This is a genomic window from Marinomonas ostreistagni (genome assembly GCF_016888445.1).
Classification (GTDB): Bacteria; Pseudomonadota; Gammaproteobacteria; order Pseudomonadales; family Marinomonadaceae; genus Marinomonas; species Marinomonas ostreistagni.
In genome coordinates this window covers 632898-690568 of sequence record NZ_JAFEKF010000001.1, presented here as the reverse complement: position 1 = coordinate 690568, position 57671 = coordinate 632898, and the positions used below count along the sequence as shown (strand labels likewise).

56 protein-coding genes and 1 other RNA gene (2 of these 57 cut by a window edge) are annotated in these 57671 nt (G+C 46.9%); 28 read left to right on the top strand and 29 right to left on the bottom strand.

The annotated features are described in order from the left end of the window. Both JQX58_RS03305 and JQX58_RS03300 read right to left on the bottom strand, forming a co-directional pair. Nucleotides 1-1537 carry the 5' end (the start) of a PAS domain S-box protein gene (locus JQX58_RS03305; RefSeq protein ID WP_204145389.1) on the bottom strand. 2456 nt of this gene lie to the left of the window's left edge, so 1537 of the gene's 3993 nt are visible here — the first part of the coding sequence; its start codon is at nucleotides 1535-1537; the stop codon falls past the left edge of the window. 182 nt (nucleotides 1538-1719) lie between these two features. After that, nucleotides 1720-2553, bottom strand: a complete 834-nt coding sequence (locus JQX58_RS03300) for an inositol monophosphatase family protein (protein ID WP_204145388.1) — start codon at nucleotides 2551-2553, stop codon at nucleotides 1720-1722. Nucleotides 2554-2820: 267 nt separating this feature from the next. Here JQX58_RS03300 and JQX58_RS03295 point away from each other — a divergent pair, with 267 nt between their 5' ends. The 5 genes from JQX58_RS03295 to gntR all read left to right on the top strand — a co-directional run bounded on the left by JQX58_RS03295 (nucleotide 2821) and on the right by gntR (nucleotide 7490). After that, the gene (locus JQX58_RS03295; RefSeq protein ID WP_204145387.1) at nucleotides 2821-3837 is read left to right on the top strand and encodes a TRAP transporter substrate-binding protein; all 1017 of its coding nucleotides are present in this window, start codon (nucleotides 2821-2823) and stop codon (nucleotides 3835-3837) included. Between the two features lie 73 nt (nucleotides 3838-3910). Then, the gene (locus JQX58_RS03290; RefSeq protein WP_204145386.1) at nucleotides 3911-4459 is read left to right on the top strand and encodes a TRAP transporter small permease subunit; all 549 of its coding nucleotides are present in this window, start codon (nucleotides 3911-3913) and stop codon (nucleotides 4457-4459) included. A gap of 1 nt (nucleotide 4460) precedes the next feature. Further along, complete coding sequence (locus JQX58_RS03285) at nucleotides 4461-5777, top strand: TRAP transporter large permease (RefSeq protein ID WP_204145385.1); 1317 nt, start codon at nucleotides 4461-4463, stop codon at nucleotides 5775-5777. An 82-nt stretch (nucleotides 5778-5859) separates the two neighbouring features. After that, nucleotides 5860-6351: a gluconokinase gene (locus JQX58_RS03280; RefSeq protein ID WP_204145384.1), complete on the top strand. Its 492-nt coding sequence runs from the start codon at nucleotides 5860-5862 to the stop codon at nucleotides 6349-6351. A 137-nt stretch (nucleotides 6352-6488) separates the two neighbouring features. After that, nucleotides 6489-7490, top strand: a complete 1002-nt coding sequence (gene gntR, locus JQX58_RS03275) for a gluconate operon transcriptional repressor GntR (RefSeq protein WP_204145383.1) — start codon at nucleotides 6489-6491, stop codon at nucleotides 7488-7490. Nucleotides 7491-7521: 31 nt separating this feature from the next. Here the strand turns inward: gntR and JQX58_RS15405 are convergent, their stop codons facing one another. The 3 genes from JQX58_RS15405 to JQX58_RS03260 form a co-directional block, all read right to left on the bottom strand. Continuing rightward, entirely contained in the window at nucleotides 7522-9387 is a 1866-nt protein-coding gene (locus JQX58_RS15405; RefSeq protein ID WP_204145382.1) for a methyl-accepting chemotaxis protein, read from the bottom strand. 658 nt (nucleotides 9388-10045) lie between these two features. Beyond that, nucleotides 10046-10915 carry an aldo/keto reductase gene (locus JQX58_RS03265; RefSeq protein ID WP_204145381.1) on the bottom strand — a complete coding sequence of 290 codons (870 nt, stop codon included), beginning with the start codon at nucleotides 10913-10915 and terminating at the stop codon, nucleotides 10046-10048. Between the two features lie 176 nt (nucleotides 10916-11091). Beyond that, nucleotides 11092-11811: a DUF2057 family protein gene (locus tag JQX58_RS03260; RefSeq protein ID WP_204145380.1), complete on the bottom strand. Its 720-nt coding sequence runs from the start codon at nucleotides 11809-11811 to the stop codon at nucleotides 11092-11094. A 267-nt stretch (nucleotides 11812-12078) separates the two neighbouring features. On the opposite strand from JQX58_RS03260, the gene JQX58_RS03255 reads away from it, so the two are divergent. Continuing rightward, the gene (locus JQX58_RS03255; protein ID WP_204145379.1) at nucleotides 12079-12636 is read left to right on the top strand and encodes a YceB family lipoprotein; all 558 of its coding nucleotides are present in this window, start codon (nucleotides 12079-12081) and stop codon (nucleotides 12634-12636) included. Between the two features lie 71 nt (nucleotides 12637-12707). On the opposite strand, the gene JQX58_RS03250 is transcribed toward JQX58_RS03255, so the two are convergent. The 11 genes from JQX58_RS03250 to JQX58_RS03200 form a co-directional block, all read right to left on the bottom strand. Next, entirely contained in the window at nucleotides 12708-13640 is a 933-nt protein-coding gene (locus tag JQX58_RS03250; protein ID WP_204145378.1) for an AEC family transporter, read from the bottom strand. Nucleotides 13641-13773: 133 nt separating this feature from the next. Continuing rightward, on the bottom strand, nucleotides 13774-15645 hold the full coding sequence (locus JQX58_RS03245; protein WP_204145377.1) for a methyl-accepting chemotaxis protein: 1872 nt from the start codon (nucleotides 15643-15645) through the stop codon (nucleotides 13774-13776). A gap of 369 nt (nucleotides 15646-16014) precedes the next feature. Then, a complete protein-coding gene (locus JQX58_RS03240; protein WP_204145376.1) occupies nucleotides 16015-16965 on the bottom strand; it encodes an SMP-30/gluconolactonase/LRE family protein in 951 nt (316 codons plus the stop codon). Nucleotides 16966-16969: 4 nt separating this feature from the next. Then, complete coding sequence (locus JQX58_RS03235; RefSeq protein ID WP_204145375.1) at nucleotides 16970-18262, bottom strand: TRAP transporter large permease; 1293 nt, start codon at nucleotides 18260-18262, stop codon at nucleotides 16970-16972. Nucleotide 18263: 1 nt separating this feature from the next. Continuing rightward, nucleotides 18264-18782 (bottom strand): TRAP transporter small permease, encoded by a 519-nt coding sequence (locus JQX58_RS03230; RefSeq protein WP_204145374.1) that lies wholly within the window; start codon nucleotides 18780-18782, stop codon nucleotides 18264-18266. 1 nt (nucleotide 18783) lies between these two features. Then, nucleotides 18784-19755 (bottom strand): TRAP transporter substrate-binding protein DctP, encoded by a 972-nt coding sequence (gene dctP / locus JQX58_RS03225; RefSeq protein ID WP_204145373.1) that lies wholly within the window; start codon nucleotides 19753-19755, stop codon nucleotides 18784-18786. Between the two features lie 120 nt (nucleotides 19756-19875). Beyond that, nucleotides 19876-21306, bottom strand: coding sequence for a tripartite tricarboxylate transporter permease (locus JQX58_RS03220; protein WP_338040685.1), 1431 nt, complete (start codon nucleotides 21304-21306; stop codon nucleotides 19876-19878). A gap of 75 nt (nucleotides 21307-21381) precedes the next feature. After that, nucleotides 21382-21834, bottom strand: a complete 453-nt coding sequence (locus JQX58_RS03215) for a tripartite tricarboxylate transporter TctB family protein (protein WP_204145371.1) — start codon at nucleotides 21832-21834, stop codon at nucleotides 21382-21384. A 59-nt stretch (nucleotides 21835-21893) separates the two neighbouring features. Then, on the bottom strand, nucleotides 21894-22847 hold the full coding sequence (locus tag JQX58_RS03210) for a Bug family tripartite tricarboxylate transporter substrate binding protein (protein ID WP_204145370.1): 954 nt from the start codon (nucleotides 22845-22847) through the stop codon (nucleotides 21894-21896). 120 nt (nucleotides 22848-22967) lie between these two features. Continuing rightward, the gene (locus JQX58_RS03205) at nucleotides 22968-23645 is read right to left on the bottom strand and encodes an RraA family protein (protein WP_204145369.1); all 678 of its coding nucleotides are present in this window, start codon (nucleotides 23643-23645) and stop codon (nucleotides 22968-22970) included. A gap of 2 nt (nucleotides 23646-23647) precedes the next feature. Continuing rightward, nucleotides 23648-24661: a hydroxyacid dehydrogenase gene (locus JQX58_RS03200; protein WP_204145368.1), complete on the bottom strand. Its 1014-nt coding sequence runs from the start codon at nucleotides 24659-24661 to the stop codon at nucleotides 23648-23650. 160 nt (nucleotides 24662-24821) lie between these two features. Here JQX58_RS03200 and JQX58_RS03195 point away from each other — a divergent pair, with 160 nt between their 5' ends. Both JQX58_RS03195 and folE2 read left to right on the top strand, forming a co-directional pair. After that, the gene (locus JQX58_RS03195) at nucleotides 24822-25715 is read left to right on the top strand and encodes a LysR substrate-binding domain-containing protein (RefSeq protein WP_204145367.1); all 894 of its coding nucleotides are present in this window, start codon (nucleotides 24822-24824) and stop codon (nucleotides 25713-25715) included. 113 nt (nucleotides 25716-25828) lie between these two features. Then, on the top strand, nucleotides 25829-26740 hold the full coding sequence (gene folE2 / locus JQX58_RS03190; protein ID WP_204145366.1) for a GTP cyclohydrolase FolE2: 912 nt from the start codon (nucleotides 25829-25831) through the stop codon (nucleotides 26738-26740). A 58-nt stretch (nucleotides 26741-26798) separates the two neighbouring features. Here the strand turns inward: folE2 and JQX58_RS03185 are convergent, their stop codons facing one another. Beyond that, complete coding sequence (locus tag JQX58_RS03185) at nucleotides 26799-28208, bottom strand: sigma-54-dependent transcriptional regulator (protein ID WP_204145365.1); 1410 nt, start codon at nucleotides 28206-28208, stop codon at nucleotides 26799-26801. Next, nucleotides 28198-30087: an ATP-binding protein gene (locus tag JQX58_RS15620; protein ID WP_338040684.1), complete on the bottom strand. Its 1890-nt coding sequence runs from the start codon at nucleotides 30085-30087 to the stop codon at nucleotides 28198-28200. Before JQX58_RS15620 ends, JQX58_RS03185 begins: the two co-directional genes overlap by 11 nt. Before the next feature lie 331 nt (nucleotides 30088-30418). On the opposite strand from JQX58_RS15620, the gene JQX58_RS03175 reads away from it, so the two are divergent. The 14 genes from JQX58_RS03175 (at nucleotide 30419) to JQX58_RS03110 (ending at nucleotide 42162) form a co-directional block, all read left to right on the top strand. After that, complete coding sequence (locus JQX58_RS03175; RefSeq protein WP_204145363.1) at nucleotides 30419-31825, top strand: cytochrome ubiquinol oxidase subunit I; 1407 nt, start codon at nucleotides 30419-30421, stop codon at nucleotides 31823-31825. Beyond that, nucleotides 31825-32820, top strand: a complete 996-nt coding sequence (gene cydB / locus JQX58_RS03170) for a cytochrome d ubiquinol oxidase subunit II (RefSeq protein ID WP_204145362.1) — start codon at nucleotides 31825-31827, stop codon at nucleotides 32818-32820. The genes JQX58_RS03175 and cydB overlap by 1 nt, the downstream gene beginning before the upstream one ends. A 410-nt stretch (nucleotides 32821-33230) precedes the next feature. Further along, nucleotides 33231-34208, top strand: a complete 978-nt coding sequence (locus tag JQX58_RS03165) for a DUF1852 domain-containing protein (protein ID WP_204145361.1) — start codon at nucleotides 33231-33233, stop codon at nucleotides 34206-34208. 40 nt (nucleotides 34209-34248) lie between these two features. Beyond that, a complete protein-coding gene (locus tag JQX58_RS03160; RefSeq protein ID WP_204145360.1) occupies nucleotides 34249-35277 on the top strand; it encodes a methionine synthase in 1029 nt (342 codons plus the stop codon). A 160-nt stretch (nucleotides 35278-35437) separates the two neighbouring features. Continuing rightward, nucleotides 35438-35701 carry a type B 50S ribosomal protein L31 gene (locus tag JQX58_RS03155; RefSeq protein WP_204145359.1) on the top strand — a complete coding sequence of 88 codons (264 nt, stop codon included), beginning with the start codon at nucleotides 35438-35440 and terminating at the stop codon, nucleotides 35699-35701. After that, complete coding sequence (ykgO, locus tag JQX58_RS03150) at nucleotides 35701-35844, top strand: type B 50S ribosomal protein L36 (RefSeq protein ID WP_204145358.1); 144 nt, start codon at nucleotides 35701-35703, stop codon at nucleotides 35842-35844. The genes JQX58_RS03155 and ykgO overlap by 1 nt, the downstream gene beginning before the upstream one ends. 210 nt (nucleotides 35845-36054) lie before the next feature. Then, a complete protein-coding gene (gene zntR / locus JQX58_RS03145; protein WP_204145357.1) occupies nucleotides 36055-36489 on the top strand; it encodes a Zn(2+)-responsive transcriptional regulator in 435 nt (144 codons plus the stop codon). Nucleotides 36490-36501: 12 nt separating this feature from the next. Next, on the top strand, nucleotides 36502-37563 hold the full coding sequence (locus JQX58_RS03140; protein WP_204145356.1) for an SO_0444 family Cu/Zn efflux transporter: 1062 nt from the start codon (nucleotides 36502-36504) through the stop codon (nucleotides 37561-37563). A 182-nt stretch (nucleotides 37564-37745) separates the two neighbouring features. Beyond that, the gene (locus JQX58_RS03135) at nucleotides 37746-38744 is read left to right on the top strand and encodes an ABC transporter substrate-binding protein (protein ID WP_204145355.1); all 999 of its coding nucleotides are present in this window, start codon (nucleotides 37746-37748) and stop codon (nucleotides 38742-38744) included. Between the two features lie 3 nt (nucleotides 38745-38747). After that, nucleotides 38748-39800, top strand: coding sequence for a FecCD family ABC transporter permease (locus JQX58_RS03130; protein WP_204145354.1), 1053 nt, complete (start codon nucleotides 38748-38750; stop codon nucleotides 39798-39800). Next, nucleotides 39797-40552, top strand: a complete 756-nt coding sequence (locus tag JQX58_RS03125; protein ID WP_204145353.1) for an ABC transporter ATP-binding protein — start codon at nucleotides 39797-39799, stop codon at nucleotides 40550-40552. Before JQX58_RS03130 ends, JQX58_RS03125 begins: the two co-directional genes overlap by 4 nt. Before the next feature lie 14 nt (nucleotides 40553-40566). Beyond that, entirely contained in the window at nucleotides 40567-40998 is a 432-nt protein-coding gene (locus JQX58_RS03120; protein ID WP_204145352.1) for a pseudoazurin, read from the top strand. A gap of 38 nt (nucleotides 40999-41036) precedes the next feature. Next, complete coding sequence (locus tag JQX58_RS03115) at nucleotides 41037-41561, top strand: GNAT family N-acetyltransferase (protein ID WP_204145351.1); 525 nt, start codon at nucleotides 41037-41039, stop codon at nucleotides 41559-41561. Beyond that, nucleotides 41527-42162, top strand: a complete 636-nt coding sequence (locus JQX58_RS03110) for an ABC transporter permease subunit (RefSeq protein ID WP_204145350.1) — start codon at nucleotides 41527-41529, stop codon at nucleotides 42160-42162. The genes JQX58_RS03115 and JQX58_RS03110 overlap by 35 nt, the downstream gene beginning before the upstream one ends. A 106-nt stretch (nucleotides 42163-42268) precedes the next feature. Here JQX58_RS03110 and JQX58_RS03105 read toward each other — a convergent pair whose 3' ends face one another. The 3 genes from JQX58_RS03105 to JQX58_RS03095 are packed head-to-tail and all read right to left on the bottom strand — an operon-like array spanning nucleotide 42269 to nucleotide 44665. Continuing rightward, nucleotides 42269-43228: a nuclear transport factor 2 family protein gene (locus tag JQX58_RS03105; RefSeq protein WP_204145349.1), complete on the bottom strand. Its 960-nt coding sequence runs from the start codon at nucleotides 43226-43228 to the stop codon at nucleotides 42269-42271. Beyond that, nucleotides 43221-43670 (bottom strand): nuclear transport factor 2 family protein, encoded by a 450-nt coding sequence (locus tag JQX58_RS03100; RefSeq protein WP_204145348.1) that lies wholly within the window; start codon nucleotides 43668-43670, stop codon nucleotides 43221-43223. The genes JQX58_RS03105 and JQX58_RS03100 overlap by 8 nt, the downstream gene beginning before the upstream one ends. Before the next feature lie 8 nt (nucleotides 43671-43678). Beyond that, nucleotides 43679-44665, bottom strand: coding sequence for an LLM class flavin-dependent oxidoreductase (locus JQX58_RS03095; RefSeq protein WP_204145347.1), 987 nt, complete (start codon nucleotides 44663-44665; stop codon nucleotides 43679-43681). A 168-nt stretch (nucleotides 44666-44833) separates the two neighbouring features. Between JQX58_RS03095 and JQX58_RS03090 the strand changes: the two genes are divergently transcribed. Both JQX58_RS03090 and JQX58_RS03085 read left to right on the top strand, forming a co-directional pair. Beyond that, nucleotides 44834-45541 carry a hypothetical protein gene (locus JQX58_RS03090; protein ID WP_204145346.1) on the top strand — a complete coding sequence of 236 codons (708 nt, stop codon included), beginning with the start codon at nucleotides 44834-44836 and terminating at the stop codon, nucleotides 45539-45541. Nucleotides 45542-45559: 18 nt separating this feature from the next. After that, entirely contained in the window at nucleotides 45560-46471 is a 912-nt protein-coding gene (locus tag JQX58_RS03085; protein WP_204145345.1) for a LysR family transcriptional regulator, read from the top strand. Nucleotides 46472-46571: 100 nt separating this feature from the next. Here the strand turns inward: JQX58_RS03085 and JQX58_RS03080 are convergent, their stop codons facing one another. Then, on the bottom strand, nucleotides 46572-47081 hold the full coding sequence (locus tag JQX58_RS03080) for a Spy/CpxP family protein refolding chaperone (RefSeq protein WP_204145344.1): 510 nt from the start codon (nucleotides 47079-47081) through the stop codon (nucleotides 46572-46574). A gap of 174 nt (nucleotides 47082-47255) precedes the next feature. Here JQX58_RS03080 and JQX58_RS03075 point away from each other — a divergent pair, with 174 nt between their 5' ends. Beyond that, on the top strand, nucleotides 47256-47948 hold the full coding sequence (locus JQX58_RS03075; RefSeq protein ID WP_204145343.1) for a response regulator: 693 nt from the start codon (nucleotides 47256-47258) through the stop codon (nucleotides 47946-47948). Next, nucleotides 47948-49342 carry an envelope stress sensor histidine kinase CpxA gene (gene cpxA, locus JQX58_RS03070; protein ID WP_204145342.1) on the top strand — a complete coding sequence of 465 codons (1395 nt, stop codon included), beginning with the start codon at nucleotides 47948-47950 and terminating at the stop codon, nucleotides 49340-49342. Before JQX58_RS03075 ends, cpxA begins: the two co-directional genes overlap by 1 nt. Nucleotides 49343-49379: 37 nt before the next feature. Here the strand turns inward: cpxA and JQX58_RS03065 are convergent, their stop codons facing one another. From JQX58_RS03065 to JQX58_RS03045, 5 genes are all read right to left on the bottom strand, one after another. Beyond that, complete coding sequence (locus JQX58_RS03065; RefSeq protein WP_204145341.1) at nucleotides 49380-49745, bottom strand: DUF4870 family protein; 366 nt, start codon at nucleotides 49743-49745, stop codon at nucleotides 49380-49382. A 184-nt stretch (nucleotides 49746-49929) separates the two neighbouring features. After that, nucleotides 49930-50859 carry a diguanylate cyclase domain-containing protein gene (locus JQX58_RS03060; protein ID WP_204145340.1) on the bottom strand — a complete coding sequence of 310 codons (930 nt, stop codon included), beginning with the start codon at nucleotides 50857-50859 and terminating at the stop codon, nucleotides 49930-49932. Continuing rightward, nucleotides 50856-53540, bottom strand: a complete 2685-nt coding sequence (locus JQX58_RS03055; RefSeq protein WP_204145339.1) for a response regulator — start codon at nucleotides 53538-53540, stop codon at nucleotides 50856-50858. Before JQX58_RS03055 ends, JQX58_RS03060 begins: the two co-directional genes overlap by 4 nt. Nucleotides 53541-53779: 239 nt before the next feature. Continuing rightward, nucleotides 53780-54184, bottom strand: coding sequence for a phosphoribosyl-AMP cyclohydrolase (gene hisI, locus JQX58_RS03050; RefSeq protein WP_204145338.1), 405 nt, complete (start codon nucleotides 54182-54184; stop codon nucleotides 53780-53782). Beyond that, on the bottom strand, nucleotides 54181-55044 hold the full coding sequence (locus JQX58_RS03045; RefSeq protein ID WP_204145337.1) for a 6-carboxytetrahydropterin synthase: 864 nt from the start codon (nucleotides 55042-55044) through the stop codon (nucleotides 54181-54183). The genes hisI and JQX58_RS03045 overlap by 4 nt, the downstream gene beginning before the upstream one ends. Nucleotides 55045-55248: 204 nt before the next feature. Here JQX58_RS03045 and ffs point away from each other — a divergent pair. Together ffs and JQX58_RS03035 are read left to right on the top strand one after the other, a co-directional pair. Then, an RNA gene (gene ffs / locus JQX58_RS03040) (signal recognition particle sRNA small type) lies at nucleotides 55249-55345 on the top strand. 140 nt (nucleotides 55346-55485) lie between these two features. Then, nucleotides 55486-56256, top strand: coding sequence for a class II glutamine amidotransferase (locus JQX58_RS03035; protein WP_204145336.1), 771 nt, complete (start codon nucleotides 55486-55488; stop codon nucleotides 56254-56256). A 24-nt stretch (nucleotides 56257-56280) separates the two neighbouring features. Here JQX58_RS03035 and JQX58_RS03030 read toward each other — a convergent pair whose 3' ends face one another. After that, a complete protein-coding gene (locus tag JQX58_RS03030) occupies nucleotides 56281-57234 on the bottom strand; it encodes an isopenicillin N synthase family dioxygenase (RefSeq protein ID WP_204145335.1) in 954 nt (317 codons plus the stop codon). A gap of 11 nt (nucleotides 57235-57245) precedes the next feature. Further along, nucleotides 57246-57671, bottom strand: partial view of an ATP-dependent helicase gene (locus JQX58_RS03025; protein WP_239090128.1) — the 3' end only. Its footprint extends 1863 nt past the window's final position; only the last 426 of its 2289 coding nucleotides appear in the window; its start codon lies off the right edge, out of view — the gene reads right to left on this strand; its stop codon occupies nucleotides 57246-57248.

Sequence of the window (57671 nt, the reverse complement as noted above, 5' to 3'; positions counted from 1 at the left end):
CCTCTTCATCAACGACTTTGCTGCGCACGTTTTCGGCGACAAATGTACTGCCATCAGCACGTCGATAGACCATACGATACTCGTGATAGTCAGGAGACCCTGCGTCTTCATAGGCTAAACCAACCTCTTCAAACGCCTGCGCATCGGCGTATAAAAATTGCGCCGTTTTACCCAATAGATCTTGCTCTTGATAACCAAACATTGCTGTTACGTAGGGATTAACCATAGTGATGTTACGATCACGATCTACCACCACAATGCCTTCAGGGGCGTCTTCAAATAATGAACGAAACATTTTTATCTGTTTTTTGAGCGCCACCTGCGCTTGGATTTGTTCCGTAATATCCTGAAAGGTGAGTACGGTTACCAGCGTGTTATCAAGCTCATTGGTAATTGGTGTACAAGCGAAATTAACTGGGAAAGTGCGACCATGGCGATCGAAAAACTCATCATTCACACCAGACACTTTATGGCCACTGCGTACCGCATGCGTAATGGCACAGCTATGCTCCTTGCTGGCATTGGCATGATTGATTAAACGACAAATTGGCATACCAACAAGTTCATTTAAACCATAGCCTGTCATAGCAACCGCTGATACATTGGCAAACGTAATCTTGCAATCTGCATCTAAGCCAATCACACCATCGTGAACCGATTCTAGAATTAAGCGATGCTGCTGCTCGGCTTGACGCAGTGAAAAAGCGTTACGATCACGTGTTAACTCTTCACCAATCCATTGGCCAAATAGCTTTACTAGCTCATATTCGTCTTCACTAAAATCGACGGCACGTGGCGTGGGGCTTGAGAAATTCAGCGTACCCCAAACTTCCCCTTGAACTCGTATCGAGACGCCTAAATAAGCTTCAAGCTGAAAGGTTTGATAACACGGGTGCAAAGCAATCTCGCTTTGGCCAGCATGATAAAAGCCTGTGACTTGATCACGATTCAAGGTATGCACACAGTAGCAATCACCCAGATCAAATTCAGCACCGACTGAAAGCTCTCCATTTGGTGAACAACAGTAGGCCACACGATAGTTATCATGCTTTACCCGTGAGACGATACCAAATGGCAGACTTAGCATCTCACTACCGAGGATTAAGATTTGATCAATTTTTTCATGCAAATTGAGTGTGGAAGTGGCCGTGATCGCATGCAAACGTTTGAGTGCCTGCGTAATACACAAAGCTGAAGCAGTTTCGACATTGCAGCTAGTATCTTGTGCGGTTAATAGCGAGGTTAGCAGCTGCTGCAGCGCATTCTGTTGGAGCTGAGGAGCATCTGGACACGCAAACCACCCCTTATTTAAACCTAAAGGCTGCCAATCAAGCTCTGCTAGAGCGGCCTGCGCTTCTGAATTAGAAGGTGCTTCGGCGTGACCTTGGTTGATGTATAGTGCAGCTCCAGATGGTAAAACAACCCACCAGCGCGGTGCATAATCCAATGCCATCACCTCAATCATGGGTGAAAGATTAGCAAAGGGCCCAGTTAATGTTTTAAACCATTGTAGAGGCTTGCCACTGAAGTCCATCATCTTCGTCAACGTCCGTCATCTATTTCTAAAAGCGATAAACCTCATACTAAACCACTTTGTATGACTTCGCCTACCTAGACAACTACAATAACGGCGTTTTAAATCATTGTTAACTTTTCACGACTTAGGACATTGATGAAACAAGCAAATTAGCCCGTTTGCAGTAACGCTCCAGGCGCCCATCATTTCAAGAAAGCACAGAAATCTGCACGAATTCGAGCAATCACTTCGGCATTACGACCAGCAATAATGACCCCTTCCCGAATGGTTGGACGATAGTCAGAACCATCTAGCATTTCAACTTTACCTCCGGCTTCTTGATAAGCCAAAATCCCAGCAGCGTGATCCCAAACATTGGGCTTAGGGCTCACAGAAAAGTCCACATTACCCTGCACCATGGTACGGTATTCATGACAGCAACAGCGCAGTGCAATGGTGCGTGCATACTTGGGTTGCAATAAAGCCGCGTGTCGGCGTAACGACTCATCTTTGAATAAGAAGGGAGAAAACATCCCGACAAGGTTGTCATCCGCTACTTCTGTACGGATAGTGATCTGACGCGCATCACCGTTAGCACGAACAAACCAAGTACCTTCACCTTGACTCGCTTCGATCCAGTCGTCATTTGCGACATCGTAGAGTAAGCCAAAGATTGTCTGACCTGCATAAGCCGCTGCAATCAATACACCAAAGGTCGGCAGCCCATTGGCATAGTTCCAAGTACCATCGATAGGATCAATAATCAGAACCAACTCATCTGAATCAATTTTATCTAGTACCGATGCATCCGCGGCAACCGACTCCTCACCAACAATCAAGGCATCAGGCAACAATACCGAAAACGCTTCTGTCATAGCCTTTTCAGCGGCCAAATCGGCGACAGTGACCAGGTCATCAAAGCCTGACTTGGTGGAAATATTATCGCTGGATAAATCACGAAAGCGCGGCAAGATTTCCTGTTTGGCCACGTTGCGCACGATCTCAATAAGGCTATTTTTTTGATCACGGGTCAGCACTAAACTCTCCTTGTTGGGAAGTAATTAATCAGTCTACGTACCTTACTAGCTTACCAAATAAAGATAAAAGCATTATGACAACTTATTCATTTCTATAGATTTTTTAAAATGACTTGTGAATCCTGAATTTTGGTCCACTATTTTTATGAAAAAGCATTTGACTTGCTTTTTCAGTTACCGGTAACATTCACCCATAGTTACCGGTAACATATCGTTGTAACTGCGAATTTAATATTCCTTCAAAACAATAAATAGCGGGAAGACATCATGAGCACAATTGCTAAGACGTTACTCACAGCCACCATCGCAGGCGCCCTTTCTACAGCGGCTATGGCAGCCGACTACACGTTTAAATTCCAATCCTCTGACCCATCAGGTGATAAAAACTTTCAAATCCAGAAAGAATGGACTGAGCGTGTTGCAGAAATGTCTGGTGGTCGTATCAAAATCAACCTATTGCCGGTTGGCAGTGTGTTCAAGCACACAGAGACCCTAGATGGCATCAAAATGGGTATTTTGGATGGCCAAGTTACCGCCACTGAGTTTTTCTCAGGTAAGGATGCAGCCTTCGGTCTTATCGGTAACACGGTAGGTGCTTGGTCTGACACACAACAACTGCTTCAGTACATCAACTACGGTGGCGGTTATGAACTAATGAATGAACTTTACGCTCCGTATGGCGTTAAATTCATTGGTGGTTCAACCACTGGCGTTGAGTCGTTTGTGTCACGCGTTCCTCTGGACGGTGTAGAAGATCTTAAAGGCTTAAAACTACGCGCACCTGAAGGTCTGGTACAGCGTGTATTTGCAGCTGCTGGCGCCGCACCTGTTAACCTTCCAGGTTCCGAAGTATTTACCGGTCTGAGTAAAGGCGTTATCGATGCAGCCGACTACACAGTCTTCTCCACTAACCAAAAAGCAGGTATGAACGAGATTGCTCCGCATCCAGTTCAACCGGGCTTCCACTCTCTACCATTGATCGATATCTCAATGAGTATGAAAAAGTGGAACCAGCTGCCTGAAGATCTTCAAAAAATCATGACCGTATCAGTACGTGATTTCGCTAATGACATCACTACTCAGCTGCGCATTGCAGACCAAAAAGCGGTCAAAGAAGCGCAAGCAGATCCAAACATCACTTTGCATGACTGGTCTGCAGAAGAACGTAAAAAATTCCGTGAGATTGCACGTACTCAATGGGAAGAGTTCGCTAAGCAATCACCAAACGCACAGAAAGTTTACGATTCAATCACGACTTACCTAGAAGAAAACGGCCTGCTGTAATAGCCATAGTAGCGCCTCTTTCCAAACCAAAACGGGCGTCTTAGGACGCCTGTTTTAGACTGGACCCTACCCCATGAGCACAGATATTCAAGACCCCAACACCGATAGCGCAGAGATGCCTCACAATTTACTCGACAAAACTATTGTTCGAGTCGGCAATGCGCTAAGCCTACTGTTTTTATTTACTGTTGCGATTTCTTTTTATGAAGTCGTTATGCGCTATGTTTTCAACGACCCGACTACATGGGTACATGAGACTGCCTCATTTTTAGGTGCTTGCCTGTTTGTCTTTGGTGGCATCTATGCACTTGCTACGAATAAACACGTGCGAGTGGTATTGGTATACGATGCCGTGTCAGAGCGTACACGCCAGTATCTCAATATCTTTCATCATGTGATGGGGCTGATTTTTGCCGGCCTATTAAGCTACGCCGCGTATCAAATGACCGAGAGTGCAGTGCTATCACCGTTTGGTGATATTCACTTTGAAACCTCTGGATCTGCTTGGAACCCGCCTTTTCCAGCCTACGTGAAGATCATGATTTTCCTAACCATGTGTGTCATGACCATTCAGTTTGTACTGCACCTTATCCAAGAAATTCGTAACTTAGGAAAGTCATAATATGTTTGATTTATCTGCTCTAGGCATCGGTTACGGCAGTCTACTCATGCTTGTCACCATGATTTTATTGCTGCTAACCGGTATGCAGCTGGCCATGGTGACAGGCTTAGTGGCTTTGGTGTTCGCCATTGGCTGGTTTGGGGTTGATGCTTTACCGCTGGTGACCAGTCGACTCTACAGCTTCGTTGGCGGCTATGTCTTTTTAGCCGTGCCGATGTTCGTGTTGATGGCCGCACTCTTGGATCGCTCTGGCATTGCTCGCGACCTGTTTGATGCGATGAAGGTCTTAGGACGCAAAATTCGTGGCGGTGTGGCCGTACAAACCTTAGTGGTGGCCGTGATTTTAGCATCCATGTCAGGTGTTATCGGCGGCGAAACCGTATTGCTTGGGATTTTAGCTCTGCCTCAAATGCTACGCTTGGGCTACAACCGCAAGCTTGCGATTGGTACCACTTGTGCAGGCGGCGCCCTCGGCACCATGCTTCCACCCAGTATCGTCTTGATTATTTATGGTTTGACGGCCAGCGTATCGATCGGCGATTTATTTAAGTCAGCGTTCATTCCCGCGTTACTGCTCGCCTTTTCTTACATGGCATACGTGCTGATTCTGTGTCGCTTAAATCCTGACTACGCGCCATTACCTAGCGAAGAAGAGTTAGCACAAGAAAACGACACTAACTATTTCAAAGCGCTGTTCTTTCCGATCCTATCAGTAGCAATTGTATTAGGCAGTATCTACACCGGTGTTGCTTCTGTTACCGAAGCGTCAGCGCTAGGCGTTGTAGGTATCGTACTAAGTGCTTGGATTCGTGGTGAGCTGAACTTTGAGATGCTTAAAGAAAGCGCCAAAGCCACCATGAGCACCTGTGGCATGATCATCTGGATTGGTATCGGCGCAACAGCCTTGGTCGGCGTGTACAACTTGATGGGGGGGATCGATTTTGTCGAAGAAATGATTCTGGCTCTGTCTGGCGGCAGTGTCATGGGCACCATCCTAATCATGATGTTGATCCTATTTGTACTTGGCATGTTCTTAGATTGGGTCGGCGTTGCGTTGCTGACTATGCCTATCTTTGTGCCGATCATCACTAATCTTGGCTTAGACCCAGTGTGGTTTGGTGTTGTGTTCTGTTTGAATATGCAGGTGTCATTCTTATCACCACCGTTTGGTCCAGCTGCGTTTTATCTTAAATCAGTGGCACCTAAAGACATCAGCTTAGGTGAAATTTTCCAATCTCTGTTGCCGTTTATCGGACTTCAGGTGCTCGTGCTTGGCTTGGTGATTTTCTTCCCTGAGCTAGCGATTTGGTGGAAATAACTCACTTTTCTAGCGACAGCTAGAGGATGTTAGGCAATAGACAAATAAGCGAAGTGCCCAGCACTTCGCAGGAGTAAACGGAATGATTAAAAAAATCATTGTGATGGGTGTATCAGGCTGTGGTAAGTCCTCAATGGGCAAACGCATTGCGGATCACTACGGTTACCCATTTTTTGACGGTGACGATTACCATGGTGATGCCAACGTAGAAAAAATGCGCCAAGGCATCCCCCTAAACGATGACGATCGTATGGGCTGGCTAGCAACCCTGAACGGCATATTACGTCAGCAAGACAGTGCCGTAGTGGCGTGCTCAGCGCTGAAACCCGTATATCGCAACCTGTTAAGAGAAGGTATTGATGGCCTAGCCATTATTTATCTTAAAGGCGATTTCGACACTATTTGGCAGCGCCATCAAAAACGTGACGGTCACTACTTTAACGGCAAAAGCATGCTCGAAAGCCAATTTGCCACACTAGTGGAGCCCATCAACGAAGACGTGATTACGGTCGATATCAGCCAATCCCTAGAAGATGTTTTCCAAGCCAGCATCGCAGCGCTTGATGCTCGCTAAATGCGCCTTAGACCTGTTTGTTTGAGCGGGTCTAAGTCATTCATAAGAAGAACATTTTAGCCGTTACAGATGCTTCAATACCCTTGGCTGTGTTACTGTAACAAGGCTAAAAAGATACTAATAACGAAGCCAATCGCATGAAAAAGAAGCGCCCCACTTTACAGGATGTCGCAGACCGAGTCGGTGTCACTAAAATGACGGTCAGCCGCTGCATACGCAATCCAGAACAAGTCTCCGACACCATACGGGAGCGTATCCAGTCAGCCCTGGATGAATTGGGCTATATTCCCAACCGCGCCCCCGACATCTTATCTAAATCCAAGAGTCATGCTATTGGTGTGCTTCTGCCCTCTTTAACCAACCAAGTATTTGCCGAAGTCATTCGTGGTATTGAATCGGTACTGGAGGAGCATGGCTATCAGACCATGTTGGCACACTTTGGTTACAGCAAAGAATTAGAAGAAAAGCGTATCGAAACATTACTGTCCTACAATGTTGACGCTTTGGTCATTTCAGAAAGCCAACACACCGCAAAAGCCAGCAAGATGTTGGCCAATGCAGGCATTCCCGTTATTGAAATTATGGACTCAGTCGCCCCAAGCCAAGCACAAGCGGTGGGCATTGATAACCGCGCAGCCGCTATGGAAATGACGCAAACCATGATTGATCATGGCCACCGCCACATTGTTTACTTCGCGGCTCGAATGGACGAACGGACGCTGCAGAAAATTGCAGGCTATGAGCAAGCCATGGCAGACAATGGCCTAAATGCGATTGTCAAACGCACTCAAAGCGCTTCATCCTTCACCCTAGGGGCACAATTTCTGGATGAAGTATTGAACGAGCATCCAGAAACCGACGGTATATTTTGTACCAACGATGACCTTGCTATCGGCGCCTTGTATGCCTGCCAAAAGAAAGGCATTGTTGTGCCAGAACAGATAGGCATTGCTGGGTTTCATGGCCACGATATCGCCAAAGCCATGGTGCCATTGTTAGCGACTGTCGTGACGCCGCGTGAAGAGATGGGCCGCCTAGCGGCACAGAAACTACTGGAGCGCCTTGATGGTGCCAGCAATCCAAACTGTATTACCACGCTGCCGTATCGTATTGAATGCGGCGAAAGCTTGAAACCATAAAGAAAAAGGGCCTAAAGGCCCTTTTACATGGTTAAAACTCTTCCCATTCATCATCGTCACTAAGCTCTGCAACCGGCGGCTTAATTGCCTTAGGTTTTGAGATAGGTTGAGACGGTTTAGCTTGTACAGGCTCCTGCCGTTTCTCAGTAACTTTATGTGAGCTTAATGATGGACGCACCAGAGTATTGTCGATTTTGAACTTGTTGACGTTGCTTGCTAATCGGTCCGCTTGACTCAATAGGTTTTCAGACGATGCCGCGGCCTCTTCTACCAATGCAGCATTTTGCTGAGTCATCTGATCCATTTGTGACACAGCTTTACCAATCTCAAGTAGATTATCAGACTGCTCAGAAGACGCCGAGGCGATGGTCGACATGATATCGTTGACTTGCGCGATCGCTGCAACGATCTCACGCATGGTTTCACCAGACTGATCTACTAACTGATTGCCATCTTCGATCTTGCTTGAGGACTCAGAGATCAAATCTTTAATATCTTTGGCGGCATTGGCGGAGCGCTGCGCCAATGTGCGTACCTCTGATGCAACGACAGCAAAGCCACGCCCCTGCTCGCCTGCTCGAGCCGCCTCAACCGCAGCATTCAGTGCTAAAATGTTAGTCTGGAATGCAATGCCATCAATCATACCGATAATATCGGAGATTTTTTGTGACGATTGATTGATATCATTCATGGTGACCACCACCTTATCAATCAAATCACCACCATCTCGTGCAACGCGTACGGCATTTTTCGCCAATCCAGTAGCTTCATGGGCACTGCTGGAGTTTTGACGTACAGTCTCGGTTAAAAGCTCCATACTCGAGGCGGTCTCTTCAAGACTCGAGGCCTGCTCTTCTGTGCGAGTCGATAAGTCTGTGTTGCCATGGGATATTTCTTTCGCACCCACATAAACGGCTTCTGATGCTTCACGAATCTGCTGGATGATGGCTGACATGGCTTCAAGCAGGTCATTGACGCCTTTTGAGATAGACAGCATAGTATCGGATTTACCATGTGTGGTTACGCGTGCGGTCAGGTCATTATTAATAGCTTGGGCAATCGCATCATTCACCTCTTCTACTGTGCGCTGCACTTCTTGTTCAGCTTCAACCTGTGCCGTAATATCGGATGCATATTTGACGACTTTGTATAAGCGGCCATTGGAATCACGTATCGGGCTGTAGTTGGCTTGAATCCAGATAGTTTTGCCATCTTTACGAACCCTAGGAAAACGCCCTACAAAGTGTTCACCTTGGCCTAGTCTGCGCCAAAAAGTGCGATATTCCTCCGATTGACGATAGGTTTCATCGACAAAGATACTATGATGACGACCGCGAACTTCATCTAGACGATAACCTACAGCATTAAGAAAGTTATCGTTTGCCTCAATGATAGTGCCATCTAGCTCAAACGAAATGACCGCCTGCGATTTAGAGATCGCATCTAACTGGCTTTCGTAATCAGCATTGATGTTTTTGCGTTCGGTCACATCGGTGGCAAATTTAACAATTTTGATAATGTTTCCCTGCTCATCAAACACAGGGTTATAGCTCGCTTCGATCCAAATCGGGTCGCCTGCTTTGGTGTAGCGGCAGAATTCGCCAGCTTGATAATCACCCTTTGCTAGAGCTTGCCAAAAGTCTTTATAGGCTTGGCTCGCACGATATTTTTGATCCACAAAAATAGCATGGTGCTTACCTTGTACTTCGTCCAAACTGTACCCTAGTGCCTGCAAGAAGTTTTCATTAGCAAATAAAATATTGCCCTTGGTATCAAACTCTATCACTGCTTGAGACTTTGACAATGCAGCAAGCTGGCCTTTTAGGTTGGCCAATTCTGCCTTGTCGACAATGACTTGGTTGTCATCCAATTTTTTGGAAAATAATTGACTTAACATCGTGCTGCTTCCCTAGATCAGACAAATGGATTCGTTGCCATAAGGCTAAACCTTCTTGCGAATTTTCGCTAAAGATTCACGTAAAGATTGGTAGTTAAACGGTAGTTGAGCGTAACGGTTTTTTGCGAAGCTTGACTGAATTAACCAAGCGATTGACTACATTCCGTTGCTAATTACTGATCTAAATTAATAATAGATGAATTTTGAAAGTGTGCAGTTAGATTTGCGTTGCAGCTGTTTCTAAGTTGACTTACTGTGGCTTTGAGCATAAAAAAAGGGAAGTATGCGGGGTGTTGAAGAGTCGCGCATACTTCCCTTAAAGGGTGATGTTTTGAATGCTACCAACACCAACGACCTAAGCCATCAATGCCAATGCTAGCAATCCCCCATTTATGAAAGCTAACATTGTTGGCAACATTCTAAAATTTGATCACCATTCCATAGAGGACTTCGCAGACAATATCGGGCAGAGCTAATATGACGCGATGTCGAGAGTAATGGTAAGGGACTCTACAGATTATGATGTTGCTAAATACGCCAGCCAAAGCTCCATTTACGACATCTTGTTTTTTATTGTCGTAATCGCACCATTTACCAAGGTTTTAACGACTAGATATCTCATTTCACTGCTACGCTAGGCGTCGAATTTGCACGCATACTAATCGTGAATTTTTACGCTTAAACAGCCACGCACAAAATCTGGCTCAAAGTGCTTAATCGTTTCACCAACATAACCTAAATCCAGCTCGCTAATCTGCGCCATTTGCTCGTCCGACAACTCAAAATCCCAGAGGTCGAAATTTGATTGGATGCGCTCTTCGTGCACCGACTTAGGAATGACTGTCACACCACGCTGAATATTCCAGCGCAGCACAACCTGTGCGATCGACTTATTGTGTGCGGTGGCAATGTCGGCCAACATTTCATTGTCAAACGGCTGATGACGACCACCCCCTAAAGGGGCCCATGCTTCAGGCTGTACATTGTAATGCTGCATAGTTTTAAGTGCGTCACTTTGAGCATGGTAAGGGTGTAACTCGATCTGGTTCACGGCCGGTTTGATACGCACTGTTTCACAAAAGTTAGTTAACACATGAGCGTAAAAGTTTGATACACCAATCGCCTTTAATGAACCCGCTTCGTAAGCATCTTCCATCGCACGCCAAGCACTGAAGTAATCACCCATTGCTTGGTGCAAAAGGTATAAGTCGAAGTACTCAAGTCCGGACTTCTCTAGTGAGGCCTTAATGCCAGCTTCGGCAGCAGCGTAATTAGCCATATCCTGCACCCAAAGCTTCGAGGTAATGAATAGCTCTTCACGTGTACACAAACCCTCACTAATAGCCTCGCAAACAGCCTCCCCTACCGCATCTTCATTGCCGTAGACAGCCGCCGTATCAATCAAACGATAGCCTGCACGAATGGCCTGCAATACAGATTGTCGACACTCATCTTTGTCTGTAACTTTAAAGACTCCAAACCCTGCCATAGGCATTTGTAGACCGTTGTTCAGTAATGTGTGCTGCATGCTTTACCTTCCTCTTAGGTGATCAAAGAATACATACTAATGCATAGCACCAAGCACAGTTAGCCATATATAACGAATAGACTAGTGCATAGAATTCATGAATCCATACAAATTTGCGTAATCCAAACACAAAAAAACCGACCCTAGGGTCGGTTTTCTTTGTAACGCCTGACAGACTAACCGTTAAGAAGCCATACTTGGAAGGCTTTTTGATCTACTGGTGAGGCTTTAGCAAACCAGAAAGTCATCATCTCAAACGCCGTAGAAGACTGCGCTGGCTGATGGCTGTTATCCACCATCCAGATGCGAATGTCTTTACGCGTTTGCGCATCGGCTTTATTGAACCAGAACTTCAACATTTCTAGCTCTTCGGTTGCCATCATTTCTTCTGCCGCAGGTTTTGGTCCATCTACAGCATTATCGGTGTAGCTTGCTGTGAAGGCTCGAATCTCTGCTTTGTAGTTACGCATCTGCTGTACACCAGAACGGTGCGGTAGCATACGCACATCGTACTCAAGCTCTGCATCACTGGCGTTGTTGACCAAGGTAAATTCAACGTTGTCTTCGTACTTAGCCGCATCACTTTTACGGAAAAAGTAAGGTGCTTTCAGCTCCAGCTCAGCATCTTGCTCAACATCCACCTCAATGATGTACGGATCAGATTCAAAATGCTGACCATCATCACCACCGCCGACACGTTGATTAAAACGAACCACAAACTGATGCTGACCCGGCTCAACCTCGGCTTTAAAATCGCCCCCAAACTTGCCAGGGCTTTGTAGATCCACATACATAATCTCGAAATTTCGAGGCACTTCAAAAGTGGCTGCAACCGTTGGCAGGCTTGTCACGCCAAGCAACATCCCCATCACCACAACACCAGAACGTAATTTCACTTTAATGACTCCTTAAAAGTGATAGCAATCGTACATATTTGTACAGCTAACCTACCACAAAGTATGCGCATTTGATCTTTTACAACCTCATCTCACAAGACAAATGACATTTTTTTGCGCATTTCGTTTGACTCATGGATACAGCACCAGCATTCACCTACTTAAATGCCATCATTTTGTAAAAAATAGATGGCTATCGGCTGATCACTTTTACAGACAACTAGAAACCGCGCTACACTCATTTTTTTACCTGCTAAAGAGAAACCTATGAAAGCCATCATTGCCGCTTGCATGACCTTAATCTTGACCGGTTGCGCTACGTTGTCGCAGCTATCCACCTATACCATCTCTAATGCTGAGCTTGAGCGACTGTTAGACTCGCGCTTGGGTGAGCTACAGACACAGGCTTCTTTAGGTAACATCCCGCTAACACTGAGTGTCGATGATATTGATGCGAATATCGGTCCTGATGGCCGCGATGTCATACAGCTTGGTACTTTAGCGACGGCCAACATCAGCGTCTTTGGCTTTAATTACCCTGCGAAGCTAAATTTATCGCTCGAGGGTACGCCCTACTATGACAGTGAAAAGAAAGCTATATTTGTACGCTCGCTATCGCTACTAGATAGCTCAGTTGACGCCGGTGGCTATAAAGGTAATCTAGCGCCACTGAGCAACGAAGTCATGACCTTGATTAATGGCTATCTAGCCTCCAACCCTGTGTACACGCTTGACCAAAGCAACAGCACAGCGCGCCTATTGTCTAACGTCCCTCTAGACTTAACCATCGAGCAAGGCCGTCTAGCACTTAAGCCTCGCCAATAATTGTCTGTTAGCTGACCATAAGAAGCCGCGCTACATTGGTAGAGCGGCTTTTTTTTGCACTCACAGAGTCATCAAGACAAATAATGCAACATTAAGCTAATACTAAAAAACGACAGAATCGTCGTCACTAACAATACACTAGCGCAAAAGTCGCGCTGCCCATATTCTCCGCCGATAATGGGGTAGACACTAAACATGGGGACAGTAGAAAACACCAGTACGCCCGCTTTTAAGTGGTACGGCATAGCGGGGAAAAACTGCAACAAAATAAACGTCATTGTAGGAAATAATATAAGCTTCATACTGGTTACCAGCCCAATACGCAATTTATCTCCTTTGATTACCACACCGACTAAGGAGCCACCGATAACAATCAGTGCAGCAGGTGCCGCCGCCTGCGCCAATAGCTCTAAACCGCCACCAATGGCACGAGGAAAATGCAGCCCCAACATCGACATCAAAACACCGAAGAACACCGCTAAAATAATGGGGTTGGTAGCGATACGCTTAGCGACTTTCGCCAATACAAACTTTACTGTACCGCCTGAGTGCCCATGTACGGATTCAACAAAGATCAAACCTAACGGCAAAAATAGAATGTTCTCAACCACCAACGCCATAGCAAACGCCTGAGCAGGAGCCGTATCGAGGAACTGCAATAAAATCGGAAAGCCTATAAAAGCACTATTGGGCATCATGCCACCCATAGCGCTGACCCCCGAAGTGCTCCAGCGCTCTTTTAAGACAAAGCGCGCCAGCATTAACGTCACAACAAAGACAGTTAGTCCAGCCAGGGCATAGACCAGCATATAAGGCACATTGATAACGGCCGCCAAATCTAACGCTGCGATTTTGGTGATCATCACCGAAGGAAGCGCCATGTACAGCACAAACTTGCTCAGAGCAGGTAAAGCTTCTTTAGGTAATAATTTAAATCGAATAGCAATAAAGCCAAGCAAGATTAAAAAGAAAATCGGCGCAGTAATATTGAGAACGGCGTTCAAACCAAATCCTTTGTGGCAAATTAGGTCATTAAGAAGTGGCTAATATGATTACACAAACCCTGCAGCAAAAAGCGCAGTTAATGAGGACAAACAAAAACGCCTCCCGAAGGAGGCGTTACGCGTCAGATCCAGACTAAACGATAAAGCGATCTAATAGGTCTTTTTGTGATGACGTACTAGCGCGCTGTTTCTCCATCGATTGGTTAGACGACTCAGCCAACTCAGACACTTCTGTCGACAGATCTTTAATCTTAACCGCATTGGCATTAATGTCCTCTGCTACGTGACTTTGCTCTTGAGCAGAAGAAGCGATCTGAATGTTCATTTCACTGATACGTTCAATCGCACTACTAATGTTTCTTAGCGCTTCATCAGCAAATTGTGCTTTTTCAACGGCCTCACCTGCCGTAACACGACTTTCGCTCATGGCAACGGATACTGCAGCAGAGCCTGCTTGCAGTTGCTCAATCATGTCACGAATTTCAGTGGTCGACTCCTGTGTGCGCTGAGCAAGTGTGCGCACTTCATCTGCAACGACGGCAAAGCCACGACCAGATTCGCCTGCACGCGCCGCTTCAATCGCTGCGTTTAGGGCCAGCAAGTTAGTCTGATCGGCAATGTCGTTGATCACACTCAATACTGTTTCGATATTAGACGTCGCCGTTTCAAGTTTCTGCACCTGAACTACGGCCTGCTCAATGCGGTTGGACAAACCATCAATTGAAGTAGCTGTATCACTGACAATTTTAGAGCCTTCGATCGTATTTTTATCCACATCTTGTGCCGCCTCAGAGGCACCTTGTGCGCTTTGCGCAACCTCGTTAGCAGTCATCGCCATTTCGTGGATAGCCGTCGCCAAAAGATCCAGTTCTTGCATTTGCTTACGCGTGGCTTCAGCCGACTTTTTCGAGTCTAGAACCGTTTCATCGCCACTTTCGACGATCTCATCACCAAGGTGTTTAAGTTGCTTGATTTGATCCTGCAGACTTTCGGTGAAGCGGTTAAAGCCCGTAGCCAAATTAGCAAACTCTGGTGTGCTGCTAACCTCGATGCGCTTGGTTAAATCACCCTTGCCACTTGAAACTTCTTGGATAGCGCTATTGAGGCCTTCTAGCGGACGCAATAAGGCCTTAATCATCAGCATCAAGACAATCACGCTGATCACCACACCGATTATCGTAAATAGGATCGAACTATTACGTAATTTATCTAATGCAGCATAGGCTTTGTCTTCATCTACTACAGACACGACATACCACCCTTGCTGACGATCAAACAGCATACTGACCATATGTGGCACGCCATCAATGTCAATATATTGCTCACCTTCTTGGATTTTTACGCCCGGTAAAAAGTCGTGAATATTTTGACCATTATTACTCACATCAGGGTGTGCAATCGCCTTACCTTCTTCCTCAATGATAAACAGATAACCCGCATCTAAAAGATTGGCCGAGTTTACCAAGTCTGCTAAAGCCGATAATTCCATATCATAATACATGGCACCGACAAACTGGCCTGCCTCGTACACAGGCGTAGCGATTGAAACAATGGTATTGCCAGAGGAAACATCAATATATGGATCGGTAATAATTAGACCACCGGTTTGTTTTGGTCCCACAAACCAAGGACGCGTACGCGTATTATAACCAGCACCTGGATCCCAATTCGGATCATTATCGATAATAATGCCGTCTGATTGATAACCCAGTCCAGCGGCTAAAAAGCTACTTTTTAATGCAGGCTGATCTAAAACATCGCGCACATAGTCACGATCATTAGGGTTAAGCTGAATGGTTTCGGTCGTAGACTGTGCTAAGGCCTTTTTGTTGCTTACCTGTGCCTGAATGGTATCACGTACTCCACGCTCAATTTCATTTAAGCTATTAGAAACTAATCCTTCAACTTCGGAGCGAACGGTACTTTGTTGCTGCAGGCTTAATAAGCCCACCGTTAATAACAGCAAAAGCGCAGAGGCGCCTACTATTTTATGACTAAAACGCATTTTTTTACCCTAGTTTATTTTCCACCGAGTCAATTCAAACCTTCCATTGCTTAATTAATAACCAGAGAGTGAATCAACTATACTGAGATCATCTATCACCATGATGTCTTGCGCATCAAGTATTTAAATTATCAGTAATAGACATGCAGAAAATATTACAATATATGCGCCATTAATAGCCTTTTTAGACCTTAATTTTACTTATTGCGACAGCGTTTTCTTATTAAGTTTAGATAGTTCTTTTTTGAGATAACCAACTCGTCAAAATTAATCAAATAAAGAATATAAAAATAATAACTATTACCATCTATAGGCAATAAAAAAACCCACTAATTAGTGGGTTTTAAAGGTATGCTGTCCAGTCATTTATCAATTTCCAGTATAACCGGAATACATTGGATGGCCTGCAATATTAAGGTGTTTAGGAAATTCCACTTTTAAAATAGAACCACTATCGGATTCAGTGATGTATAAGGTACGCAGCCCTTCCCCGCCAAAGGCACAGTTAGTGGTACCGAGCCCCTTAGGCGATCGCACGACTGCCACAGGTTGCCCTAAAGCATCGTACACCCATACTAACCCCATCCCAGTTTGGCAAACCACGACACCATTTTCAGAGGTTAACGCCAAACCATCTGGGCCAGCACGACCACCGTTGTACTGCAAGAAAAGCCCTGCCTTATTCACACGACCGCTTTCTGCTAAAGGCAAGCGCCATACAGCGTTTGCACGTGTAACTGCTAAATATAAAACATGTCCGTTTACATCAAGCACTAAGCCATTTGGGCTAGGTGCAGTGTCGATTAAACATGTTAATTCACCTGTTTCAGGCTGCCATTTATACACTCGCCCAGTAGGATCGTGTAATCCTGTTTGACCCTGATCGGTAAAATACAATGCCCCATCAGGACCAAAATGCAAATCATTACATCCCTTAAAACCTTCTGAGTCACAATCTTTTAAAACATTGCGGATCTCACGCGTACCAGGATCCAACTGCACTATCCCATTCTGAAAATCAGCAATATAAATCTGACCATTTTGATGAATTTTTAAGCCATTAGGTTGACCATCATATTCTACTATCTGTTCAATATTGCCCTTTGGGTCGGCACGTAAAATTCGTCCAAAAGGAATATCCACAAACCATAGATTTCCGTCACGATCAAAGGATGGACCTTCGATAAAACTATCAACTGCTAGGCCTCGCTTGTTACGCTCGGCCCAATAAGAGCTGACACCAGGGCGGCGTAGTTCTTCCGGCAATGCAGTAAATACCTCAGCATCAAATACTGTCGGCTGTGGAAATGGGTAATTCATAAAATCATCCTGACGTTAGCGAAGGTAAAAAGAGTGCGATATCTGGGACCGCAATCAGCAGTAATAAAAAAGCGACAATGACGATAAAGAAAGGCAAGGTTCCTAACACCACATCCTCTACTTTTACTTTGTCTGATGAACTTGCCACAACAAAGAGTATGACGCCGAGCGGTGGCGTTAACTGTCCCAGCTCTACTAAGATTACGACAAAGACACCAAACCAAATGAGGTTAATATCGAGCGCCATCAAAGCGGGAAAAAGCACTGGAACGATGATCGCAATCATGCCCAAGCCTTCCATAAAACAGCCTAGTATGGCGAAAATGACCATCACAATCAGCAAGAAGGCTAAACGTGACACATCCGCATCTTGCAGATACTCAACCAGCTCTTCACCTGCTCCTGATAAGGCTGTGGCGTAGGCAAAAATCATCGACGTGAAGACGATAAAAAGGATGTTACCGCTCATACGAATGGTACGCTGGAGCGCTTGCGCCAAGAGCGCCCAATTTAAGCGGCGGTAGATCGCGGCCACGATCATCGCGCCGATTACACCAACCGCCCCCGCTTCAGTAGGCGTCGCGATGCCCCCATAAATACTGCCCAACACGATAAAGATCAGCATCAAAAACGGCAAAATATCTAGCCCCGCTTTAGCAAGCTCCGCTAAGGTAAGCTTACTATGATCTCGCGGCGCCAAACTTGGGTTTAGGGTACAACGCAACATGATTAAGCCCATGTAAAATAACGCTAATAAAATCCCAGGCAGCATCCCCGCAGAAAACAATTGCGCGATCGATGTCTCCGTAAACGTGGAATAGATAATCATAGTAATCGAAGGCGGAATCAAAATACCTAATGTGCCCCCAGCAGCAAGTGAACCGGACACTAAACGCGTGTTATAGCCGCGGCTCGACAGCTCAGGGAGGGCGACTGTCGACATGGCCGCCGCTGTCGGTGCACTGCCTCCTGAAATCGCTGCAAAAATGCCACTGCCAGCGATATTTGTGTGTAACAGACCACCGGGTAGTTTACGTACAAACGGGGATACACCGTTGTACAGACGACCACTTAAGCCTGATCCCAACAAAATCTCCGCCATTAATATAAACAAAGGGATGGCTGCTAAAGTAAAGCTATTGGCCGACCCCCAGCTAACTATACCCAGTGCCTTCCAGCTCGATAAGCCACCCATGCTATAAAGATAGGCCAACCCGGCACTCGCCACAGCGAACTGAACCCACATACCACCAATAATAAGCCCAACTAACAGGCCAAAAATTAGAATGCCTTCCATATTATTCGCCCTGTTTACTACGTAGAAGAATCAACAAATGCTCGAGTATGAATACCGCAATCGTCACAAAGCCAAGCGGCAACAACAGTTGTGGTACCCATAGCGGTGTACGCAACACAGTCGGCGCAAATTTACCGCGACTAAAAGAGCTGCCTACTAATTCATAGGTTTTCCAAGCAAGAATGGCGCAAATGGCAATGGCTAAAACCGCGAATAAACTTCCCAGTACACGCTTGAATTCATTAGGAAACGCGTCGAATAGAACACGTACTTGGAATAACGATTGGGCACGCACCGCCATCGCAGCACCAAATAAAGTGAGTCCCACGACTAAGTAACCCGTCACCTCCTCAACAAAACCAAGTGAGTAGCCCAACGCGGCTCTAAGCAACACCTCAAGTGTCACTAGAACGACTAGGGCAGACAGCATCAAAGACGTAAGCAGTGCGACAGTACGACCAACTACATTAAAGAAAGGAGCGGCTGGTGCCACTCCTTTGACGAAAGCCTTAGCAGCCATATCACTTACCTATCGCTTTTAAAACCAATTCCAATGCTTGCTCGTATTCAGGGCCATTGTCCTTAGCCCATTGTGTCCAATACGGACGTAAACGCTCTCGTGCAGTGTCAGCATCTCCCGCCGCTGGCTGTGTAATCACCATACCCTTCGCTTGCTGAGAGTCCATTTGTGCCTGCTCGTCTGCAATGAAAGCGTCAGAGATCTTATCCCCTTCTTCGCGAACAATATTGGCTAGAGTGGTTTGCTCTGTATCACTTAAATCCTCGAATGAATCGATATTGGCAATGATCATTGAGTTGCCATAGTTCACGGGGAAGCGGTAATTCTGTGGCAGAAACTCGTGCCATTTTTTGGCACCACCAGCACTTGCGGTTAATACCCCGTCAATCACGCCACGCTCGAGTGCAGTCGGTACTTCGCTGCCAGACAAGGTAATAGGCAAACCACCAAATTGTTCGACGAAGTAACCTTGTTCAGGGGACGTCACACGGATCTTGTGCCCTTCAACATCGCTCAATTCATCCATTTCAAAGGTGGTGAAAAAGACCTGCTGGGGGTAGCGGTAACCACCAAGAAGCACCACATCTTGGTTCGCAAAGGCCGCTTCTAACATAGGCTTGATCGCCTCATAGGCCAGCTGCCATTCGCGATCATTTTCAATCAACATAGGTAGATTCAAGACACGCGCGATGGGGACATTACCAGAAAAGAAATAATCCGCGGCAAAATCAATCATGCCATCGCCGACGGCTTGAGTAATATCTGCTGACTGAATATGCAAGGTTTTACCTAAATGAAGGCGAATGGAAAAATCGCCATTGGTGGCTTCATCAACACGCTCACTGATGCGGTTCATTCCCTTAACTGCAGCCGTGGTTGACACAGAAGAGTAGGTATACCCCGTCCAGTTGGTCGCCTGAGTTGTCATTGAGCATGCTAAAAGCGCCACCGCGCCAATTGTTTTTATTTTCATAATGATCTCCGTAGCATTTACACTATATTTATTATTGCTAACAAAGCACTAACCCTTGGATTAGAACTAAAAGACACTAAGGGCAGCGAAATGCTGCCCTTAGATTTATAACGCTTAGGGTTATGGTTTACGCTGTTTTACTAGGCGACGCTTAATCATTGGTCCGACAATCACCGCAATTGTCAAAGCCACTAGCACCAAGCTAGTCGTGTTATTAAATAAGGCCATCCAATCACCGCGGCCGATTAACAGCGTTAGGCGCAGGTTTTCTTCGGCAAAGCCACCCAAAATTAAACCTAACACCACCGGTGGCAAAGGAAACTTAAATTTATCCATGACGTAACCTATCATGCCGAAAATCAGCATCAGATATACATCAAACATTCGCTCATTAATGGAGTACACACCAATAAACATCAACACGATAATGATCGAGCCAAGAATGGGTCGAGGTAGCTTCAGCAGATTGGCAAAACTATTCGTTGCTAATGAACCACCCAAAAAAATCAGCAAAATGGCACCAAATAAAAACTGCCACATAAAGCCAAATACCACATCCGCATTATCGCGAAACAACATTGGACCGGGCTGCAGGCCATGAACCAAGAGTCCGCCCAGCATAACCGCCGCCACGGCTGTACCTGGTATGCCTAGCGTTAATGCCGGAATAAGCGCCGACGCTGTATCCGCATTATTTGCTGTTTCAGAAGCCGCTACCCCTTCCGGCTCACCTTCGCCCCATTGCTCTGGATTATTGCTTGAGCGGCGCGCCTCGTTGTATGACATAAACGCTGCCATTGAACCACCAGCGCCTGGCAAAATCCCAATCCAAATACCGATCAAGGATGAGCGAATCCAAGTTTTCCAATAGCCAAACATGCGCGGAAAAGCTTTAAAAATGGACTCTGTGTGTAATGCTTTACCGGCACCTTTGGTCTCTAGAGGGGTTTCCAGTAAATCGATAACCGGCGGCATCGCATACAGGCCAACCAGTAAGATGACAATACTGATACCATCAAACAGCTCTAAGTAGCCAAATGTGAAACGTTCTTCACTGGTAATGGGATCGGCCCCGATCATTGAGACAAAAATTCCGAAACAAGCGCTTATCAAGCCTTTAATAGGACTCTCACCCAATAAGAAAATGATGCTACATAAACCAAAAACAGCGATCCAAAAAACCTCTGCTGGGCCAAATAGCAAAGTCACCTTAGCCAAGGGTGGCGCCAGTAACATCAATGCTAAAGCGCTAGCAATACCACCAAAAGCGGAAGATACAACGGCCACTTGAAGTGCGTAGCCACCCCGCCCTTGTTGAGCCATGGGATAACCATCAAAACTGGTGGCCACTGCGGCCGGTGTGCCAGGGATGCGTAACAACACCGCCGGGATAGCACCACCGTACATAGCGCCATTATAAATACCGGCCATCAGACCTAGAGCCACCAGAGGGTCGAGACCAAAGGTAAAAGGCACTAATACTGAAATAGCCATGGTGGCACTCAAGCCCGGCATGGCTCCGACAGCGATACCCGCTAATACACCAATCACAATCGCCAAAAAATTCTCTATAGAGACCACATTTGGCAGAGCTGCTAATAAATCACCATACATAATTAATCACTCTCACCAAATCCAACCAACAGGAAACTCTTTCGACATCGCAACGCCAAAGATCAAGTAAATCGCCGCCACCACGATCACATCAGAAATCAGCAATGCTTTGATGCTGTGACAACCAAACAGATAGGCACAGACCGGTACAAACAGTGCCGCCGCCAGATAGAAGCCAAATAAATCGACGCCTACGACAAACAACACCACTGCCAGTAATGCACCGATCACACGCATAGGGGCTTTCACCGCTGCAGTAGGGGTTTGAACGGAAGCTTTTTTGATATGAGACAGCAGTAAGATGACGGATAACACCATCATAGCGACTAGCATAGCCACGGGTAGAAGCTTAGCATTGCCGCTCAACGCCATGGCCGAGCTTAAAAACGCTGCCGACCCGACAAACAAAGTTGCCGCGATCAGTGTCATGGGCTGCAATAATAGGTTTGATTTTTTATTATTCATCACAAGCCTTTATTGTTTCGGTAAAAAAGCGTGTGGGCCAATGGCCCACACCCGAAGGGCTATTTCCAAGGCGTGGTTTGCCACACTTGGTTAGCCAAATCATGCAACTCATTATTAAGCTGCTCAAAATCTTCGCCTAACGTCACCTCAACAGGATTGGCTGTTGCTTTCATTTTGGCCAGTAGCTCTGGGTCTTTAGTGGCTTTATCAAAGGCGTCTAATAATTTGGCTTGAATGTCTTCTGGCAAGCCTGCGGGCGCGACAAAACCGCGCAATGCGCCATTGGTAAAATCAACGCCCTGCTCCGCAAAAGTTGGCACATTCGGCGCATATTCAGAGCGCTCCGCCTTAGCGACACCAATGACATTTAATTCGTCTTTAAACGCTGCCACTTCAGAGATATTAAGAACGCCCGCTGAAACATGACCACCCAAAATGGCTGTGCGGGCTGCTGAAGAACCTTTGAAAGGAATAATGGTGTATTCGGTATCAGTAATGTTTTGGAACTTGGTTAAGCCTAAGTGATCATCCCCGCCAAGGCTAGACATACCAACCGTAATCGAGCGTGGTGCTTCTTGAGCCTGTTCAATGAACTGTTGTGCTGTGGTAATCCCTGAACGCTTTGAAGTTACAATAACATTGGGGTCACTGACGACATTGGCTAGGTAAGTAAAGCTTTCGGCATCATATTTTGCATCACGATCTAAGGTACGTGCCATCATGCCAGGCAGGTTGTAGGTACCTAGCGTATAACCATCTGGATCAGAGTGAGCAACTTCAGTAATCCCTATTTGTCCACTCGCACCGGGCATATTTTTGACCACAATGCTGGCACCATCGCCTAAGTACTTCTCAATAAATGGGGCCACATTGCGCGCCATCACATCGGTGCCACCACCCGCTGAAAACCCCACAATAAGTGTAATCGGTTTTTCTGGGTAATCAGCTAACGCAGCACCGGATGTCAGTAACAAGGCACTCATAAGCGCAGCTTTCTTTTTATAATTGAACATGCGTCTTCTCCTGAGATTTGATTGCGGCACATGCCGCTGGTATTTGAGCATTTAGCTCTAGGGTGAACCTAAAAAAGCCCCGCGGTGCGTACGCACCGCCGAGCAAAACTCCCTACTGAATCACTCTGGGAATTTACAACCTTTTGCTTTAAGTGCCGCATCCACCCAACTACGGTCGTTGGTGCCAGCTTTAATAGCCGCCATCTGCGTCACTTCTTTGTCTTGTTTTTCCAAAGTACTTTTTAAGACTGCTTGAGCATGGTCTAACGGCACTGCCAGAACGCCATCACAATCACCAATAACAATGTCACCTGGTTCAATGATCATGCCATCAATGCTTACGGGCACATTGATTTCACCTGGACCATCTTTGTAAGGACCACGGTGCGTGACGCCCGCAGCAAACGTTGGCAGGTTGGTTTCAACAAAAGCATCCAAATCACGGATGGCGCCATTTAAAACAAAGCCGGTCACACCACGGTTAATAGCATGCGCCAACATCAGCTCGCCCATCAGTGCATTGCTCAAATCACCGCCTGCATCCACGACAATGACATCACCTGGTTGCGCCATATCAATCGCTTTGTGCAACATCAGATTATCACCTGGGCGCGATTTAACAGTTAACGCACGACCAATCATGGCGCCCGATGCATGCATTGGGCGCAAGCTTGGGCCAGCAGCAAATACGCGATTCATAGAGTCCGATACATTGGCCACAGGTAAGCCCGTAAACGCTTCAATTAATTCGTCAGAAGCGACACGTTTACGCTCTAAAATCTGAAAACCTAAACTCATTGTTATTCTCCTTGCGACACAAACGGTGCCATATCTGCTAATAAATTACGATTAATAATGCGATGTGCTGGTAACGCTTGGCCTTCGACAATACGAACCACACCTAGGGCGGCGTCTTCGCTGACACGAGTACTGCCCTCAGTCGTGACGCCACCAATATGAGGCGTCACCACAATTGCGTCTTCTTTTAAGAACGGGTGATCAGCGCTTGGCGGCTCAATCGCAAAGGTGTCCAGTCCAGCGCCAGCTAAATGCCCAGATTGAATCGCCGCTACCAGAGCCTCTTCATCAATAAGGCCACCACGGGCAGTGTTCACGATGTAACTTCCGACTGGCATCTTGGCAATGTTTTCAGCATTGATAATGGCGCGAGTTTGATCCGTAAGAGGACAATGCAGACTTAAAATCTTACTGTTCAGCATTAACTCATCAATGGTGTTACAACGGGTGACACCGTACTCTTCAAATACCGCATCCGGTGCATAAGGATCAAAGCCATAAAGTTTGACAGCAAAACCCGCTGCCATCTTGGCGGTGGCTTGTGCGATAGCCCCCATACCAAATAGCCCCATCGATTTGCCCGCCAACTCTACGCCAGAAAAGCCTGGCTTCTCCCAGCGTCCCTCATGGAGGCTTTTATCAAGGGGAACAACGCGCTTTACAGTGCTTAAAAGAAGAGAAATGGTGTGTTCAGCCACCGATACAGCGTTAGCACCTGTCGCGACAACAACAGGAATATTGCGCTCAGCCGCGGCGGCTGTATCGATGTTGTCAACGCCCACACCATGTTTGGCAATGACTTTTAGATGAGGAAGGCCTGCATCCATGGTCGCCGCATCGAGGCGGCCCATTCGAGAAATGACACCCACCGCTTGCGTTTCACGCAAAAGCTTAGCGATGACATCACTATCAGCATAAGGCGGCGTATGCACCGTGGTGTAGCCATGATTAGCTAGATATTGACTGGCACTAGGAGCAAGCTCCGGCCCAGTTACAAGAATCGTTTTAGTAGTCATATTGTTCTTATCATTTAAATTGAGATCAAAGCCTTGGCGGCAACCAAATCAAGATCACATGGCAGCAATCCAAGCTGTCCTGATAAGAATTAGACTAAAAAATAGATTTTATTTATGATAGCGAAATATTTTTTACCTTACATAAAGGTTTTCTTTATCTATGGATACACGGCAACTGAAATCGCTCGCAGCGGTAAAGAAATATGGCACTTTCGCCAAAGCCGCTACTCACGTAAATTTAACGCCTGCCGCAGTCGGACAGCAGATTGCAGCCCTCGAGCAAGAGCTGTCGATCGAGCTTTTTGATCGCTCCACTCGGCCTCCCACGTTAACACCACAAGGCTTGCAAGTCTTGGAGATGGCTAACGAGATGCTGCGGCTTGAAGAAGACACTAAGTCATCATTGCGGGGCGATCGCATAGCTGGGACTTTGGTGATTGGCTCCGTGCGGTCAAGTGCCGTTAATTTGCTACCCGCGGCGCTGGTCGAAATGCGTGACAAATATCCATTTCTGAAAACCAATTTACGTATCGGCTTATCCGCAAATTTAGTTTCAGATGTAGAGTCTGGACATCTAGATGCTGCGATCGTCGCCGAACACGTTGGCATACCATCAACTTTGCGCTGGAGTCCCTTTTTAAATGAACCATTATGGATCGTCGCTGCCCCAGGCACGCCGATCCTCTCAGCAAAAGAGATGTTAAACACTCTCCCATTCATTCGGTTTCGTAGCGCCGTTCCGCTGGCGAACTTAATCGATACTGAGATTTCACGTATGGGCGTCACCACTCAAGATGTCGCTGAGATCGATATGATCGGTACGATTTTAACCTGTGTACACCACGGCTTGGGTATTTCCGTAGTGCCACATGTAGCCCTTATGCAGGCAGATTCAATCGGATTACAACGTATTCCCTTTGGTGAACCTCAGCTCACACGACAAATTGGTATCATCGAACGCAAAGCTTGCCCACGCGGTTTGGTCATTGAAGAGCTACATAACATCTTGGCCAACCACAGCGGCAACTACGGCGTAAAGCGCGTCAACGGCTAGAGGCATGACTATGTATCATGTCTTTATGATATTTATTCATTCTTTAGGAATGGCGTTCTCGAACACCTTAATGTTATGTTATAACATTATCAATCATTGCAACTGCTACTTTTATGAACGCCTCTTTAGAATTACCAGATGTCGCTAGCGCACTGGCAGACGACCTTGCCATCGATCAAGTAGGCATGGCTAAGATATCACTACCTCTTCAGCTGGAGATCGACCGGCAGATAGTACAAGCTCCCGCCACAGCGCGAATTACAGCGAATGTACAAAATGCGCAAAAAGGGCTGCATATGTCGAGAATGTATCAGTCCTTAAAAGCTTTGAGCCAAAACATTTTAAATACTCAGGCGCTGACGGATTGCGCACATTCCGCTCTAAAACAGCAACAAGAAGTCTGCTCTACAGAGTTAAATATTGAACTTGAGTTTGAATTATTACGCCAACGCTCTGCTCTTCACAGCCAGCAATTTGGCTGGAACCGCTACCCGATCAAATTGACAGCACATTACCAAAAAGACTCAAGCGTAGCGCTCGAATTGCAATTTACCGTGACGTATTCTTCTAGTTGCCCTGCTTCGGCAGCGTTATCACGTTCAGCCCTTAAGGACGCTTTTTTGCAAGCATTTGGCGAAGTGCAAGAGCCTATCGACACAGCATCTGTTGCTGACTGGCTGAACAGCTACGGTACTTTAGCGATTCCTCACAGCCAACGGAGTGAAGCGACGATTAATGTCAAACTTGCTCAAGACGCGTCACTCCCTATCGAGACCTTAATCGATCTTGCTGAAGACGCTCTAGGTACGCCAGTTCAAACATTTGTAAAACGCCAAGACGAGCAGCAATTTGCTATCAACAATGGCCAGAACCCAATGTTTGTAGAAGATGCAACTAGACGCCTTATGTTGGCACTTACTCAGTCCGGTTATCAGGGGTATTTACGCGTTGCGCATTACGAAAGCCTGCACGGTCACGACGCCATCGCTGAATCACAATTTGGGCACCGTTTAACTAATGTTTAGTCAGGCTGTAAGCGTAATGATTCGATATAATCATTAGCATCCTCTATCTCTGCCGCTGCTATTCGGTTGGCTCAATTTGATAGCGCTCAATCTTCTTAATCAAGCCCTGACGTGATAACCCAAGTAGTTTCGCTGCTTGGGTTTTATTTTGCTCGGTTTTGCTTAGCGCAGCCTGAATTAATGAGATTTCCAGTGCCTGAACCTGTTCATCCAGAGTACGTTCCAAAGTGACAGACATCGCTGTTGGGCTGGCTAAGTTATCAGTGGCGAAAGTTGCTGGGCGCTCAGGTTTAATAGCGTAATTTAGCAGCTGAATATCAGCCAAGGTAATCTGGCCGCCCATGCTGATGGCAGCGACGCTTTCTAAAGTGTTTTTCAGCTCACGTACATTACCTGGCCATAGGCGCTGTCGAAACCACTGTAAGGCATCATTGGCAAGATAAAAGCGCTTGCCCTGCTTGACCTCAAGCGCACTCAAAAAACTTTGCAATAAGGTCGGAATGTCCTCTGGTCGCGTGTCCAAGGCCTGCGTTTCGATGCTAACGCCCTTGATGCGATAGTATAAATCCTCACGAAACGAGCCCTGCTCAACACGCTCAGCCAGATCTGCATTGGTCGCCGATACAATACGCACATCAATTTGCTCTAAGCTGCGTCCACCGACTGGGTAATAACTGCCCTCTTGCAGCACACGCAGCAGCTTGACTTGCATCGGCACCGGCATTTCACCGATTTCATCGAGAAACAAAGTACCGCCATCAGCAAGCTTCAGTAAGCCCTGCTTATCTTTATCTGCGCCTGTAAACGCCCCTTTAACATGGCCAAATAATTCGCTCTCTAATAATTCTGCGGGAATGGCACCACAATGCACCGAGATAAACGGCCCTTTCGCACGAGCACTGAGATCGTGGATGGCTCGAGAAATCACTTCTTTGCCGGTACCAGAAGGCCCTGTCACCAACACACGCACATCCGTCGGCGCGATACGCTCGATCAATGCTCGAATGCGCTGAGTACTGTCAGAAATGCCGATATAGGTGTCGGCACCTGCTTTTGTTGCACTGCCTTGTAAGCGCGCCACTTCACGCTCCAAATGCGTTTTCGCCAATGCTCGACGCACCACTACCGCCAGCATGTCTGGGTCCACTGGCTTAGCGATAAAATCCCACGCCCCTTGGGCAATGGCTTGCAGGGACAGCTCACGCTCAGCGTGGCCAGTAATAATGATCACTGGGCAACCTTCAAACTGTGGCATGGCCAACAGGGTTTTCTGCGGATCAAAATACGGCGGCAGCGATAAATCAAGCAGCACCAAATCTGGTAACCCTTGGCTTTTTTTGGCTTCTAAGGCTTCGTCTACCGATCCCACTGTTTTGACTTTGAAACCCTGCTGAACCAGCCAGCCACCAGCCAATTCACGAAAAGCCGGCTCATCGTCAACTAATAAAATATAACCACTATCCGACATCCGGTGTTTCTCCTGAAAATGCTTGTGAGGTAAGAGGCAAACGACATTCAAAGGTCACTGGCCAACCTAAATCGTTGCGATGACTAATCTGGCCATGATGAGCATCCATAATTCGGCGCACGATCGCTAACCCTAGGCCGCTACCGCCCTGTCGTTTACTGACAAAGGGACGAAATAGCTGATCTTGTTCAATACTAGGATCAAGCACTGGGCCGTTATTGTGAATACGACACACAAGCTCAGCGTCCTCTTGATGAGCTTCAATGCAAATAGAGCCGTCTGACTGATTGCGCACATAGGCCAAGGCATTATCAATCAGATTAATAAACACCTGCTGCAACCGATGAGGATCGGCGTTAAGCTCAAGTCCGTCCTCCAGCTGCAAGGTCATTAGCACTTGGTCTGTATTCAGAGAACTTAGTACAGTGCCCAATAATGGCTTTAAGGCAACAGGTTGATAATGCAAGGTAAGCTTGCCCGAGTAGACCAACATATCACTGACCAGACGATCGGCCCGGCTCAACTGCTCTTGGATATGACGCCGCGTATCAGCGGGGGCATTGTAAGACGCCATCGATATGATATTTAGCGGGTTACGTAGCTCATGGGCCATGGCCGCCGACAGACTACCAAGCTCTACCAAATGCTGTTCATCTAGGCGTTTGCGCTCCGCCTCAGCCAGCGCTAAAGAACGTTCTAAGGCTGCGCATTGGGTGGCGAATAGTGACCCAAACACATCTAAGGTTAGGCGCATACCAGGGCTGATATCTTTACTGTTAAAAGGCTGGGCAAACCAACCGTTGGCATCTTTTTCAACGCTCACGTGCAAGCCATCAGGACAGTCTTTTTGATTTAAACGAATAGTCACAGGCTGACGCAAATGCTGTGCTAGCAGCTGCTCCCCTTGTGTTTTTAGGGCGTACCAAGAGGCCGCTTGATTGAGCTCTCGGTTCCAGTTTTCTAGAATTTGCTCATTTAAAACCGCGCCAGGGAAAACCAAGCGTTCACTAAATCGGCGTACCCAAGGATAAACCGCGGCGGCGATCAACAAGACGATCAGCGAATAAAGCCACAACTGCCAGATGGGGACACTCGTTAACGCCTGTAAGCCAATCGGCCCTGAAACAGCACCCAAGACCGCAATCACACACAGCACTATCAGCATCATAACTAGTGCTAATAAAGCTCGATTGGCAAAGCGATTCACATCAAGAATTTGATAACGCACCACGCCATATACCAACAGTAACAAATAGCTTGGCAACAGCAGCATGGGATAAGGAAAGACATTGATCCCAAAGGAAGGAAAGACAAAACTTGTCGCCAGCAACAGACCCCACGCAGCGACGCCAAACATGGCTAAGATTGAGCGCTTCTTATTACCTGAGTGCTGCTGCCAGCCCAAAATCAATACACCATGACCGAGCATGCCGATCAACACGGTATAAGCAAGATTCACAGCGCCAAGCTCGTTGAAGACAAAGAATGGACGACCGTCTATAAGAGGCACCGTATCCCCTGCACTCACCCAAACACTGTACATCACGATGGCACCACTGGTGACGTACACCCAAGGAATATGGCTAGCAATCGACGTTAACCAAGGCCGCTTGGCGGGCCCTTGATTGACAAACAAAAGCGCGAAATGCAGGAAAAAAGTCGGCATTAATGGATTGGCTAACAGCAATACCATGCCTAAAGATTGCTGATTATGGAATAAGGCTAAATGGCCAAAACACCACAGCGCCATCATAGCAGCGAAGCCCGCTAGGGCACGCAAATCTGCTTGCTGGCGTGCGCGCCAAAGGAGCCACGCCGCCACCAAAACGCCACACACACTGGTCACCCAGATAGACAATTCAAACGCAATTGAAAGCACCAAAACGTAAACCTCGTTTACACCTAGAATTCAGATTAAATCGTAAACTTAGTTTACATACACTTCAAATTTAATTTTTTATCTAATGATTTCAACATGTTAAAGAATTTATTTTGTTGGCACACATGCTGCTATAGATCAATTGAACTGATTTAACTCAATACACTAATAACGATACAGTCGACGAGGTTACACCTATGAATTACAGCCAGTTTCTTATTGATGCCAGTGTTCTATTTAGCATTGTGGGTCTTGCCGTGGCACCACTCGCTCTACGCCGCTTAGCTTCTAAAGCCTAGATTCCACTTTTTACCTGACAACGGATTCGCTTATGGAACTTGATACAGCGTTACTCTCGCGCCTGCAATTTGCATTTACGGTGAGCTTCCACATTATCTTCCCCAGCATCACCATCGGCTTGGCAACCTTGATCGCTTTCTGGGAAGGCTTATGGCTCAAAACCCACGATCCACGCTATCTGCAATTGGCAAAATTTTGGATCAAACCTTTCGCCATCACCTTTGGTATGGGGGTGGTGTCTGGGATTGTTTTGTCCTACGAATTTGGCACTAACTTCTCCAAATTCTCTGACATTGTCGGCCCTGTTTTAGGGCCTCTAATGGCCTACGAAGTATTAACGGCATTCTTCTTAGAAGCCGGTTTTTTAGGCGTCATGCTATTTGGCTGGCAACGGGTAGGACGCAAGCTGCACTTCTTCTCAACCGTCGTGGTCGCCATTGGCACTTGGATTTCCGCGTTTTGGATTATCGTTGCTAACTCTTGGATGCAAACGCCACAAGGGCACATCATTGTTGATGGCCAATTCCACGTCGCCAGCTGGTTTGACGTGATTTTTAACCCATCGATGCCTTATCGCTTAACACATATGTTGTTGGCGTCTTTTATCACCGCCACGTTTGTAGTCGCTGGTGTCAGCGCTTATTACCTGCTCAAAAAGCAACATATGGCGTTTGCCAAAAAGGGCTTGTCTATGACCATGTGGATCGCTCTGATATTAGCGCCACTGCAAGCGCTGGTTGGCGATCATCACGGTTTAAACGTTAAAGAACATCAGCCCACTAAGCTCGCCGCGATGGAAGGTATTTGGCCAGCTGAAGAAGAGCGCGTCCCGCTGTTGTTGTTTGCAATGCCCAATATGGAGACTGAGTCCAATGATTTTGAACTGGGGATTCCAAGCTTGGGCAGTTTGATTTTGACGCACAGCTTTGATGGCGCGGTGCAAGGTCTTAAAGCCGTGCCACCTGAAGATCGCCCCAATGTACCACTGGTATTTTGGTCTTTCCGTGTCATGGTCGGATTAGGCTTTGGCATGATCGGCCTAGCTGTACTCGCTCTATGGCTGCGTAAACGCGGCACCTTGTTTAGCAATAAACCCTTCTTAGCGGCATTAGCTGTGTTTACGCCTTCTGGCGTGATTTCAGTACTGGCTGGCTGGTATGTGGTCGAGGTGGGACGCCAACCTTGGCTCGTGTACAACCTAGTGCGCACCAGTGAAGTGGTCTCTCCGCTGCCGGCAGAGCGCGTGCTCTTTACTCTGATCGGCTTTGTCGTGATCTACACCTTACTACTAGGGGTTTATCTCTACTTTATGCGCAAGCTTATTAAAAAAGGCCCGCCGTCGATGACTCATCTTGAAGAACAATTAATCGGCATGAAAGCCCCTGGCTACGCGCTCGCGTGGGTAAAAAATCTAAAACACGAAGACGGAGAAAAATAATGGATTTGGCACTGTTCTATTTCTTAATCCTTGGTTTTGCTGTCTTGATGTACGTGTTACTAGACGGCTTTGACCTAGGCGTGGGCATTCTTTACCCATGGTTCGACCAAGAGGGTGAGCGTGATCACTTAATGCGCTCGATCTCGCACGTATGGGACGGCAACGAGACTTGGCTGGTGTTCGGTGGCGTGGTGTTATTCGCCGCTTTTCCAGCGGCCTATGCGGGCATTTTATCGACTTTTTATCTGCCGATTATTTTGATGTTGTTTGCCTTGATCTTTCGCGGCGTCGCATTTGAATATCGCTTTAAAGCGCATCGCTCGCGCCCTTATTGGGATTTTGCCTTCAGCGCTGGCTCCGCCACCGCAGCGTTTTGCCAAGGTTTGATCCTAGGGTCGATTGTACAAGGGGTGAATGCCAGCCACATTCAGTTGGACAGTTGGTATTGGCTGTCACCATTTGCCATCTTAACGGGGTTTAGTGTTATGGCAGGTTATGCGCTACTGGGTGCAAGCTATCTCTATATGAAAAGTCGTGGCCGTATTCAGCAACATGCCGGTTACTTGGCAAAGCGTCTGATTCTTGTGGTGATGCTGGCAATGTTACTGGTTAGCTTGTGGACGGTACTTTCATCAGAAGACATTCGTGAACGCTGGTTTGATGGCATGAACTTCCTGTACTTAAGTCCATTGCCGCTGCTCACCATTTTATTCGCCGTTTTAGCTTGGCAAGGACTAGGCGATACCGCCCATGAAATCCGCCCATTTTGGTATGCAGCAGGGATATTTGCGCTGGGTTTTGTGGGGCTAGTGGTGAGCTTATTCCCTTACCTCATGCCGAATCAGCTCACTATTTGGGACGCAGCAGCCCCCGACTCGAGCCTAACGTTTCTGCTGGTCGGGATTGTCATTTTTATACCACTGATCTTGGCTTATACCCTTTGGGGTTACCGGGTCTTTGCCGGCAAAGTCGAAGACTATCAGGAGGGCTATTAATGAGATTTGTGAAGAAAACATTAAAGACCTGGCAATGGTTCTTGCTGCTTTATCTAGTTGGACTTATAGGTCTTAGCATTATTGCCTACGGATTACGCTTTTTAATTAACCACTCTCTTTAGCAGTTAAGCGCCAAGCTATCCTAGCTTGGCGCAACTACTCTTTTCATAGGTCAAACGTTGAATAAATGCCACTAAGTTACATACAGCATGTAATGAGCCTATATTTATGACAACCACTTAAATATTAATTTTACTCAATACCTTTTGAGTAACTCAAATTTTACTCATATAAGAATCACCTATACATTATTCCTATACATCGTTGCTGATGACTGTAAAAGCTAAGCAGATCAAACATTGCAGGGACAACCGAAGGGAGTAATCCCCTATATAGGATGACAGATCAACATGAGCCAAGAATTTTCATATTCGATTCATACCATTCGCTTTGATGAAGACTACCAACCATCAAGCAATACACGCCTGACCACGAATTTCGCCAATTTAGCCCGCGGCACACGTCGCCAGAAAAATTTGCGCGACACGCTGCGCATGATCAACAACCGATTTAATGCCTTGGCTAATTGGGATAACCCAACAGGGGACCGTTATGCAGTTGAGCTAAACATTGTCTCAGTCGACATTGATGTATCTGGCAATGGCGAAACCTTTCCAAGCATTGAGGTACTAAAAACCGATATTATCGACCGCAAAACCAACGAGCGCATTGAAGGTTTAGTGGGCAATAACTTCTCTTCCTACATTCGTGACTACGATTTCAGTGTACTGCTACAAGAGCATAATAAAGATCAGCCAGGTTTTAGCGTACCGAGTAATTTTGGCGAATTACACGGCAAGATTTTTCAGCATTTTGTGCATTCTCCAATCTTTAAAGAGCACTTTAGCAAGCTGCCAGTCATCTGCTTGAGCGTGTCTGAGACCAAGGTGTATCAGCGCACCGAAAACAAGCACCCTATCCTTGGCTACGAGTACCTGCCAAACGAATCTTCTCTGACAGAAAACTACTTTAAACAGATGGGCCTGCAGGTGCGCTACTTTATGCCTGCTAATAGCGTCGCACCGTTGGCGTTCTACTTCTTTGGCGATCTATTGAACGACTACAGTAACTTAGAGTTGATCGGCACCATCAGCACGATGGAAACCTTCCAGAAGATTTATCGCCCTGAGATTTATAACGCTAATGCAGCGGCAGGTGAGCGATTTCAGCCAAGTCTTAAGCACTCTGATCACTCGCTGACACAGATTGAATACGATCGAGAGGAACGCAGTCAGTTGGCCGTGAAACAAGGAAAGTTTACTGAGGAGCACTTTATCAAGCCGTATCAAGCGACCCTGAAGCAATGGTCCGCCAATGTCGGCCTGTAATACACGTCTAAGCACCCAACACAGAAAAGAGTAACGGATTATGAATACATTACTGCCCACGTCCACCGCAGGCAGCTTGCCGAAACCAACATGGCTAGCAGAACCAGAAACACTTTGGTCCCCTTGGAAACTTGATGATGTCCAGCTAATTGCAGGTAAACAAGATGCCCTACGTGTGGCGCTGCAAGAGCAACAATTGGCTGGCACCGATATCGTCAGCGACGGCGAACAAACGCGTCAGCATTTTGTGACCACTTTTATTGAGCACCTAAACGGTGTCGATTTTGAAAACCGTAAAACGGTTAAAATCCGCGATCGCTATGATGCCAGTGTGCCCGTAGTCGTCAGCGAGGTATCACGACAAAAGCCTGTCTTTGTCGATGACGCTAAGTTTCTTCGTCAACAAACCAAGCAGCCTATTAAGTGGGCGTTGCCTGGCCCAATGACTATGGTCGATACCCTATACGATGATCATTACCATAGCCGCGAAAAGTTAGCATGGGAGTTTGCAAAGATCTTGAATCAAGAAGCCAAAGAGCTTGAAGCGGCAGGCGTGGACATTATCCAGTTTGATGAGCCAGCTTTTAACGTTTTCTTTGACGAAGTAAATGACTGGGGCATCGCCTGCTTAGAGAGAGCAATCGAAGGGCTTAAGTGTGAGACCGCGGTGCATATTTGTTACGGCTACGGCATCAAAGCCAACACCGATTGGAAACAAACACTCGGCTCTGAATGGCGTCAATACGAAGAGATCTTCCCTAAACTGCAAGCCTCCAAGATCGATATCATCTCACTTGAGTGCCATAACTCTCGAGTGCCAATGGAGCTGATCGAGCTAGTGCGCGGTAAAAAAGTGATGGTCGGTGCAATTGACGTGGCAACGACGGCTATTGAAACGCCTGATGAAGTGGCAGCCACGCTTCGAGAAGCATTGAAGTACGTTGATGCCGACAAACTGTATCCGTGTACGAACTGTGGCATGGCACCGCTGTCACGAGAGACTGCCCGCGCTAAACTGCAAGCACTGAGTGCGGGTGCTGAGATCGTGCGTCGCGAGCTATCTCAATAGTCCTCTCTAGCAAAGCCCTTTCTAGCAAAGTCTTATATCCATCAAAACCGGCTTAGGGATGAGTCGGTTTTATTATGCACCACAAACAATAACGATTATCGTTTACATCATTATTGTTATGATATAACATTTTATATGATCACTAGGAGGATTGAATAAAATGCGTAAAAATCTACACCCTAAATACCGTACCGTTGTGTTTCACGATACCAGTGTCGATACCTACTTTTTAATCAAGTCGACCATGCAAACTTCGCAGACCATTAAGTGGAAAGACGGCAATACTTATCCCTACCACACGATCGATATTTCATCGGCATCACACCCTGTGTACACCGGTGAGCAGCGTGCAACCCAGCTAGAAGGACGCGTACAGAACTTTAAGCGCCGCTTCGGTTCACGTCAGCTCAAAGGAAGCCGCTAATGCAAGTATTAGCCTCTTTAAAAACAGCCAAGAAACGCCACAAAGACTGCCAAGTGGTAAAACGTCGCGGTCGTCTTTATGTGATTTGTAAATCCAACCCTCGCTTTAAAGCAGTACAAGGCAAAGGCGGCAAAAAGCGCTAAACCTATCCGCCAGCAACGAACCGAGGTGTTAAGTCAATTAACACTCGGTTCGCATATCTAATCAAACCCTCGCTTCAATAGCTCCCCATCTGAATACGCCTTCTCCCCCTCATAAAAACCTTTTCTACCGGTAAAACTAAGTTAAACACTTGACCCTAGAGTTTACTCCAAGGTTTATACTTGATTGGTAAATTCTTAAGAGTAAAGCAAATGTATCGAATCGGTGAGTTGGCTAAGCAGTATGACATCAATACTGACACCCTGCGCTACTACGAAAAAGAAGGATTGTTAGTGCCATCAAGCATCGCTAGCAATGGCTATCGTATATACTCCTCGGCTGATGCCAAGACGCTTGGCGTTATTTTACGGGCCAAAGCCATAGGCTTTTCTTTGAGCGACATTAAAACCTTACTGTCCATTGAAGTGGATAAGGCCAATAAAGAGTGCCTTGATGTAAAGCTGGTCGTGGATGACAAACTCGCTCAAGTAAATGCCAAAATTGAAGAGTTGCAAACGTTCCAACGTTCTCTGAAACGACTCTCTGATGCGTGCTGTGGCGGACATGAGAGTGCGCAAGACTGTACGATTCTGCAAGCCTTAGAGTCCGAATCATTAACCATCCTATCCGAATGTCACCATGACTAAAGAGGCATCCCTATGAATTGGCTAATCGCATTTGTCGATTTGTTTTTAGAGTCTGCACCTTGGCTGATTCTCGGCTTGGTGATGGCGGGCGTTCTTAAAGAGTTCGTTTCTATGCAGTGGATGGAGCGTCAACTGGGAAAAAATTCGCGCTTTGGCGTTGCCAAAGCTGCCATCATTGGTGCGCCATTGCCGCTGTGTTCCTGTGGCGTTATTCCTGCGGCCGCGGGGCTACGAAAAGCCGGAGCATCAAAAGGCGCAACCACCTCTTTCTTGATCTCAACCCCAGAAACCGGCGTCGACTCGATTGCTTTATCTTGGGTACTTCTTGGCCCCTTTATGACCATCATTCGACCGATTGCTGCGATCTTTAGCGCCATCACTGCGGGCTGGTTAGTCGGCAAAGAGTCCACTGAACAGAGCCAATTACCTGAAGCCAAATCTTCCTGTTGCAGCAGTCGTGGCTGCTCAAGCACGCAGCCAGTTTCAAAGCCAACTGTTTTGCGTCGCCTAATACGCGGCCTAAGCTATGCGGCCACTGACATGGTTGACGATATCGCCTTATGGCTGATTATCGGCATTGGCTTTGCAGCACTAGTACAAGCATATGTGCCAACAAGTTTCTTGGCAGAATGGGGCAATGGTTTGATTGCTATGCTGGTCATGGTGATTATTTCTATCCCTATGTACATTTGCGCAACGGCTTCAACACCGATTGCAGCTGGCCTACTGATTGCCGGTGTTTCACCAGGTGCCGTACTGGTATTTATGTTGGCAGGCCCTGCCACTAATATCGCAACACTTGGCGTAGTGTATTCCTTACTTGGTAAAAGAGCCTTGATAAGTTACCTAACTGGCGTGCTGGTCTGTGCATTGGGATTTGGCTTTTTATGCGACTGGATCTTTGCAAGCTTTGAGTTAACGCTCAACTTATCCAACTCGATTCACGCCCATACTCATGTTCATTGGTGGTCAGTATTGAGTGGTGTGTTGCTGACAAGCTTGATAGGTCTAAGTCTTGCGAAGCGGATCACAAACAAATGGTCATCTACTTCAAGTAAAAGCTGCTGTTCATAGCGGCTTTTACTGGTTCACACAGTCATAACGGCTACTGGCCTTTGATTGGTTGTTTACTAAGTTGGGGCTCAAGTAAGCTCATGAAATCCACTCAAATAAATGAGAACTATTTTTATAGAAGAGTAAATCGTTAGCCTCTACAATACTGTGCTTTGATCACTCATATTGGCAACGGAGTTCCAATGAAAGCAGTTTTTTCCATGTCGCTAATCGCTGCGGCCCTTCTTAGCTCAGCATACACCTCTGCTACAGAGTACCCTTTAACCATAGAAAACTGTGGTTTTACGCACACCTACGAACAAGCTCCTCAAAGCACTGTGACAGTTGGCCAAGCGGCTACTGAGATTTTGTATACCTTAGGCCTCGCCAATAGAGTCAAAGGCACATCGGTTTGGTTTAACGAGGTTTTACCAGAATTTAAAGAAGTAAACGCTGATATCCCACGTTTGGCCGACAATGACCCAAGCTTTGAGTCTATATTAGAGAAACGCCCTGAGTTGGTTACAGTGCAATATGAGTGGCATGTAGGTGATCAAGGCATCGTGGCAACTCGTGATATGTTCCACGATGTGAGCGTTCCTACGTACATTTTACCTACCGACTGTGATAACAAGGACAATTCTGTCGGCCTTGACGGCACACGTCTAGATCAATTTTCAACAGCCGCTCTATACAAATCAATTGATCAATTATCAGATATCTTTGATGCATCAGAACGTGGCGAACAATTGATTGCGTCTTTGAAAAAACGAGAAAGCCAAGCCATTGAGCGTGCTCAAGCAGCAGGCAGTGAAGGCAAAACTGCTGTTTTTTGGTACTCCAGCGCGGCAATGGACATTGACCCATACGTTGCTGGTCAAAAAGGCGCTGCCGGCTACCTAATGAAAACACTAGGCATTGAAAACGTGGTTCAGTCTGATGAAGAATGGCCAACGGTTGGCTGGGAAACGCTTGCCAAAGCCAACCCAGATATTATCGTGATCGCAAAAATGAACCGCCGTCGCTTCCCTGCTGATGATTTCGAAAAGAAATTAGAGTTTCTTAAAAATGACCCGGTGACCAAAGAAATGGACGCCGTAAAAGAAGGTAATATTGTTATAATGGACGCCCTAGAAATGGACGCGACCATTCGCCTTATTAATGGTCTTGAGAAACTAACCGACGCGGTGGAACAGCTCTAATACATGCCTTTTAAACTATTAAATGGGGTGATGACACGTCACCCTTTTTTGTTTGTTATTTTCACTGCCGCCGTATTGTTAGTAGCCACCACTATGGGGGTTGCGATAGGTGAAACCAGTATTGATTTCGCTACAGTGATTCAAGCCGTTGCCAACGGTGCATTTGGAGCAGATTACCCCATCCACCCTATAGATCAGGGTGTCATTTGGAACTATCGCCTAACACGCACATTGGTTGCGGCTTGCTGTGGTGCTGCACTCGCCGTCACCGGTTTGGTGCTGCAATCATTGCTGCGTAATGCATTAGCAGACCCCTATTTACTGGGTATCTCAGCTGGAGCCTCAACAGGGGCCGTGATGGTTACAATTGCTGGCGTCGGCATTGGCGTGTTGAGCATGTCTTTTGGCGCCTTGCTTGGAGCTATGCTTGCCTTTGGCTTCGTCATGCTGCTATCAGCCCTTGCATCCAAACGTCGCAGTGCAAACATCTCCACGCAAATTATCTTAGCCGGCATTGCAGGCTCACAGTTGTTTAATGCCCTGACTGCTTTTGTGATCGCAAGATCAGCTAATGCTGAGCAGGCTCGAGGCATTATGTTCTGGCTCTTGGGTAATTTATCGGGTGCTCGTTGGCAGGAAGTCACTGTAGCGGTCCCTGTCTTGATTGCCGGACTGGCATTGGTCATTTGGCATGCGCGCGCGCTCGATGCTTTCTTGTTTGGTTCAGATGCCGCGGCTTCAATTGGTATTTCCGTACGCCGCGTACAAGTTATTCTTATTTTCGGTACGGCAATGATGACAGCCGTCATGGTGTCCATGGTTGGCGCGATTGGTTTTGTGGGCTTGGTTATTCCTCACGCCGCACGTTATATTTTTGGTAGCTCCCATTTAATCCTAGCACCGGCATGTGCCGTTATTGGGGCGCTTTTTTTAATCTTCTGCGATATTGGGTCACGCATCGTCATCCCAGGACAGGTGCTGCCGATTGGCGTTGTCACGGCTTTAATTGGTGCGCCTTGCTTTGCGCTTGTATTGATCAGAGGACAAAAGCAATGAACTTATCCGTCGCCAATATTCACTTTCAGCAAGGCAAAAAAGCGCTGCTCCGAGACATTACTTTCAGTTTAGAAAAAGGCGAGCGCGTAGCACTCATTGGCCCTAATGGTTGCGGTAAGTCGACGCTATTACGCTTGATTTGCGGCTTAAATAAGCCCACTTCAGGAAATATTACGTTGAATGATATCGCTGTTCAGCATTACCCAAGACGAACTCTTGCTCAGCATCTCTCGTTTGTTCAACAAAAAGCCACAACTGAAGAACTGGTCAAAGCAGAAGACGCGGTTGCACTTGGACGTACCCCTTGGATTAAAGCCTTTGAAAAATGGGGCACAGCACATCAATCCCATGTGGATCACGCGCTGGAAAAAGTCAGCATGACTCACAAGCGTGATCAGCATTGGCACACACTGTCTGGTGGCGAACAGCAACGCCTTCATATTGCACGAGCACTGGCTCAGAATACCCCTTTTATCGTCATGGATGAGCCTACCAACCATCTAGATATTAAGCAGCAGATGGTAGTACTTTCTTTAATCGAGAACATTCAGCGCACTATGCTGGTTGCCGTTCACGACTTAAACCATGCTTTGCGCTTCGATCGCATCATTGCCATGAAAGAAGGTCGTGTGATTGCCCAAGGCAAACCAGCAGAACTCATCAGCGAGGCGTTTATCCTTGATGTATTCGATGTACATTCGCGAATCATCCATTCACCTGATCACCCGCCTCACATCCAACTATTGAACTAACAAGGAACGATATCATGCTCAAATCTTTACTAACGGTATTAAGCACTAGCTTGATCGCCAGCACGCTTTACGCCGCACAATATGAAGTACAAATGGTCAATCGAAATTCGCTTGGCGCCATGTCTTACGAGCCAAGCTACTTAAACATTCAACCAGGCGATACAGTTAAATTTCTTCGCACCACACCCGGTCACAATGCCGCCTCGATCAGCTCGATGTGGCCAGAAGCAGCACCATCATTTCGCGGTAACATTAATGAAGAGATCGTAATGACTTTCGACCAAGAAGGGATTTATGGTATTGAATGTACACCCCATATGGCGATGGGCATGGTGATGGTAATCCAAGTCGGTGACAAAGACCTGAGTGCTATTTCAGCGCCAGAGAGTCTGCCGAACCGAGCGCAAAAACGTATCGCTGATATTAAACAACTCTATAGCCAGTAAACCTTCATCGTCATCCTCAGTTAGTTGCCAAGAAAGACATGGTAAAAATTGAACTAGAACTTATCAAAGAACATCATCTTGAGGCCATCTGCGCACTGGCTAATAACCCCAATATTAGTCGAACCAGCGGCGTGCCTGATAATTGCCAGCCAGAACACGTGCAAGCTTGGATTCAAACAACGCACGCACCACAAGGTGAAGAGATGCATTTCGTTATTTGGTATAATAGCGACATCGTAGGATGCTGTATTCTCAAAAAGATTTGCTATCAAGCGCGCACTGCCGAGCTATCTTACTGGATCGGAGAACCTTACTGGGGCAAAGGTATCGCTAGCCAGGCTGCAACCTTTGCCTTAAGAATTGCCTTTGAGGTCTTACACTTAGAGCAAGTAGACGCCCACTTTCTAAAGCATAACAACCAAGTCTCGGCTGCCATTCTTTACAAACTTGGGTTTAAACCTGATCCAAACCGCGAAGATTTACCTGTTAGTGGACGCTTTAATATCTTTGAAGGCGATTTATGGTCATTTGTCAGTCTACCACGCGCTGGTGCTACAGCCTGAAATTTTGGTGGCGGACGAGCCGACGAGTAGCTTAGACCCCGTCAGTCGCCAACGCTTAATTGATTTGCTCAATACCATCAAACAACGTCGCAATATGAAACTGCTTTTGGTCACACACGATTTGACCGCAGCAGAGGCATTGTGTGACGTAATGCTGGTACTAAACCATATCATCGCAGGCTTATTGATTGCGGGCATATTTGGCATGACACCTTACAGTGCTTTGATTGCGATCGTACTCGTGTCATGGGCGCCTTTGGCAGCACACTGCTCAAGCTTGATTATGGAAGCCAAAGCTAAGCCTTATACGCATTTGGCACCAGTATGGGGTGCAAGCCAGGTACGCATCTTGCGCTTTTACCTACTGCCTTATATTTTGCCACCACTGCTGCGCCACGCCCTATTGCGTTTACCTGTTACGATCTTAAGTCTTACGGCGCTAAGTTTTATCGGGCTTGGGGCGAAATCACCTACCCCAGAATGGGGTTTGATGATTGCAGAGAACCTGCCTTATATCGAACGCGCTCCCCAAGGTGTTATGGGGCCAATTGTTGGTTTGGTACTGTTTGGTGTCGCTATCAATTTGTTGTTTGATGATTAAGCTATTTTGATAAAGGGATGGTAAGTAGCCACTCTCCCTGATTAACCAAAACTTAGTGAATACCCGAAATAAAAAACGCCGCATTCGATGAATGCGGCGTTTCACTCTAAGCGGTAGCGTTGCCGATATCAAAAGCCGGTAGGCTGTGCTGGGTAAACCAGCCTGGACGATAGTCGGTCCAGCAAAACTTCCACTGGCCATCCGCCATACATCGCGCACGCAGTTGATAATGCGCGCCATAAAGCTTGTTGCCTTGTTCATCTACTGGACGTTCCGGAATAATACGTCCAACGATTACGTTAACATGGCGACCATCGCCGACTTCTTCGACTTTCACTACTTCGGCGAAGTGCTGCCAAAATGCGGCCAAATGACGAAAGTTCTTCAAGGTGCCGATGACTTGATCCTTGCCAGACAAATTACCCACTGGCGCAAATCCACCACTGATGTCGTCTGTATAAGAGCGCGCCAACAGCGCCATGTCATTTTGGTCGACTGCAAAAGCATAACGATAGTACAACTCAGAAATAGCGTCATGTAGATCTTCTGGTGGTGGCACATGCGCCAATTTTACCCAAGGCGAATGCAGCTCAGGAACGATGGCTGGGGCTGCAAAACCCATTTGCCAGCCGTACTGAGTCGGCACATTACGCCAATGTGGCATCAAGCTTTGATCGCCCTTGGACCAATTCACCACCAAGCGGATCTCATGTAGACGCCAACGCCCTTCTTGGAAGCTCAAGCTAGCGACCACGGTGCTGCCAAACATAAACGCACGCTGAGCCTGCTCAACGACCCCATACATATAAAAGCTAAATGCAGCCTGATTTTCCTCGACCCCGACATAGAGATTGGTCATATGGCTTAACATAGCACCGTGCTCTGTGTCTGACGCCAGAAGTGACGTGATCTCATTATAGCCTTGCGCTGTGCCTTGGTGACTACTGTGAAATTGACAATCAGGGGTTAAGTCCGCCGCGTCTAGAGCCGCCGATGGTGTTACCCAAGTGTCTAGTAATTGCTGTGCAAGCGCTTTGATGGCACTGCGATTTTGCTGATTATTCATTCGGCCACACCACATCTAATTCTGAATGGCTGATGCGCCATTCGCCGTCAACTTTCACATATTGATCTAAATAACGTCCTAATAATAAGAACGGATGCTGCTTGGCTGCGCGATCACTGACAAAGTCCAGCAAGTAGCAACTGCCACTGGCATTTTGCTCATCATGCACCGTAATCTGATGATTGCTAATGGCGTGCATAAACGGAAAATGTTCACGCTTTAGGGTATCAAAGCTGTGATAAGCGTCTTTTAAGCTCTGCTTGATCTCATCTAAGCCTTGCATACTACCAACCGTGACTTTGACCACAGCATCCTCAGTAAAGACTTCGCCCATGCGCTCGGCTTGCCCTGAATCCAGCAATTCACTGTAACGCAGACGCAATTCGCGAATCTGCTCACGATCTACCAACGCAGACAATGCGTTAAGTTGCTCTGTATTCATTGTTCCTCCTAGCGCCATGCAGCGGCAATAACTTGGTGTGAGTAGATACGTTTTTCTGGATCATGGATCCAAGAGTTCACCATCACTTCATCTGCGCCCGTGCGCGCGACCAAATCGTTTAGGCGCTCACGTATCGTCTCTTTCGTGCCCCAAATGGATTCGCGAAGTTGCTGTTTGATACGTACCGCCTCACTTGGACTCCACAGCGCATTCATATCTTCCACCGGCTCAGGTAGATACTGCTCAGTGCCACGATTAAGAGACAAAAACTTTTGCAACTCTGTGGTCGCTAAGTACTCGGCTTCGGCTTGAGTATCAGCGCCAACAGCGTTGACACAAACCATCACATAGGGTTCAGGGAACTGCTCAGAAGGCTGATAATTGGCACGGTACAGCTCAATGGCAGCTAGCATGGCATCTGGCGCAAAGTGTGCCGCAAATGCCATTGGCAGCCCTTTAGCTGCGGCGAGCTGAGCACTAAACGTGCTTGAGCCTAGCAGCCAAGTAGGAAGTGACATGCCCGCGCCAGGCACTGCCTTGATGCGCTTGTTTTGACTTTGTTCTGAGAAGAAATACTGCAGCTCAGCCAGCATTTCAGGAAAATCAGTGCCCTGATCTCGGCGTAAGGCACGGGCGGTTTCCATATCCGTGCCCGGCGCACGGCCAAGCCCTAGATCGATGCGCCCGGGGTACAGTGACTCCAGCGTTGCGAACTGTTCAGCCACCAGTAACGGCGCATGGTTCGGCAGCATAATGCCGCCTGAGCCAAGGCGAATGCTGTCTGTTTTGGCACCGATGTGGCTCAGGATGACGCTGGTTGCGGCGCTGGCAATATCTTTAAGGTTGTGATGCTCTGCGACCCAGTAGCGTTTAAACCCTGCTGTTTCGGCGGCCTGTGCCAATCGGGTGCTGTTATGCAGCGCGTCGCTGACATTAAATCCTTCACCAATTGGAATTAAGTCGAGTACAGATAAAGGAACTTGCTTGGTGGTCATGATTTACTCCAAATAAAGCGTGTATTTGGCGCATAGTTTGTTTGATTACTTTAAATCGATAAACCCATAGAATGTATACTTTAAGGAGACATTAATTCTACAATTAAGCTGTTATTGTGCCGTTTGTATTCACCTATTATCGCAACCACCTAGCTAGAGACGCACATTATGACCAAAGCCATCCAACACACAGAGCACCTGCACGCGATCTATGAAATCATTCATCACTGGTTTGCCTTCTTCGAGGGCGAGACGGTTACCGCCAAGAGCCAATGTCGACTGTTTACAGAGGATGCGCAAATTGTCCACGCCGGCCAGCATCTATTGGCCAACGGCGTTGAAGAAATTGAGCGCTGGTTGCTGTCAGTGCCGCCAGAACACAGTTCACACACCTTAGACAATCTGTCCCTTGAGGCTTTATCTGACAACCAATACCAAGTGACTTGGCAAACGGCCTATCAAGCACAACGCCATGGCGGTCAAGTGGGTGGTTCTATCATTGCCTATCAAGCCTTGATCACAATAGATGAGGACGGCCAAGCGCGTTTTCGTGCGCTACAAAAAACACCGATGGCCAGCAACCCGAACACGAGGTTCGTCGAGACCTTTAAGATGCATCGAATTAAAGCACTTAAAAGCCGTTTGGCGCAGTTGGCCACGACTAGCTCAGCCACTCCAGCGTTAAGCCAATATGTGCAGTCACCTGAAATGGCCAACTTACTCGATTCGATACTGACCCAAACAGATCTGACCATAAGCGATACAGAAGCGGCTATTATTGCCACCACACCTGTACAGAGCTGGCGTTTTGATGTACTTGAGCAAGGCGGTCTTTATATTAAAATCAGCCAAATCACGTCGAATTCTAAAGAATGAGTCATAAGAGATAAAAGCATGCGAAAAACCGATCATTTTGGCAGCATTACCGCCTTCGTCACCACTGCTCAAATAGGCAGTTTTACCGGCGCTGCTGAGCGCTTGGGACTCACTAAGTCAGCGATTGGTAAGTCTGTGGCGCGCTTAGAAGAGCGCTTGGGGCTCACCCTGTTTCATCGCACCACACGTAGCTTGAGCCTGACACCAGATGGCGAGCGTTATCTGGCCAGCTGCCAAAATGCGCTTGAGATTCTTGAGCATGCCGAACAAGAATTGACTTCACACATTGCTAAGCCCGCGGGGCGCTTACGAGTGGATCTACCAGCCGCGTTTGGCCGCCAAAAGATTCTTCCGATATTGCTTGAGATCACCCAGCAATATCCCGAGCTTGAGCTGACGTTATCGTTTAGTGAGCGCTTTGTCGATTTGATAGAAGAAGGTATTGATCTGGTGGTCCGAATTGGCGAGCTTGAGGACAGCAGCACCTTAATAGCGCGACGCCTAACCACGCAAAAACTCGTCGTAGTCGCGTCGCCAAATTATTTGGCTCAACACGGCACCCCCAAGACACCAAGCGATTTAACACAACACAAAACCGTCGTCGGCTTTCGTCGAAATCAACCCGTCTCTTGGTTGCTACAAAACGACGAGGGCCGCATTGCTAAGTTTACCCCGCCAGCCACACACGAATTCGCCGATGGCGATGCCATGCTCGTAGCCGTATTAAACGATGCGGGCGTGTCGCAACTGCCCTATTGGTTGGTAAGAGATTACGTTGATGCAGGCAAGCTTGTAACGATCCTAGAAGACTTTGCTGGTGGTGAAATGCCGATCAATGCCGTATGGCCTAAAGGGCGCCAGCAGGTACCAAAAATTCGTTACGTGATTGATGAATTAGTCAGTGCGGCTCAAGCACAAAAGCTTGAATAAACGTCTAGTTGAACGCTGTTTTACATAAGCTCTATAAGCAAACAGCCGGCACTAGGCCAGCTGTTTGCTCTCATTAAAACGGTCATTCAAAGCCAGCGCTTTACTCACCTTTATGTCCACGACGTGGCTTGTCTTCACGGCAGTCTTTGCCACCTTTTGCTTTCAACTTTGCGTATTGCTCTTTTTGTTCTGCAGTCAACACAGCCAGCTTTGCATGCTCACGCTCAAGTTGATGCACCATCATCGCCGCATGCTGCTCAGCCATGTTCGCGGCTAGTTTTTGCGCTGCGGCTTTATCAAAATCTTCTGCTAGAACTAATGCTTGCTTAGCTTTGTGCTGGGCTTCACGCTTAGCTTTATGTTGCTCACCTTGCTCGGCAAAGGCTTTTTTCATTTGCTCACGGGCGGATTCACGCTGTGCTTTTAGCTGTTCTAGCTGCTGCTCACTCAGGTCAAGCTGTTGCATGATGGCACGTTCACCGCATTGTTTACCTGCATGGTGGCGACCATCACGATCGCCTTTACCATGGTCTTCGCCAGCAAATGCAGCGTTTCCAAACATAAGTGGTAGGGTTAAAGCCGTCGCTAAAAATGTCTTAGTCATGTTCATCGTTTCATTCCTTATCGTGTGATTGTTAATGGCTCTTTAAGAGCATGTCGATACCATAACTTACTCAAGGTAAAGCGCTGTCATGCAAGGTAAAATAACGTAAAGGTCTGACGTTGATGCTGATTTGTCAGTACACTAACTGCATTCGATAGACTAATCGCAGACAGAGTTTTTATGGCACATATCCTTTTAATCGACGACGATACCGAGTTAACCGATCTACTATCAGAAGTTTTACGCTTTGAAGACTTTCAGGTTTCAGTGGCACACAATGGCGAGGAAGGCCTCGCGTTTGTGCAAAGCCACAGCGTGGATTTGATTCTACTGGATGTCATGATGCCTAAACTCAATGGCATCGACACATTAAGACGCTTGCGCGAAAGCGGTGAAGTGCCTGTTTTAATGCTAACCGCGAAAGGCGAAGAGATTGATCGTGTCGTCGGCCTTGAGCTCGGCGCTGACGACTACCTAGCCAAGCCATTTAGCGAACGTGAACTGTTAGCGCGTATCCGCGCTATTTTACGTCGAGCTCAGAGCGTGCCGACTGAATCAACGAGCGAAGTATTAGAGTACTTTGACCTTAGTTTGTACCCGGGCAAATTAGAAGCCTACAGTCACCAGCAGTTGCTGGACCTAACCAGCACCGAGTTTGCCATGCTGCAGCATTTTGTCCAGCACCCTGGCAAAGTACTCACCAAAGAAGAGTTAAGCCTTGAAGTACTTGGCAAACGTTTAGCGCGCTTTGATCGAGCAGTGGATATGCATGTCTCGAACGTACGCAAAAAGCTACCTGATTGGGCCAATGGCAAGCCGCGTATCAAAACTCTGCGCGGTAAAGGCTATTTGCTGACCGAAGGTGACGATTGATGCGCCTCCCCAAGATCACTAGCCTCTACGGCCGCATCTTTGCCATTTTTTGGTTTACTATGTTTTTGGTACTGATGGCTGTCTTGTCACTACCGCACTTCGATCCACGCAAAGTCAGTGATATTCCAGAACCTTATTTTAAACGTTTATTAGAAGCGCGCGATCGGGTTCAAATGCACTTCGCGGACGCTCAATCTATTGATACGGTGATCGCCGCAATGAGCCAACATCATGAGCGCGACGCCGATCAGCGCCGCGGTGATCGCGGCTTCGATTTCTTCCTAACCGACTTAGATGGCAACGTGTTACGCCAACATGGGCGACCTTCGCCTGAAGAGCGTGCTGTACGCAATCTTGTGACCAATATCGACAATCCTGCCAAACCGCAGCAGCGACTGTATGGGCGCTATATGCTTTCGGGGCCTCTGCCCATCAAACTGGCTCAGGCCGATTATTATCTCTATATTGGTTTACGCTGGAATCGACCACCCAGCTTTATCTTTCAGCTATTTGATCACCCCTTCCAATTGTTATTGGCGACCATGATCGTCAGTACGCCACTGTTGCTGTGGCTTGCTTGGGCTTTGAGCCAACCAGCAAGGCGCCTAGAACAAGCTGCGCAGCGAGTGGCTCGAGGCGAGTTTGCGACCGACCCTATGCTGGAAAAAGGCACCTCGGAGTTTCGTCAAGCTGGCGCTAGCTTCAACCAGATGGTCGAAGCGGTCAATCAGATGATTTCTCGTCAACAACGTCTACTCTCGGATATTTCCCATGAGCTCCGTTCGCCTTTAACAAGGCTACGCATGGCCAACTCATTGGCACAGCGTAAGCAAGGCCAAAGTCCTGAATTGACGCGCATTGATACCGAAACACAGCGCTTAGAGTCGATGATCAATAACTTGCTTGATCTATCCCGGATGCAAATCGACAGTCACACCAAGCGTGAGTTACAGCCGTTAGCCAGTCTCTGGGAGCCGCTGCTGCAAGACACGCAATACGAAGCGGAGCAAATTGGTAAAACACTGCACTACTCTTCTATCCCTGAGCACTCAATCATGTGTCACCCGCAATTAATGATGAGTGCACTGGAGAATCTTGTCCGCAACGCCGTGTATTACGGAGACTCTCATGTCCAAGTCAGTATGGAAGTGATTGATAACGAGCTAATCGTTTCAGTAGAAGATGATGGTGAAGGCGTGCCCGAAGCTGAGCGTGAAGAGATCTTTCGTCCGTTTTATCGTGTATCAACGGCAAGAGATGCTAACAGTGGTGGTACGGGGTTAGGTTTGGCGATTACCGAAAATGCGATACGCCAACACAATGGCTCAATAAAAGCATCAGAAAGTGAGTTAGGTGGATTACTAGTGACCGTGAGATTGCCATTATCGGCATAAGAAAGACACAGCGCCTGGATCACAGGCGCTGTCGAGCTTAGGCGTGATAAGCTTTGTCAGATGTCAATTTAGCCAGTCCTTTTACCAAGCGGTATAGCGCCCAAATGAACGTAGCCAGCAAAACAAAGTAGCCGATCACAACAAACGCCAACACCATGCCAGCGACCGACAGTGCAAACGTTAAGATAAAGACCTTGATGATATTGTCGTAATGATCAACAAACACTGTGCCTTTGGCATCACCTTTCTTCACCAGCGCCCAAATAAAGCCAGCGATCCAACTAATACCGGTAAAGAAACCTAAAACCATTAGTGCATAAGCGATAAGTGCGTGCTTTTTAGCATTTTCATCCGCCGCACTTAATGACAGTGGACCTACGGTATTTTCTTGATATTCTGACATGATACTTCCCTATTGAATAAAAAATAATCTAATATTGCTGGGAAGTGATCAGAGGACGTCACCTTTCGGTGCGCAATAAAGACAGTTGAAAGTAGAGTGCCGTCACTGGCCAACTTGAATCCCTTCGCAATGACGCTAAATATACAACCATTACCATTCCTAGCCAACTTTTTTACAATATCTTCTATTGATTAATCACAGAAGCATATTGAACTTGATTACGTCCCTTTGCTTTGGCTTCATATAACAAACGATCCGCTTCGTAGATTAAATCTTCAATCTTATGAAACTGGACGCTATCTAAGACTGTCAGAGCACCTGCACTAAGGGTTACCCACTTACCGCAGGTCGAAGCTTCGTGCTCAATGTGTAGGTCAGAAACGGCTTGAGCCATGCTTTCAAGCCTGGCTTTAAGCTCAGACTCAGACATATCAAGCACCACCCAAATAAACTCTTCACCACCGTATCTGGCTAGATAGCCACTTTGCGAAGGGATCAGTCGAGCAATCGCTTTTGCCACTTGCTTTAAGCAATCGTCCCCAACTAGATGGCCATAGTGATCGTTGAAATATTTAAAGTAATCAATGTCAAACATGACTATGCCAAATGCACGTCTTTGAGCCATACAGCTGCGATACAGCTCATTCACCGTCTCATCAAAGTATCGGCGATTATATATTTCAGTCAGTCCATCCAAATACACATATTGTTTTAATAAATCAGACTGCGCCTTTAATGTAAGGTGCGCTTTAACACGATTAAATAAGGTGGGTTTATTAATGGGTTTTCGTACGAAGTCATTCGCCCCTGCTTCCCAGCAGGCGATTTCGTCTTCTGGGCCTGTAAATGCAGTGATAAAAATCACTGGGATATCAGCATATAAGGCGTTGTTTTTAAGTGTCTGACAAAGCTGTAATCCGTTCATATCTGGCATGTGAACATCACACAAAATAATATCTGGACGTTGCTTCTCACAAAATGCTAGGGCTTCTCTTCCTGATAGCGCCATAAAAATCTCATAGTGCTCCTTAAGGGCATGAAAGGCTGTGTAAATATTAATGGGCTGATCATCAACAATTAATACTTTGGCCTTATTCAAGTCGTAGAGTGTCATCCGCCCTCCGAGAAACTTACCTGTAGCAACGCTACGGCTGCTGTAAAATCCAGATGTTTCATAGGTTGCGCCAGATTTTTAATCAACGCTGTACGACCTAACTCAGGATGTCTATTAAACTCTTCATATAAGGTGCAAGCCGCCATATTAGAATTCATAAGAAGCTGCTTAAACCGTTCAATTTGTAAGTTATTCTCGGCCAAACATTGCTTATCATGCACTACTCCCTCTATCTTTTGAGGCACTTTTTTAGCGCTTACAATACCTAGCACCTGCTTGTGAGTTTTTTCGAATATATCCGCTAGCTCATCATATTCCTCTGGTGTGAGCTCTGAGTTAGTTTTCAGCATCCTTTCAATCACTGCACAGTGCTCTGCTAGTTTATAAGCGCCCACGGTGGCGGCGATACTTTTCAATGTATGTAGGGCACGATTGACCTCTTCTATTTCACGTTGCTCGTCCCGCACGTGTGAAATGACTTGCCAAAGCTGAATGCTGTCATGGCAAAACACCTCCATGACACTTAAATACAGTGTTTCATCGCCATTCAAACATCTCAGTGCCGTTTGTTGATCCATTAAGTCTGTCGAGCCTTCTATCGGCTCAAGGCTCTGATAATTGATTACGTCCGTATCAGATGGTTGTAGGAAATTAACAATGGTTTGAATCAAATTTGGCGCTTGAAACGGTTTTGCTATATGAGCACTCATGCCCGCCGCAAATGCTTGTTCTTGATCACTCGCTAGTGCATTGGCTGTCATGGCAATGATTGGGGTTGCTCGGTCAAATTGACGGATCTTTTGAGTGGCTTCATAGCCATCCATTACCGGCATCTGGATGTCCATCAGAATGACGTCAAAACGTTGCGCCTGTGCTTTTTGCACCGCTTCTTGTCCATTTTGAGCTAAACTAACCTTTGCGCCATGTTTTTGCAGTACCTGAGTCGCGATCAGCTGATTAGTTTTATTATCTTCAACGAGTAGGATTTCTATATCGGCAAGTAAGTTTTCTTGCTTGATCTGAACGTAAGGTGAATTTAGCTCAAAGCCTGCATCGCAATCTAAAAATGGTAGCTGAACTTCAATTTTGGTCCCTATCCCTTCTTCACTGCTTAACACTATCTGACCTGCCATTAGCTCGACTAATGTGCTGGTAATTTTGAGACCTAGCCCTGTACCACCGTACTCACGTACACTGGAAGTTTGAGCTTGAGTAAACGCATCAAAGATAGTGTCTTGCTTAGCTTTGGCGATTCCAATACCGCTATCTTCAACGGTCAGGCACAAACGGTGAGAATCATTAGCTACTTGATCCAAGCGCAGAGAAACGTATCCCTGATGAGTAAACTTAAGGGCATTGCTCCCAAGATTAAGCAGAATTTGTTGTAAGCGCAGTGCATCTATTTTGATAGCCGCTGGCAAGTTTGAGCCGAGCTCCATGGTGAATTTAACAGCCGGCTTGGTCGCCATTGCCTCAAGAATAGCGCCAACATCTTGCCAAAAATCGCTTAACTTTACATTGACGGGGGTAATTTCAAGCTTACCTGCTTCTAGCTTCGAAAAGTCGAGTATGTCATTGAGAATATTGAGCAGTGACTGAGCGGCCGCATTCGATTTAGTCACATAATGACGTTGCTCAGGTGTCAGTGTCGTATCTTTTAATAAGTTTAATAAGCCGATCACACCATTCATTGGCGTACGAATCTCATGGCTCATGTTAGCGACAAACTCAGATTTGGTCTGATTAGCAAGGTCCGACGCTATTTTCGCTTCTTTTAATGCATTTTCGTAGCGCAATTGTTCACTGATATCACGGTTGACACCAATGACTTTTACCGACCCATCAAAACTGTTGTGTTCTAGTGAAGCCGTTGCTTGAATGGTTTTTCGCACACCACTTGGACAGATCACGTCAAAGGTGATTTGCGGGTCGCCACCGTGCTGTACAAAATACTCAAAGTGTTTTAGAGCTCTCTTGCGATCCTCATCCACCACCATCGTAGCCCAGCAGTCGAAGGATAATTCAGCCTCTTGAGGCATATCATAGATGTCATACATCATGCTGTCCCAAGTGAGGTTGTTGGTATTCACATCCCAACTCCAAACACCTATGCCAGCCACTTCAAAGGCTTTAGATTGCTGCTCGGTTACGGCGCTAAGCTGCTGTCGGTTTTGAACAAACTCTGAAATATCAGTAATAGTGCCTAAATACCCTGTGATCTCACCAGCTTCGTTGTAAAAGGCACTGGCACAGAGGTAAACCGGAATTCTACGACCATCACGGGCGATATAGGTCCACTCAGACTCATTATGCAAACCCAACTTGTTTTTGATGACAAACACATCAAAGCCAGGCTCGATATGACGATTTAGCTCTTTTGAAAGTTGCTCGGCGCGTGCGATCACCTCTGATTCAAGATGAAAGATCTGTGGTGTTTGCTTACCGACAATCTCTTCTTTGCTGTAACCTAGCAAAGCCTCAGCGGCGGGATTAAAATGCGTGATAACACCATTGGCATCGGTCGCAATAATCAAGGTACGACTGGTGCTCAAAATCGCCTCTTGCAGCGCGTGATATTCTTTAACTTCTTGGGTCCGCTCAGCTATATCTTGTGCAAAGCGTTGCTGCATCGCAGCCAACTGACCCGCAAACTTATGACGCTCTGACGTGCGCAGTCGCATTGCAATTAGAAGCAATGTTACGAGTAGCGTGATACTTATCAGAAAAACGCTCAACCACCAGACATCAAACATCGGCATAAAACGCCTCAAAAATATTTTTAGACCAATGGCTAATAATAAGCTGAACAGCGGTAACAGAACTGTTATGAAAAGTAACTTTATTTTGTAAGAGGGTAAGGTGGGAGAGCTCGCAACAGGCTAAGGTAAGCTAATTGCGAGCCTTGATAAAACGGTGCTAGTTATTGTGGATCGGTATCAATGCAGACTTTGCCATCACGCACTTCAAAGAAAAAACAGTCGCGGCGGTTGGTATGACAAGCAGCCCCAAGCTGATCTACCTGCAATAAAATGGCATCGCCATCGCAGTCAAACGCCATCGAGACCAAACGCTGACGATGTCCAGAGCTTTCGCCTTTGCGCCAGTAGGTTTGACGTGAGCGTGACCAATAGCACACCTGCCCTGTCTCAAGGGTTTCACGAATCGATTTTTCATTCATAAAAGCCATCATCAGGACTTCTTTGGTATCGTGCTGCTGCGCAATGGCGGCAATCAAGCCGTCTTGGTCGGTTTTAAGATTGGCGATGATTTCATCAAGATCCAATTCAGTGCCTTGAGGCATCATTTCATAGGCTTTTAAGCTCATTTCTCTACCTTGTATTCAAATATCGCACCTTTACCGATGCCTTCAAATGCGTGCACTTCGATGAGATCGCCAGCATTCTCTTTCGCCAATTGCTTGGCAATATGGGCCGCTAAGGACTCTACCGTGGTATCGCAATCAAGCATGTATACACGCGCGCTCGGGGTAATCAGCTCAAATAAACCTTGTCGGCTCACATAACTAAAATGATGGTAGCGCACACCTTGCTCTTCAATAATGCCGATTAGATCATCTTCGGTGCCCAGATAAATGTCTTGCCAGCGCTTGGCCCAATCCGCTTCTAGCGCCTTGTCACGGCTACCATTGCGCAAGATCTCGATCACGGAACGGTGGCCATGAGCGATGCGCTGACAGTTACCGTCGTGTTTTTTAAGGCCGTGACTGTATTGATACTGCGCTTCATTGCTCGCTTCTGGGTAAAATCGAATCGACACTGCTTCAAGCTCAGCGGGTAAGAGATCCAAAATTTGAGACTCGACCCAAGCGGCCGCTTGATCCGCAGTGATTTCCGCCATCGGCAATTGGCAAATCGCTTGGCTTGGCGCTTTGCAATGAAACGTCTGGCCTGATTCGTGGGTAAACGAAAAACCAACACGGTCATTGTCTAATGCTTCCAATTGACTAGCAGGATGCTGCGCAGGAACCGCCAAGGTATGATCTAAATGCGCATCAAGCCACTGCTTGACCATCTTTTTGACGATACTGAAATCACAAATCATGCTCTCATCGTTAAGCTTCCCTGTTAACACGAGATCCACTTGCCAACTTTCGCCCAATACACCACGCACCGGACAGAAATAAGATAGATCGACATGGGTTAAGTTTTTTACAAACAGCTTCAACGATAGGCCCTCAAACAATAATTGGCACGTATGGTACTAGATGGTTAAACGGATACCAACGCCCAAAATGGCAAACATCTGAAATAAACCCAATTTATAAAAATTTACCTAAGTAACTGAAAAATATAACACATCGGTTGCACTTTATAATTTGGTGCGTATAATTCGCTTTCAAGGTCATCGGGACCTCCTCTATGGTGTCTCCGCTGGTCCCCTCGCAACGATAAACCGTTAATCTGGTCAGGTCCGGAAGGAAGCAGCCACAGCGGTGGACTCGGGTGCCGAGGTGAGGCTGGTGGAGATGCCACCTTAATCTCCCCCTTTTCTATTTCAACTTGTTCCTTTGTGTTGTGATTTGTTGATCACACTAGCCAAGCGCTTGCTCATGCGTTGTAATGACACTCATGTTTTACCCTAATCTGTCTGTATAGGGAGTGTATTATGTGTCGTTGGATGGCGTACCAAGGCTACCCAGTCTATTTAGAGCAGCTTCTGTTTGAGCCTGAGCACTCTTTGATTCATCAAAGTATCAGCGCGCGCAAATCAGAAGTCACCGTCAATGCCGATGGGTTTGGCTTAGGCTGGTACGATGAGCGTGAAGAACCTGGCTTGTATCACGAAATTTTGCCCGCTTGGAGCGACGCCAATCTCAAGAGCCTCGCGCGCCACATAAAAAGCGGACTCTTCTTTGCTCATGTACGTGCCTCAACGGGTACATCCACGTCTCGCAACAACTGTCACCCTTTTGGTTACAACAATTGGCTGTTTATGCACAACGGTCAAATCGGCGATTATGAAAAAATGCGCTGGCAAATCGATCGCTGGATTCCCGAATATTTGTACAGCGAGCGCCGCGGCAGCACAGACTCAGAAGCGATTTTCTTGATGATGTTGGCTAATGGCCTAGAGCAAAACCCTACTTTTGCCGTGCAGCAGACCTTGCAGCAGATCCTTGATCTAATGCGTGAGAAAGGCATCACCGAACCGCTGCGCTTTACCAGCATGCTTTCAGATGGCAAAGATATGTGGGCGATACGCTACGCCAGTGACGCACATGCCCCGTCTTTATATTACAAGCAGTTTGATCAATATGTCGTGGTGGGCTCTGAACCCCTAGACATCTCTACCTCTGGCTGGCATCAAGTCAATCCTGGCCATATGGTGAAGATCAGTGTGTCGTCATATGAGTCTTACGCGTTTAGTATTCGCTAAACGCGTACTCTATAACCGATGACGCTACGCCTCTTGCTCACGGTAAGCATAAGTCGCATCAAAGCGCGACTGGATCCAGTCACCACTTAAGATCGGTGCGTATTTGGCAGGCTTGGTGTTACTTTGGCAAGTCGGCACGCAGGCCACTTGCGTCTCATAATCTGGCTCGACAAAAAATGGAAACGAATAACGGTGTGTGTCCGCTGCAGAAGCCTTCACACGATGAGTAGTTGACGTATATTCATCATTGGTCCAACGCTGCATCAAATCACCAATATTCACCACCAATGCGCCCTCCATCGGCGTCGCTTGCACCCATTCACCATTGCGATGTTTGACTTCTAAGCCACCCACCTCATCCTGCAACAGCAAGGTGATACAGCCATAATCTGTGTGAGCGCCTGCACCATTGTCGTGGGTTTGTTCTGGACGCGGTGGGTAATGAATCATACGCAACACCGTGACATGCTCCTTGAAGCAACGTGTGAAGAAATCCGGTGCCAAATCTAGCGCCTGAGCCATTGCCTCCAATACCTTCATGGCTACACCAAACGCTGTCACATAATAATCATGCAATGTTTCTAGCACATTAGGATCGCTTGGATTTTGATTCGGTCCATACATCTTAGGATAACGCGCCGCCAGCGGATGATCGCTAGGCAGATCCAGTGCCATATCAAAGGTTTCTTTCCAGTCAGCTTTGTTGATCTCGTCTAATTGCTCTTCGCCCACGGCGCCATAACCGCGATGGTTGCAGCTATTTTTGATGTCGATGGCAAGCTTTTGCTGCAAAGGTTGAGCAAAAAAACGCTGCGCCGCACGCATGATGCGGTTAATTAGCGCGGTGTCGATATCTGTGTCAATCAGATAAAAAAAGCCAATGTCTCGGCAAGCTTGGTCCAGTCGCTTTATTTCTTGCTGTTGAGTACTCTTATCAGAACTGGTCAGTTTGGCAAAATTGATCAATGGAATGGTCATAAAAACTCCACTTAATGAGTCGTTTGGCGAGAGGCTAATCGCACCAGTTTTGTATGTTTAGGGTTAAAGCGCTTCAAGCCAAGCTCGCCAAAATCAACAAAGATCATACGCTTACCAGAAGTCTCTTGGCGCACTACAACACCTTGGCCATATTGATCGTGACGCACTTTATCACCTGCTTTTAAGTCCTCTTTGACGGCGCCCTTGGCACGCTTAAAGCTAACGGATGGCCCGTCTTCTTGCGTATCTAAGTAAGCAGACAGTGGCGCCTCAAGGTCCGCGCTGATCGCAACCGGCGCTTGCGCTTGCCACTGATCTACCAGTGTTTGCACTGGTAGTGGCTGCGCTTCAAAGACAAAGCGGGATAAAGCACCAGATTTTGGAGCACCTTGAAGTCCGCCCTCACTTAGGCGGCGCACTTCTTCACCGACTGGGGT

Bases quoted from the DNA above. Each gene is read 5' to 3' on its own strand.
- JQX58_RS03080 (WP_204145344.1), bottom strand. From the start codon at position 47,081: ATGAACATGACTAAGACATTTTTAGCGACGGCTTTAACCCTACCACTT.
- JQX58_RS03230 (WP_204145374.1), bottom strand. From the start codon at position 18,782: ATGGCTGCTAAGGCTTTCGTCAAAGGAGTGGCACCAGCCGCTCCTTTC.
- JQX58_RS03090 (WP_204145346.1), top strand. From the start codon at position 44,834: ATGACCAAAGCCATCCAACACACAGAGCACCTGCACGCGATCTATGAA.
- JQX58_RS03135 (WP_204145355.1), top strand. From the start codon at position 37,746: ATGAAAGCAGTTTTTTCCATGTCGCTAATCGCTGCGGCCCTTCTTAGC.
- JQX58_RS03060 (WP_204145340.1), bottom strand. From the start codon at position 50,859: ATGACACTCTACGACTTGAATAAGGCCAAAGTATTAATTGTTGATGAT.
- cydB (WP_204145362.1), top strand. From the start codon at position 31,825: ATGGATTTGGCACTGTTCTATTTCTTAATCCTTGGTTTTGCTGTCTTG.
- JQX58_RS03295 (WP_204145387.1), top strand. From the start codon at position 2,821: ATGAGCACAATTGCTAAGACGTTACTCACAGCCACCATCGCAGGCGCC.
- JQX58_RS03240 (WP_204145376.1), bottom strand. From the start codon at position 16,965: ATGAATTACCCATTTCCACAGCCGACAGTATTTGATGCTGAGGTATTT.
- folE2 (WP_204145366.1), top strand. From the start codon at position 25,829: ATGAACGCCTCTTTAGAATTACCAGATGTCGCTAGCGCACTGGCAGAC.
- JQX58_RS03115 (WP_204145351.1), top strand. From the start codon at position 41,037: ATGGTAAAAATTGAACTAGAACTTATCAAAGAACATCATCTTGAGGCC.
- gntR (WP_204145383.1), top strand. From the start codon at position 6,489: ATGAAAAAGAAGCGCCCCACTTTACAGGATGTCGCAGACCGAGTCGGT.
- JQX58_RS15405 (WP_204145382.1), bottom strand. From the start codon at position 9,387: ATGTTAAGTCAATTATTTTCCAAAAAATTGGATGACAACCAAGTCATT.
- JQX58_RS03125 (WP_204145353.1), top strand. From the start codon at position 39,797: ATGAACTTATCCGTCGCCAATATTCACTTTCAGCAAGGCAAAAAAGCG.
- JQX58_RS03235 (WP_204145375.1), bottom strand. From the start codon at position 18,262: ATGGAAGGCATTCTAATTTTTGGCCTGTTAGTTGGGCTTATTATTGGT.
- JQX58_RS03210 (WP_204145370.1), bottom strand. From the start codon at position 22,847: ATGTTCAATTATAAAAAGAAAGCTGCGCTTATGAGTGCCTTGTTACTG.
- ykgO (WP_204145358.1), top strand. From the start codon at position 35,701: ATGCAAGTATTAGCCTCTTTAAAAACAGCCAAGAAACGCCACAAAGAC.
- JQX58_RS03140 (WP_204145356.1), top strand. From the start codon at position 36,502: ATGAATTGGCTAATCGCATTTGTCGATTTGTTTTTAGAGTCTGCACCT.
- JQX58_RS03120 (WP_204145352.1), top strand. From the start codon at position 40,567: ATGCTCAAATCTTTACTAACGGTATTAAGCACTAGCTTGATCGCCAGC.
- JQX58_RS03085 (WP_204145345.1), top strand. From the start codon at position 45,560: ATGCGAAAAACCGATCATTTTGGCAGCATTACCGCCTTCGTCACCACT.
- JQX58_RS03265 (WP_204145381.1), bottom strand. From the start codon at position 10,915: ATGCAGCACACATTACTGAACAACGGTCTACAAATGCCTATGGCAGGG.
- JQX58_RS03130 (WP_204145354.1), top strand. From the start codon at position 38,748: ATGCCTTTTAAACTATTAAATGGGGTGATGACACGTCACCCTTTTTTG.
- JQX58_RS03200 (WP_204145368.1), bottom strand. From the start codon at position 24,661: ATGACTACTAAAACGATTCTTGTAACTGGGCCGGAGCTTGCTCCTAGT.
- JQX58_RS03255 (WP_204145379.1), top strand. From the start codon at position 12,079: ATGAAAGCCATCATTGCCGCTTGCATGACCTTAATCTTGACCGGTTGC.
- JQX58_RS03205 (WP_204145369.1), bottom strand. From the start codon at position 23,645: ATGAGTTTAGGTTTTCAGATTTTAGAGCGTAAACGTGTCGCTTCTGAC.
- JQX58_RS03075 (WP_204145343.1), top strand. From the start codon at position 47,256: ATGGCACATATCCTTTTAATCGACGACGATACCGAGTTAACCGATCTA.
- JQX58_RS03195 (WP_204145367.1), top strand. From the start codon at position 24,822: ATGGATACACGGCAACTGAAATCGCTCGCAGCGGTAAAGAAATATGGC.
- zntR (WP_204145357.1), top strand. From the start codon at position 36,055: ATGTATCGAATCGGTGAGTTGGCTAAGCAGTATGACATCAATACTGAC.
- JQX58_RS03160 (WP_204145360.1), top strand. From the start codon at position 34,249: ATGAATACATTACTGCCCACGTCCACCGCAGGCAGCTTGCCGAAACCA.
- JQX58_RS03290 (WP_204145386.1), top strand. From the start codon at position 3,911: ATGAGCACAGATATTCAAGACCCCAACACCGATAGCGCAGAGATGCCT.
- hisI (WP_204145338.1), bottom strand. From the start codon at position 54,184: ATGAGCTTAAAAGCCTATGAAATGATGCCTCAAGGCACTGAATTGGAT.
- JQX58_RS03055 (WP_204145339.1), bottom strand. From the start codon at position 53,540: ATGCGACTGCGCACGTCAGAGCGTCATAAGTTTGCGGGTCAGTTGGCT.
- JQX58_RS03215 (WP_204145371.1), bottom strand. From the start codon at position 21,834: ATGAATAATAAAAAATCAAACCTATTATTGCAGCCCATGACACTGATC.
- dctP (WP_204145373.1), bottom strand. From the start codon at position 19,755: ATGAAAATAAAAACAATTGGCGCGGTGGCGCTTTTAGCATGCTCAATG.
- JQX58_RS03065 (WP_204145341.1), bottom strand. From the start codon at position 49,745: ATGTCAGAATATCAAGAAAATACCGTAGGTCCACTGTCATTAAGTGCG.
- JQX58_RS03245 (WP_204145377.1), bottom strand. From the start codon at position 15,645: ATGCGTTTTAGTCATAAAATAGTAGGCGCCTCTGCGCTTTTGCTGTTA.
- JQX58_RS03105 (WP_204145349.1), bottom strand. From the start codon at position 43,228: ATGAATAATCAGCAAAATCGCAGTGCCATCAAAGCGCTTGCACAGCAA.
- JQX58_RS03285 (WP_204145385.1), top strand. From the start codon at position 4,461: ATGTTTGATTTATCTGCTCTAGGCATCGGTTACGGCAGTCTACTCATG.
- JQX58_RS03175 (WP_204145363.1), top strand. From the start codon at position 30,419: ATGGAACTTGATACAGCGTTACTCTCGCGCCTGCAATTTGCATTTACG.
- cpxA (WP_204145342.1), top strand. From the start codon at position 47,948: ATGCGCCTCCCCAAGATCACTAGCCTCTACGGCCGCATCTTTGCCATT.
- JQX58_RS03095 (WP_204145347.1), bottom strand. From the start codon at position 44,665: ATGACCACCAAGCAAGTTCCTTTATCTGTACTCGACTTAATTCCAATT.
- JQX58_RS03100 (WP_204145348.1), bottom strand. From the start codon at position 43,670: ATGAATACAGAGCAACTTAACGCATTGTCTGCGTTGGTAGATCGTGAG.
- JQX58_RS03185 (WP_204145365.1), bottom strand. From the start codon at position 28,208: ATGTCGGATAGTGGTTATATTTTATTAGTTGACGATGAGCCGGCTTTT.
- JQX58_RS03030 (WP_204145335.1), bottom strand. From the start codon at position 57,234: ATGACCATTCCATTGATCAATTTTGCCAAACTGACCAGTTCTGATAAG.
- JQX58_RS03165 (WP_204145361.1), top strand. From the start codon at position 33,231: ATGAGCCAAGAATTTTCATATTCGATTCATACCATTCGCTTTGATGAA.
- JQX58_RS03155 (WP_204145359.1), top strand. From the start codon at position 35,438: ATGCGTAAAAATCTACACCCTAAATACCGTACCGTTGTGTTTCACGAT.
- JQX58_RS03035 (WP_204145336.1), top strand. From the start codon at position 55,486: ATGTGTCGTTGGATGGCGTACCAAGGCTACCCAGTCTATTTAGAGCAG.
- JQX58_RS03280 (WP_204145384.1), top strand. From the start codon at position 5,860: ATGATTAAAAAAATCATTGTGATGGGTGTATCAGGCTGTGGTAAGTCC.